Origin of the sequence: Collinsella sp. AM20-15AC, from assembly GCF_003471405.1 — a bacterium.
In the GTDB taxonomy this organism is placed as follows: Bacteria; Actinomycetota; Coriobacteriia; order Coriobacteriales; family Coriobacteriaceae; genus Collinsella.
The window spans coordinates 1-49,723 of record NZ_QRJA01000018.1 but is presented as its reverse complement, the minus strand read 5'-3'; the positions used below and the strand labels follow the sequence as shown (position 1 = coordinate 49,723).

46 protein-coding genes and 1 riboswitch are annotated in these 49,723 nt (G+C 59.8%); of the genes, 36 read left to right on the top strand and 10 right to left on the bottom strand.

Annotated elements, in window-relative coordinates; translation table 11 throughout:
* Positions 1-130: 130 nt before the first annotated feature.
* The 23 genes from DW233_RS07145 (at position 131) to DW233_RS07035 (ending at position 23,747) form a co-directional block, all read left to right on the top strand.
* Entirely contained in the window at positions 131-565 is a 435-nt protein-coding gene (locus DW233_RS07145) for a division/cell wall cluster transcriptional repressor MraZ (protein WP_035137949.1), read from the top strand.
* Between the two features lie 20 nt (positions 566-585).
* Entirely contained in the window at positions 586-1,551 is a 966-nt protein-coding gene (rsmH, locus tag DW233_RS07140) for a 16S rRNA (cytosine(1402)-N(4))-methyltransferase RsmH (protein WP_006234266.1), read from the top strand.
* Positions 1,552-1,641: 90 nt separating this feature from the next.
* Complete coding sequence (locus DW233_RS07135) at positions 1,642-2,112, top strand: hypothetical protein (RefSeq protein WP_117584230.1); 471 nt, start codon at positions 1,642-1,644, stop codon at positions 2,110-2,112.
* Between the two features lie 182 nt (positions 2,113-2,294).
* On the top strand, positions 2,295-3,995 hold the full coding sequence (locus DW233_RS07130; protein ID WP_369831529.1) for a peptidoglycan D,D-transpeptidase FtsI family protein: 1,701 nt from the start codon (positions 2,295-2,297) through the stop codon (positions 3,993-3,995).
* Positions 3,996-4,122: 127 nt separating this feature from the next.
* The gene (gene murF, locus DW233_RS07125) at positions 4,123-5,547 is read left to right on the top strand and encodes a UDP-N-acetylmuramoyl-tripeptide--D-alanyl-D-alanine ligase (RefSeq protein WP_118267477.1); all 1,425 of its coding nucleotides are present in this window, start codon (positions 4,123-4,125) and stop codon (positions 5,545-5,547) included.
* 3 nt (positions 5,548-5,550) lie between these two features.
* Complete coding sequence (gene mraY, locus DW233_RS07120) at positions 5,551-6,570, top strand: phospho-N-acetylmuramoyl-pentapeptide-transferase (RefSeq protein ID WP_117637516.1); 1,020 nt, start codon at positions 5,551-5,553, stop codon at positions 6,568-6,570.
* 9 nt (positions 6,571-6,579) lie between these two features.
* Positions 6,580-7,986: a UDP-N-acetylmuramoyl-L-alanine--D-glutamate ligase gene (gene murD / locus DW233_RS07115; protein WP_118267475.1), complete on the top strand. Its 1,407-nt coding sequence runs from the start codon at positions 6,580-6,582 to the stop codon at positions 7,984-7,986.
* A gap of 9 nt (positions 7,987-7,995) precedes the next feature.
* A complete protein-coding gene (gene ftsW / locus DW233_RS07110; protein ID WP_199574603.1) occupies positions 7,996-9,516 on the top strand; it encodes a putative lipid II flippase FtsW in 1,521 nt (506 codons plus the stop codon).
* Entirely contained in the window at positions 9,506-10,621 is a 1,116-nt protein-coding gene (gene murG, locus DW233_RS07105) for an undecaprenyldiphospho-muramoylpentapeptide beta-N-acetylglucosaminyltransferase (RefSeq protein ID WP_118267471.1), read from the top strand. Before ftsW ends, murG begins: the two co-directional genes overlap by 11 nt.
* Positions 10,622-10,718: 97 nt before the next feature.
* Positions 10,719-12,137, top strand: coding sequence for a UDP-N-acetylmuramate--L-alanine ligase (gene murC / locus DW233_RS07100; protein ID WP_118267469.1), 1,419 nt, complete (start codon positions 10,719-10,721; stop codon positions 12,135-12,137).
* 5 nt (positions 12,138-12,142) lie between these two features.
* Positions 12,143-13,054, top strand: coding sequence for a UDP-N-acetylmuramate dehydrogenase (gene murB / locus DW233_RS07095; protein ID WP_117640323.1), 912 nt, complete (start codon positions 12,143-12,145; stop codon positions 13,052-13,054).
* A 370-nt stretch (positions 13,055-13,424) separates the two neighbouring features.
* The gene (locus DW233_RS07090) at positions 13,425-14,267 is read left to right on the top strand and encodes a cell division protein FtsQ/DivIB (protein ID WP_118267467.1); all 843 of its coding nucleotides are present in this window, start codon (positions 13,425-13,427) and stop codon (positions 14,265-14,267) included.
* A 199-nt stretch (positions 14,268-14,466) separates the two neighbouring features.
* Positions 14,467-15,621, top strand: a complete 1,155-nt coding sequence (gene ftsZ, locus DW233_RS07085; RefSeq protein ID WP_055251674.1) for a cell division protein FtsZ — start codon at positions 14,467-14,469, stop codon at positions 15,619-15,621.
* 211 nt (positions 15,622-15,832) lie between these two features.
* The gene (locus DW233_RS07080; protein ID WP_118267465.1) at positions 15,833-16,633 is read left to right on the top strand and encodes a polyphenol oxidase family protein; all 801 of its coding nucleotides are present in this window, start codon (positions 15,833-15,835) and stop codon (positions 16,631-16,633) included.
* Positions 16,630-17,466 (top strand): phosphate ABC transporter substrate-binding protein, encoded by an 837-nt coding sequence (locus DW233_RS07075; RefSeq protein WP_117637522.1) that lies wholly within the window; start codon positions 16,630-16,632, stop codon positions 17,464-17,466. The genes DW233_RS07080 and DW233_RS07075 overlap by 4 nt, the downstream gene beginning before the upstream one ends.
* 1 nt (position 17,467) lies before the next feature.
* Complete coding sequence (gene pstC, locus DW233_RS07070) at positions 17,468-18,394, top strand: phosphate ABC transporter permease subunit PstC (protein WP_117776690.1); 927 nt, start codon at positions 17,468-17,470, stop codon at positions 18,392-18,394.
* A 3-nt stretch (positions 18,395-18,397) separates the two neighbouring features.
* Complete coding sequence (pstA, locus tag DW233_RS07065; protein ID WP_118267463.1) at positions 18,398-19,303, top strand: phosphate ABC transporter permease PstA; 906 nt, start codon at positions 18,398-18,400, stop codon at positions 19,301-19,303.
* A 12-nt stretch (positions 19,304-19,315) separates the two neighbouring features.
* Positions 19,316-20,119, top strand: a complete 804-nt coding sequence (gene pstB / locus DW233_RS07060; RefSeq protein ID WP_117776691.1) for a phosphate ABC transporter ATP-binding protein PstB — start codon at positions 19,316-19,318, stop codon at positions 20,117-20,119.
* A gap of 91 nt (positions 20,120-20,210) precedes the next feature.
* Positions 20,211-21,068 (top strand): PhoU domain-containing protein, encoded by an 858-nt coding sequence (locus tag DW233_RS07055; protein WP_117817058.1) that lies wholly within the window; start codon positions 20,211-20,213, stop codon positions 21,066-21,068.
* 119 nt (positions 21,069-21,187) lie between these two features.
* Entirely contained in the window at positions 21,188-21,925 is a 738-nt protein-coding gene (locus DW233_RS07050; RefSeq protein ID WP_055251689.1) for a YggS family pyridoxal phosphate-dependent enzyme, read from the top strand.
* 60 nt (positions 21,926-21,985) lie between these two features.
* Positions 21,986-22,708 (top strand): cell division protein SepF, encoded by a 723-nt coding sequence (locus DW233_RS07045; protein WP_055251691.1) that lies wholly within the window; start codon positions 21,986-21,988, stop codon positions 22,706-22,708.
* A gap of 15 nt (positions 22,709-22,723) precedes the next feature.
* On the top strand, positions 22,724-23,011 hold the full coding sequence (locus DW233_RS07040; protein WP_040358293.1) for a YggT family protein: 288 nt from the start codon (positions 22,724-22,726) through the stop codon (positions 23,009-23,011).
* 61 nt (positions 23,012-23,072) lie between these two features.
* Positions 23,073-23,747, top strand: coding sequence for a DivIVA domain-containing protein (locus DW233_RS07035; protein WP_006234242.1), 675 nt, complete (start codon positions 23,073-23,075; stop codon positions 23,745-23,747).
* 164 nt (positions 23,748-23,911) lie between these two features.
* Here the strand turns inward: DW233_RS07035 and DW233_RS07030 are convergent, their stop codons facing one another.
* The 3 genes from DW233_RS07030 to DW233_RS07020 form a co-directional block, all read right to left on the bottom strand.
* On the bottom strand, positions 23,912-24,442 hold the full coding sequence (locus DW233_RS07030) for a nitroreductase family protein (RefSeq protein WP_117765895.1): 531 nt from the start codon (positions 24,440-24,442) through the stop codon (positions 23,912-23,914).
* Between the two features lie 286 nt (positions 24,443-24,728).
* Positions 24,729-25,352 (bottom strand): DUF47 domain-containing protein, encoded by a 624-nt coding sequence (locus DW233_RS07025; RefSeq protein ID WP_055251695.1) that lies wholly within the window; start codon positions 25,350-25,352, stop codon positions 24,729-24,731.
* A 67-nt stretch (positions 25,353-25,419) separates the two neighbouring features.
* Entirely contained in the window at positions 25,420-26,469 is a 1,050-nt protein-coding gene (locus DW233_RS07020; protein ID WP_055251696.1) for an inorganic phosphate transporter, read from the bottom strand.
* A 250-nt stretch (positions 26,470-26,719) separates the two neighbouring features.
* On the opposite strand from DW233_RS07020, the gene DW233_RS07015 reads away from it, so the two are divergent.
* The 5 genes from DW233_RS07015 (at position 26,720) to DW233_RS06995 (ending at position 30,533) form a co-directional block, all read left to right on the top strand.
* Complete coding sequence (locus tag DW233_RS07015) at positions 26,720-27,058, top strand: hypothetical protein (protein WP_147326358.1); 339 nt, start codon at positions 26,720-26,722, stop codon at positions 27,056-27,058.
* 79 nt (positions 27,059-27,137) lie between these two features.
* Positions 27,138-27,833, top strand: coding sequence for a Bax inhibitor-1 family protein (locus tag DW233_RS07010; protein WP_117786661.1), 696 nt, complete (start codon positions 27,138-27,140; stop codon positions 27,831-27,833).
* Between the two features lie 140 nt (positions 27,834-27,973).
* Positions 27,974-29,107, top strand: coding sequence for a TIGR02452 family protein (locus tag DW233_RS07005; protein ID WP_118267462.1), 1,134 nt, complete (start codon positions 27,974-27,976; stop codon positions 29,105-29,107).
* Positions 29,108-29,182: 75 nt separating this feature from the next.
* The gene (locus tag DW233_RS07000) at positions 29,183-29,842 is read left to right on the top strand and encodes an SGNH/GDSL hydrolase family protein (RefSeq protein WP_158567823.1); all 660 of its coding nucleotides are present in this window, start codon (positions 29,183-29,185) and stop codon (positions 29,840-29,842) included.
* Between the two features lie 79 nt (positions 29,843-29,921).
* Positions 29,922-30,533, top strand: coding sequence for a pentapeptide repeat-containing protein (locus DW233_RS06995; protein ID WP_117647245.1), 612 nt, complete (start codon positions 29,922-29,924; stop codon positions 30,531-30,533).
* 146 nt (positions 30,534-30,679) lie between these two features.
* Here DW233_RS06995 and thiD read toward each other — a convergent pair whose 3' ends face one another.
* Entirely contained in the window at positions 30,680-31,510 is an 831-nt protein-coding gene (gene thiD, locus DW233_RS06990) for a bifunctional hydroxymethylpyrimidine kinase/phosphomethylpyrimidine kinase (protein WP_118267459.1), read from the bottom strand.
* A 178-nt stretch (positions 31,511-31,688) separates the two neighbouring features.
* Positions 31,689-33,023 (bottom strand): phosphomethylpyrimidine synthase ThiC, encoded by a 1,335-nt coding sequence (gene thiC / locus DW233_RS06985; RefSeq protein ID WP_118267457.1) that lies wholly within the window; start codon positions 33,021-33,023, stop codon positions 31,689-31,691.
* Positions 33,015-33,131, bottom strand: a riboswitch (TPP riboswitch). (Overlaps the previous gene by 9 nt.)
* Positions 33,132-33,193: 62 nt before the next feature.
* Here thiC and DW233_RS06980 point away from each other — a divergent pair.
* Positions 33,194-33,715 carry a hypothetical protein gene (locus DW233_RS06980; protein ID WP_118267455.1) on the top strand — a complete coding sequence of 174 codons (522 nt, stop codon included), beginning with the start codon at positions 33,194-33,196 and terminating at the stop codon, positions 33,713-33,715.
* Between the two features lie 40 nt (positions 33,716-33,755).
* Here DW233_RS06980 and DW233_RS06975 read toward each other — a convergent pair whose 3' ends face one another.
* On the bottom strand, positions 33,756-34,565 hold the full coding sequence (locus DW233_RS06975) for a YaaA family protein (protein ID WP_118267454.1): 810 nt from the start codon (positions 34,563-34,565) through the stop codon (positions 33,756-33,758).
* Between the two features lie 103 nt (positions 34,566-34,668).
* Positions 34,669-36,066 (bottom strand): aminopeptidase, encoded by a 1,398-nt coding sequence (locus DW233_RS06970; RefSeq protein WP_118267452.1) that lies wholly within the window; start codon positions 36,064-36,066, stop codon positions 34,669-34,671.
* Positions 36,067-36,232: 166 nt separating this feature from the next.
* Between DW233_RS06970 and polA the strand changes: the two genes are divergently transcribed.
* The gene (gene polA, locus DW233_RS06965) at positions 36,233-38,983 is read left to right on the top strand and encodes a DNA polymerase I (protein WP_118267450.1); all 2,751 of its coding nucleotides are present in this window, start codon (positions 36,233-36,235) and stop codon (positions 38,981-38,983) included.
* Positions 38,984-39,328: 345 nt separating this feature from the next.
* On the opposite strand, the gene DW233_RS06960 is transcribed toward polA, so the two are convergent.
* Entirely contained in the window at positions 39,329-40,156 is an 828-nt protein-coding gene (locus tag DW233_RS06960) for a Cof-type HAD-IIB family hydrolase (protein ID WP_118267448.1), read from the bottom strand.
* A 554-nt stretch (positions 40,157-40,710) separates the two neighbouring features.
* On the opposite strand from DW233_RS06960, the gene DW233_RS06955 reads away from it, so the two are divergent.
* The 4 genes from DW233_RS06955 to ndk all read left to right on the top strand — a co-directional run bounded on the left by DW233_RS06955 (position 40,711) and on the right by ndk (position 44,679).
* Positions 40,711-41,937 carry an argininosuccinate synthase gene (locus DW233_RS06955; protein ID WP_118267446.1) on the top strand — a complete coding sequence of 409 codons (1,227 nt, stop codon included), beginning with the start codon at positions 40,711-40,713 and terminating at the stop codon, positions 41,935-41,937.
* A gap of 233 nt (positions 41,938-42,170) precedes the next feature.
* The gene (locus tag DW233_RS10240) at positions 42,171-42,341 is read left to right on the top strand and encodes a hypothetical protein (protein WP_156058436.1); all 171 of its coding nucleotides are present in this window, start codon (positions 42,171-42,173) and stop codon (positions 42,339-42,341) included.
* Positions 42,342-42,459: 118 nt separating this feature from the next.
* A complete protein-coding gene (gene argH / locus DW233_RS06950) occupies positions 42,460-43,890 on the top strand; it encodes an argininosuccinate lyase (protein ID WP_118267444.1) in 1,431 nt (476 codons plus the stop codon).
* 384 nt (positions 43,891-44,274) lie between these two features.
* Positions 44,275-44,679, top strand: a complete 405-nt coding sequence (ndk, locus tag DW233_RS06945; protein ID WP_118267442.1) for a nucleoside-diphosphate kinase — start codon at positions 44,275-44,277, stop codon at positions 44,677-44,679.
* Between the two features lie 156 nt (positions 44,680-44,835).
* Here ndk and rpiB read toward each other — a convergent pair whose 3' ends face one another.
* Positions 44,836-45,303, bottom strand: coding sequence for a ribose 5-phosphate isomerase B (gene rpiB / locus DW233_RS06940; protein WP_055251633.1), 468 nt, complete (start codon positions 45,301-45,303; stop codon positions 44,836-44,838).
* 269 nt (positions 45,304-45,572) lie between these two features.
* Here rpiB and DW233_RS06935 point away from each other — a divergent pair, with 269 nt between their 5' ends.
* Positions 45,573-46,892, top strand: a complete 1,320-nt coding sequence (locus DW233_RS06935) for a serine dehydratase subunit alpha family protein (protein ID WP_118267440.1) — start codon at positions 45,573-45,575, stop codon at positions 46,890-46,892.
* 266 nt (positions 46,893-47,158) lie between these two features.
* Here the strand turns inward: DW233_RS06935 and DW233_RS06930 are convergent, their stop codons facing one another.
* Positions 47,159-47,917: an HAD family hydrolase gene (locus tag DW233_RS06930; RefSeq protein ID WP_118267439.1), complete on the bottom strand. Its 759-nt coding sequence runs from the start codon at positions 47,915-47,917 to the stop codon at positions 47,159-47,161.
* A 315-nt stretch (positions 47,918-48,232) separates the two neighbouring features.
* Between DW233_RS06930 and rpsA the strand changes: the two genes are divergently transcribed.
* Complete coding sequence (gene rpsA, locus DW233_RS06925) at positions 48,233-49,399, top strand: 30S ribosomal protein S1 (RefSeq protein ID WP_022095232.1); 1,167 nt, start codon at positions 48,233-48,235, stop codon at positions 49,397-49,399.
* Positions 49,400-49,723: the final 324 nt, after the last annotated feature.

The following is a 49,723-nucleotide window of genomic DNA, read 5'->3' as shown; positions in this document are numbered from 1 at the left end:
GGGGAGGGGTGGGGGAAGGGGTGGGGAAAGGTGTTGAAAAATGGGGCGGTTCCCCATATTATTGATGACGTCGACAGGCGGGGTGGTTCCCCGCGTACGTGCCATCTGAGTAACCGAGGGGAGGGCGCACATGGGAATGACTGGTGCATACGAGCGCAATCTCGATGCAAAAGGTCGTCTGTCCCTGCCTGCACCCCTTCGCGAGGAGCTTGGAGAGCACGTTCGCGTGTTCAAAGCCCTGGATGTCGATGCTCTGTACGTGTTCTCTGCCGAGGCCTTCGATAAGTGGGTCGAAGGACTCTTCGCGGGTCGTGAGGGCCACGAGGGTTTTAACCCGCGTGACATTAACGACCAGAAGCTCATGAGGGCGATCAACAAGCGCACCACGTCGATGGACGTGGACAGCGCCGGTCGTATCGGTCTTTCCGAGTCTCTCCGCAAGCAGGCGAACCTCGACCGCGAGGTCACGGTTGTGGGCAACTACGACCACCTTGAGGTTTGGGACCGCGCTACGGCCGATGAGGACGATGACGATGAGGCCCTGCTGGACCTCTTCTTCTCGTAAGGGCAAGGCACGGGTAACGGATGGAGCGTGGGATCTTGACACAAGAATATCGGCATGAACCTGTCATGCTCGGCGAAGTACTTGAATCGCTGCGGCTAAAGAGCGGCTCCGTTGTCTGCGATTGCACCCTTGGCGGTGCCGGCCATTCGGTAAAGATGGCCGCGCAGGTGGGGGAGACGGGCCTTTTGCTCGGCGTCGATCAGGACGACATGGCCCTCGAGGCCGCTGGCGCCCGTCTGGACCGCGAGGTTCCCGGCGTTCCGCACCAGCTGCTGAAGGGCAACTTCGGCGACTTGGACGAGCTGCTTTGCTCGGCCGAGGTGCCCGGGGTCGATGGCTTCCTGTTCGATTTGGGCGTTTCGTCACCGCAACTCGATATCCCTGGCAGGGGCTTTTCGTATAACGAGGACGCCCCATTGGACATGCGGATGGATCCGGGTAATAACACCTTAAACGCAGCTGAGGTCATCAACACCTATAACGAACACGACCTCGCCCGGATTCTACGCGTCTACGGCGAAGAGAAGTTCGCCTCGCAGATCGCGCGCGAGATCGTGCGCCGCCGCGAGCAAGAACCGATCGAAACCACCGGGCAATTTGTCGAGATCATCAAGGCGGGTATCCCGGCTGCCGCTCGTCGGCATGGCGGACACCCGGCCAAGAAAAGTTTCCAGGCCATTCGCATCGAGGTCAATCACGAGCTCGATGTGCTCGAACGAGGGCTTGATGCCGCCACCAGGTGGCTCAACCCGGGCGGACGTATCTGCGTCATCTCGTATCACTCGCTTGAGGATCGTATCGTAAAGAATCACTTTAAGGAGATGAGCCAGGGGTGCACGTGTCCGCCGGAGATTCCGGTGTGCGTGTGCGGCAACGTGCCGATACTCAAGGTCATCACCCGCAAACCCCTGGTTGCCCAGCCTGATGAGGTTGAGCGCAACCCTCGGGCGAGATCAGCCAAAATCCGCGTGGCGCAGCGTCTGTAGGCGCGACCGCGCGATATTGGACCTCCCGCTCGCACCATAAACGAAGCTTAAACACACTACCAACGTACTCGGGATGGGAGGCGGCATATCATGGGCTACAACACTTCAAACGCAGCACTCGCCTATGATATGAACGCCATGCCCGCCTATCGTGAGACGCCGCAGGCCCCCGTTGCTCCCCGTGAGCAGCGCACGCCGCGCTTTGATGTCTACACGGGCGCGGGCCGTCAGGCAAACCAGGCGGTAAGCCCGGTTTTCATGAGCGTTCTTAAAACGTTTTGCATCATTGCGGCTATCTTCATGACGATCGGCGTCGCCCGCGTGGCGCTCGCCGGCGTTACGGCCCAGGTGCTCAACAGCAACGCCGAGCTTACCAACACGCTCGAAAAGGCGACCGATGAGAGCTCCGACCTGGAGGTCATGCATTCGGTCTATGGCGCCGACACGCGCATTCGCGACCTTGCGGGCGCTTATGGCATGGTGGAGCCCAGCGAGAGCGTTACACTTGACTTTTCGCAGGATGCAGCCGCGGGCGCCAACGCGACCGCGACCGCTCAGTAGCAAGACGGTAGCTGAGTATGACAAATGACTATCGCCGCGGTTCCGATGGGGGCCGCGGTTCTGGACGTCCCTCGTCGCGGGGACGTTCTGGTTATCAAGGAACGGGTCGGCAATCTTACAACGCCGGGCGGTCCCGTGGCAACGACCCGGCGTCGCGACTTCGCGGCTCGGGTGGCCCTCAAGTGCATAACACCAGGTCGCGCAAGAGTTCGTCGACCGAATGGCTCACGGGCACGCCGCTGCCTCGCCGCAAAGCCGTCATGGGATTCATCGGGCTTGGCTTGGGCTTGGGCGTCTTTCGCCTTGCCGACTATCAAATTGTCGAAGCCGATAAACTGCGCGAGCGTGCCGATGCGCGTCGCCTGCTTGCGCAGACCCTCTATGCCAAACGTGGCACCATCTACGACCGCAACGGTAACGTGCTGGCGTCGTCGGTCGAATGTCGCAACATCGCCGTGAACCCGCAGCTTGTCGAGGACGTTGACAAGACGGTGTCGGCGCTGGTCAAGGCAACTGGAATCGATAAAAAGACCTGCCGCAAGCTCGTCGAGTCCGATGGAACCTGGGTGTATATCAAGCGCCAGGTGGACGAAGACGATGCTGTGGCGCTGGAGAAGAAGAACCTGCCCGGCGTGCTTTTTGAGCAGGCCATGAAGCGCGTATATCCATACGGCAATCTGGCATCGCAGGTGCTGGGTGTAGTGAATGTAGACAACGACGGCTTGACTGGTCTCGAAAAGCAATACAACAAGCTTCTGACCGGCACGAACGGTTCTCTCGTACGCGAGCGCGCGAGGGACGGCAGCTATATCGCGGGCGGTGCCTATAAAAAGGTGGCTGCGGTCGACGGCGTTGATATCGTGACGACGCTCGACGTCAATATCCAGCGTGCGGCCGAGGATGCCCTGGCAGAGGCAGTTGAGAAGACTAAGGCCAAGAACGGCTCGGCGCTGGTCACCGATCCTACGACAGGAGAGATCTTGGCAGCCTGCTCGTATCCGACCTACGACCAGACCGATTTGGAAAACGCCAAGACCGAGGATATGAACCTGCGCCTGGTTACCGACGCCTACGAGCCCGGCTCGGTCTTTAAGACACTCGTGGCGGGCGCCGGCTTCGACTTGGGCGTCGTGCGATCGAGTACGTCGTTTGAGGTGCCGGCGAGCATCAAGGTGGGCGACGATACCGTCACCGATGCCGACAAGCGCGACTATGCCATGACCATGGATGTGCGCGAGATGATGCGCCGTTCGTCCAACGTGGGCTTTGTCCTGGTGGGGCGCAAGATCGGTGCCGACGACTTTGCCGCCTATGTGGACAAGTGGGGCATCGGTCACAGCTCTGGTGTAGATTTTCCGGGCGAGAGCCTGGGCATCGTCAAGGAGCGTGACCAGTATGACGGCGCCACGCTGGGCTCGATGAGCTTTGGACAGGCGCTGTCTGTCTCGCCGATTGAGATCGCACGTGCCGTGGGCGGCATCGCCAACGGCGGCGTGATGATGACCCCGCACTTCTATAAGTCCAGCAAAGGCGACGAGAAGGACTGGGGCGAAGGCGAGCGTGCGATTTCTGAGGATGCAGCATCCCAGGTGACATCGTGCATGCAGACGGTCGTGTCGGAGGGAACGGGCGTTGGCGGCGCGGTTGACGGCTATGACGTGGCGGGCAAGACCGGCACGGCCGAACGTGCCGACGAGAACGGCGGCTACCTCAAGGAGAACTACATGTCGTCCTTTATGGGCTTTGCGCCGGCACAATCACCCAAGGTGCTGTGCTATATCACGCTCGACGGAACGCCGAGCGGCTCAGATGCCGCTGCGGTGCCGTTCCAGTCCATTATGGCCAACGCGCTCGACGTGCTGGGCATCCCGCGCACGAAGTAGGGGGTTACAATCTTTGGGGCGTGGTTTGTTGTCCCATATGAGGGGTGTTCACATGCCCTGCACCACGCATGCGCGGCGCTGGGATACAATACGCCGATAGCATTATTAGGTTTACAGGGGAGCTGCAATGATAGAGATCGCCGTCAACAACCTCGCGGCCGCAACAGGGGCCCGAACCGTGACGGGAGAAGTCGATCGGGTATGCCGCGGGTGCGTTATCGACTCGCGCCAGGTCGAGGAAGGGACGATTTTCGTCGCCTTTCCCGGTGAAAACGTCGACGGCAATGATTTTGCTTCCCGTGCCGTCCAGTCGGGTGCCGGCGCCGTCGTGATGACGCGTGAGCCCGAGACCGAGCTGGTCTCGCTGGCGCAGGACAAGGGCTGTGCCATCTTGCTGACCGATGATCCCGAGGAGTTTCTGCTTCGTTTGGCGCACGCGTACCGCCTGGAGCTTGGCTGCCTGGTCGTTGGCATTACCGGTTCCATCGGCAAGACGACGACCAAGGACGTGCTCGCCGCTGTACTCGCCAAGCGCTATCGTGTCTGGGCCACCAAGGGCAATTTCAATAACCTGATCGGCATGCCGCTCACGGTGCTTTCCGCCCCGGCCGGTACCGAGGTCCTGGTGCTCGAGATGGGCATGAACCATTTCCACGAGATCGAGCGCCTGTCCCAGTCCGCCAATCCCAACCTTGCCATCGTGAGTAAGATCGGCACCTCTCACATCGGCATTTTGGGCAGCCGCGAGAACATCGCCCGCGCTAAGGCCGAGATTGTCCAGGGTATGTGCGCCGCCGGCGACTTCTTGCCGCTGCTGGTTTTGGGCGGTGAGGACGACTTTACGCCGTTCATTCGCGATACGTTCGCCCGGCCTGCTGGTATCGATGTGATGCTGGCCGGCGTCTCGGACGATGATGAGGTCCGCGCCCGCGAAGTTCGTGTTGATGACGAGGGCCGTCCGGTCTTTACGCTCGATTTTGGTCAGGGCGAGACAATCGATACCATGCTTGCTATCCCCGGCGTGCAGTCCGTTCCAAATGCCGTTAAGGCCGCCGCGGTTGCCTATCGCCTGGGCGTGACGCCCGAGCAGATCGATGCTGCCTTTAGGGGCCTCACAATCACCGGTCACCGCCAGGAGATCAAGCGCGCCAAGAGCGGTGCACGCATCATCGATGACTCCTATAACGCCAGCGCCGAATCGATGGCAGCCGGTCTCGATCTGCTGTGCTCGCTTTCGTGCGCGGGGTCTCGCATGGCGATCCTGGGCGAGATGGGCGAGATGGGCGATGAGGCTCCTCGCATGCATGAGCTCGTGGGCGCCTATGCCGCCGCCAAGAAGCTCGACATGCTGGCGTGCGTGGGTGGTGAGCTGGCCCAGCTTATGGCCGATGCCGCGCGCATGATGGGCATGGACGAGGACCGCATCCAGGTGTTCTCCGATTATCAGCAGGTGCTCGACCGCATGGGCGGCGCGCTTGAAAAACATGATGTTGTACTGGTCAAGGGTTCCCGCTTTGTTGAGCTCGACCGCTTTGTGGAAGGTGTGTGCTAGCCCATGTTCGGCAATCCCTCGTATCCAACGTATCAGGCTTTTTTGGGGCTTGGCATCGCCGCCGCCATTGCGCTGCTGCTCATGCCGTGGTGGATCAAGCTGCTCAAGGTCGAGGGTATCGGCCAGCAGGTTCGTGCCGACGGCCCCAAGCGTCATTTGGTTAAGCAGGGAACGCCCACCATGGGTGGCGTTGTCATCCTCATCGCGATCTCGCTGACCTGCCTGCTGATGGGCAAGCTCACCACCGAGCTCGTGCTCGTGCTGCTCGCCACGCTGGCGACCGGCGTGCTGGGTCTGATCGACGACCTGACCTCCGTTACGCATGGGCGCTCGCTCGGTCTGACGCCTCATGCCAAGATGATCGGCCTAACCATTATCTGTGTCACCTTTACGGTGCTTGCCGTCAACTGGTGCGGCGTCGCCCCCGAGATTCGTTTTCCCGGTGGGTTGACGATCGACCTTGGCGTGCTTTCGACCACCATCTGCGGCTATTCGTTCCCGTGGCTCTACATTGTCTTTTGCTGGCTGATGATCGCCGGTCTTTCTAATGCCGTGAACCTGACCGATGGCCTTGACGGTCTTGCTGGTGGCACCTCCATGATCGCCATGCTCGCCATGGCTGCCATGGCGTTTTTGCACGGAGACGTGAACCTGTCCATCTTCTGCACCGCGTGTGCCGGTGCCTGCTTGGGCTTTCTGTGGTTCAACTGCTATCCGGCGAGCATCTTTATGGGCGATACCGGCTCGCTTGCCCTGGGCGCCGCGTTTGCCTGCACGTCCATCATGACCAACACCGAGGTCGTCTCCCTTATCATCGGCGGCCTGTTTATCGTTGAGACCCTTTCGGTCATGATTCAGGTTGTCTACTTCCACTTTACGCACAAGCGCGTCTTCCTTATGGCGCCCATCCATCATCATTTCGAAAAGAAGGGTTGGGCCGAGACCAAGGTCGTCATCCGTTTTTGGATTATCGCTGCGGCCTTTGGTGCCGTTGGCCTTGCTTTGTTCTTCCAGTTGGGATAGTGGTCTTTCATGCCTCTTGCTGATGTCTTTAGCCTGCTCGTTTTGGGTCAGGGCAAATCCGGTCTCGATGTCGCCCGCTGGGCGCTGGCACATCCAGAGCGCGTAAGCGCCGTTACCGTGTATGGCGGCGGCACCTCTGAGCCCAATGACGCCACGCGTGCGCTCGAGGCTGCTGGCGCGTCGTTTGTCTATGGGACCGAACAGGTCGAGGGCGCCTATGACGTATGCGTGACGTGCCCGGGCATCTCGGAGTTCTCGGGCTTCTTTAAGGCCGGGCGCGAGCATGCCGCCCAGATTATGGGTGAGCCCGAGTTTGCCTATCGCCTGTCGCCCGATAACTGGATTGCCATCACGGGCACCAACGGCAAGACGACCACCACGTCGCTGACCGATTATCTGCTCAAGGCTGCCGGCGAGGCCAGCGTAGCTGTCGGCAACATCGGCGAGCCGCCGGTCAACGAGATTGACGGCCGAGCCCGCAACGAGTGGTTTGTGGCTGAGCTCTCGAGCTATCAGATTGCTACGACCACCGAGCTCCACCCCCGCGTGGCGGTGCTGCTCAACATCACTCCCGACCACTTGGGCTGGCATAAGAGCCATAAGAACTATGCGCTTGCCAAGATCAAACTGTTTGACAATATGATCGATGACGATCTGGTGGTTGTCGACGTCGAAGACGCCGGCATTCACGAGTTCGATGAGTGCATCTATACGCCGGGTCGCCGCATCTGCAAGGTCGCTTTTGACGAGCCTGAGGGCGAGGACGCCGCCTTTGTGCGCGATGGCAAGATGATCGTGTGCCTGAAGGGCGTCGAGACCCCGCTCATCGCTACATCCGAGCTCAAGATCTCGGGCCATCACAATGTTATCAATGCCCTGTGCGCTGCCACGGCTGCCCTGGCAGTCGGTGCCGATGTCGATGGTGTCTGCCGCGGCCTGGCCTCGTTCCAGCCGCTCGAGCACCGCGTGGAGCCGTGTGGCGAGATTGACGGCGTGCGCTACGTCAACGATTCCAAGGCGACCAACACCGATGCGGTCGAGAAGGCCCTGACGGCATTTCCCGATGACGACGTGATCTTGCTGCTCGGGGGCCACGATAAGGGCACGCCGCTCGCGGACTTCGCGCGCGTTGTTATGGATAACGTACGCTCGGTCGTTTGCTTTGGCGATGCGCGCGAGCGCTTTACCGCCGCTATGGATGAGGCCGATGTCGATGGTGACGTGGATATCGCCCAGGCCGATGATCTGCGCGATGCCGTTGACGTTGCCCGCTCGCTCTCGAGCCGCGGCGACGTAATCCTGCTTTCGCCCGCTTGCTCTTCGTTCGACGAGTTCTCGGGCTACGAGGAGCGCGGTCGCGTGTTTAAGGACTATGTGGCGCAGCTTGCCGCTGCGGCGAAATCGCAAACGGAATAGGGGTTGCCGGTGAGAGAGGAGAGCCCCCGACAGAATATGAGGAGGCCCGACTCGGACCGTGCTTCCTCGCAGCGCAGCACACCGCGTTCCGGACGCGGCGGGCAGACGTTCAGTGAGCGCTATATTGCCGGCGTCCCCGCCCGCATCATGCGCCCCCGTTTGATATTTATGGCTTGCCTGTTTAGCTTGGTTTGCTTTGGCTTGCTGATGGTGTACTCGGCATCTTCGGTCGAGGCGCTGCACGAGAATGGTTCGGCGACGTTTTTCCTGTTTCGACAGGCCGCGTTTGCCGGAGTTGGCGTGTTGGCTATGGTTGCCATCGTGCGCGTTTTGCCGGACAGTTGGTTTGGGGAAGACGTGCTCAGGATCTTCCTCATGGGCATGATAGGGCTACTGCTTCTGGTGTTCTTGGTGGGCAGCGGCAGCCGTGGCGCCACGCGCTGGCTCAACATCGCCGGTATTCAGTTCCAGCCTTCCGAGTTTTTAAAGCCATTTGCCATTGCGTATTCGGCCATCATGCTCGACCGCTTCTTTTCGCCCGGTGGCAACATCAACGAATTCCTTCGCAAGATGGGCATCTACCTGGGTATTTCGCTCTTTCTGATCTTTATCCAGCCCGATTTCGGTACTGTCCTGATCATCCTGTTGACCCTTATGTGCATGGCGTTGTTTGCGGGTCTCGACCCCAGATTTATCATCGGCGTGCTAATCTTCGGCATTCTCGTGATCGTGATTGCGCTTGTCGCAGAGCCGTACCGTATGGTGCGTATTCAGGTTGCCTTGAACCCTTGGGCCGACGAGTATGGTGACGGCTATCAGGCCACGCTTGCCATCATGGCCTTTGCCTCGGGCGGTCTGTTCGGCCGTGGCATCGGCAACTCAACCATGAAGTACTCGTATCTGCCCGAGGCGCACAATGACTACATCCTGGCCATCATTGGCGAGGAAGTCGGTTTTGTCGGAACCGTGCTGTTCTTCTTGGTGTTTGCGATGCTGATCTACTCGGCGTTTCGCATTGCCGAGCAGGCGACCGATCGTCGGGGCGCGCTCATGGCGTCTGGCTCCGCGGTCATTCTCGCGGTGCAGTTTTTGATTAACGCGCTTGGCATCCTCAACGTGTTTCCCATGACGGGCAAACCGTTGCCGTTTATTAGCTACGGCGGTTCGTCGATTATCGTGTCGCTCATGCTTGCCGGGTTGATCCTGCGCGTTTCGTACGAGAGCGCCCGTCGCGATGAGTACGACCGTCGCCGCGAGAGCTTTGCCGTTATGGATGAGAGTACCGCCGGCGTGCCCCACGTGCGCGGTGAGCGATCTTCGCGTAACGGTTTTACCGTCCTGGATGGCTCTGCGACCGAGCCGGCAGCTCGTCCACGCCCGCGAACGGCTCCGCAAGGTCGTCCGCAGCGCCCCTGCTCTCGCAACGCGGGCGGCGGATATAATCGAATCGATTTGAACTCGGACCCGTCGGCGCGTCTGCGCACCGACGACCAGGGACCGCGTGTACGAAGGGACTACCATGACCGATAAGATGACCGTTGCTATTGCAGCCGGCGGCACGGCAGGACACATCAACCCCGCGCTCGCCTTGGCCGAAGAGCTGCGTGATCGTGGCCACCACGTTGTGTTCGTGGGCCAGTCGCGCAAGCTCGAGGGTCGTCTGGTCCCCGAGGCTGGGTTTGATTTTGTGCCCATTACGGTCACGGGCTTCGACCGCTCCCGTCCTTGGACGGCGCTGACCTCGCTGTGGCGTGTCAACAAGGCCAAGCGTGCGCTCGCCAGTCATTTCTCAAAGGTCGGCAAGCCCGATGCCGCCATCGGTTTTGGTGCCTATGTCGAGGTTCCGCTGCTGGGGTGGTGCAAGGGCGCAGGCGTTCCGTATCTGCTGCACGAGCAGAACTCTGTTCCGGGCCTGGCCAACAAGATGATGAACTCCCACGCCGCCCGCGTGTGCATCTCGGTGCCGGCAGCGCGCTCGGTCTTTGAGCGCGAAGGTGACCCTGACCACGTGCTCATGACCGGCAACCCTGTACGTCGCTCGGTGATCGAGGGCGATCGCGCTCGCGGCCGCAAGGCACTTGGCGTTCCCGAGGACGCGACGCTGCTGCTCGTCTTTGGCGGTTCACTTGGCGCCCAGCACCTCAACGAGCGCGTGGTTTCGCTCAAAAACGAGCTGCTTTCGCGCAAGAACCTCTATGTGTTGCATTCGACGGGTGCCGACGGCTTTGAGGAGACCGAGCGCGCTTTGGCGCTGACGCCCGAGGAGGCGAAGCGTTACCGCGTCCTGCCTTACATCGACAACATGGGCGATATGCTGGCTGCTGCCGATTTGGTGCTCTCGCGTTCGGGCGCATCGAGCGTGGCCGAGATCGCTGCGCTCGCCGTGCCCTCGGTGCTCGTGCCGTATCCGCATGCGACGGCCGACCACCAAACCACCAATGCCCGTTATCTGGTCGACGCCGGGGCCGGCGTGCTCTGTGCCGATGCCGATATCGACGGTTCTGCCTTTGCCGATGAGCTGCTGCACCTGGTCGATGACGCGGCGGCACGCGACGCCATGCGTCAGGCGGCGCGTGGTCTGGCTCAGGATAGGGCCGCCGCTCTTCTGGCGGATGCGGTAGAGGGTTTGCGTTAGTTAGACGGGATATCGTCGGTCGCCCTCGCGCTGATGCGGTAGGTGCGGTACAGTTAACGGGTTACAGGCAGTGTTTACGCAAGGAGTACACGAGCACATGGCTGATTCCCAGACTGCAACCTCCGCGCCCGAGTTTAAGAGCGCCCACTTTATCGGTATCGGCGGCGCCGGCATGAGCGGCATCGCCCTCGTTCTGCACGAGCGCGGTTATGCCGTTACCGGCTCCGACCTTAAGACGTCACGTTATATCCGCCAGCTTACCCGCGCTGGTGTGAAGGTGCATGTGGGCCATGAGGCCGCCACGATCGACGAGGTCAAGCCCGACGTGGTTGTTGTGTCCACCGCTATTCCGGAGTCCAACCCTGAACTCGTGCGCGCTCGCGAGCTGGGTATTCCCGTGTGGCCCCGTGCCAAGATGCTCTCTGCTTTGGGCCACGGCTACACCACCGTCGCTGTTGCCGGCACGCATGGCAAGACCACCACGTCTTCGATGTGCGCCACCATGCTCGACCGCATGGGTCTGGATCCGAGCTTCTTGATCGGCGGCATCGTCGAGGGCTATGACACGAACGGCAAGAACGGCTCGGGCGACTACTTTGTCGCCGAGGCCGACGAGTCCGACAGCTCCTTCCTGTTCCTGAACCCCAACGTGGTCATTGTGACCAACGTCGAGGCCGACCACCTCGATCACTACTCGGGTATCGAGGAGATCGAGGCAACTTTCGCCAAATTCATGAGCCTGGTGGGCGAGGACGGCACCGTCATCGTCTGCGGCGAGGACCCGCATCTGGTCGAGCTCGCCAAGTCGACGGGCCGTCACGTGCTTTCCTACGGCTTTGCCGAGAGCAACGACATCGTCTGCGTGCACCCGGATGTCAAGGGCATCCAGAGTGACTTTATCGTTCGCTTTGAGGACGGCACTGAGCACGCTGTGGAGATCAAGAGCAACCCCGGTCGCCACAACATGCTCAACGCCACGGCGGTGCTCACCGTCGCCCATGTCCTGGGCCTTGACATCGACGCCGCCGCCAAGGCGCTCTCGAGCTTTGAGGGCGTCCGCCGTCGCTTTACCCACGTGGGCGATATCGATGGCATCACCGTGGTCGATGATTACGGCCATCACCCCACCGAGATCAAGGCGACGCTTGCTGCCGCTTCCTCGCTGGGCTACAAGCACGTCGGTGTCGTGTTCCAGCCGCACCGCTATTCGCGCCTGCAGGCCCTGTGCGACGACTTTGCCGATGCATTTGCCAATGCCGATAAACTGCTGCTGATTGATGTGTTCTCGGCTGGCGAGATGCCCATTCCGGGTGTCACCTCTAAGATGCTCGCCGATACCGTGCGCGCCAAGCATCCTGGCAAGGAGGTCGTGTACTGCTCCAGCCGTCTTGAGCTCAATCAGGAGCTCGAGCAGATGGTGGGCGAGGGCGACCTGCTGCTCACCATGGGTGCCGGCGACGTTACGACCGTCGGTCCCGAGTTCATTGAGTATCTGACTGCCAAGAAAGACGCTTAAGTCTAATGGGTCTGTTTAACGCCGTCATGGCGCTCTCGGGCATGATCGACACGGATGTGATCGAGGACGAGCGCCTTGCGCGTCATACGAGCTATCGTATCGGCGGCAAGGCCGACCTCTTTGTGACGTGCCATAGCTATCATGCCCTCCGCCGCGCCGTGGCGGTGCTCGATCGCGAGCAGGTGCCGTGGGTCATCATCGGCAAGGGCTCCAATCTGCTGGTTGCCGATGGCGGTTATCGCGGTGCCGTCATTTCGCTCGGACGTGAGTTTCAGCGCACGGTTGTTGCCGATGACGGTTGTACGCTGACGGTCGGTGCGGGCGTGATGTTTGCGCGCCTGGTCAACGATGCCCTGTCGCGTAGCCTCTCGGGCCTTGAGTTTGCCGTTGGCATTCCTGGTTCGGTCGGCGGTGCGATATCCATGAATGCCGGCACACGGACCGAGTGGATTGGCTCGCTGGTTGAGGATGTCGTAACGTTTGACCCGGCATCCGGTATCAAGCATTATGCGGGGTCCGAGATCACTTGGGACTACCGCGAATGTAGCCTTCCCCGCAATGAGATCATCCTCGAGTGCGTGTTCAAGCTTAAACCGGCGCCCAAGGCCGACATTCGCGAGCGCATGGAGCGGTACCTTACAAGGCGCAAGCGTACGCAGCCCATGGGTCGCGCATCCTGCGGGTCTGTCTTTCGCAACCCGCCCGATGCGAGTGTGGGCAAGCTTATCGAGGATTGTGGATTAAAGGGTTTTTCGATTGGCGGCGCGGAAGTTTCGCCCGTTCACGCTAATTTTATCGTTAATAACGGAACTGCCTCGGCCGATGACGTTGCCGCGGTTATTAGACATGTGCACGGAAAGGTGAGGGAGGCGTATGGCATCGAGCTCAGACCGGAAGTTAAATTCCTCGGCTTCTAGAGCATCGAAACCCACCTTCCGCCGCGCCGGAGGGCGTTCCGGCGCGCCTGCCAAACCTCAACGCAATACCGTCGCGCACTCTAAGTCTGTCGGGCATGCTCGACAGACCAGTCGTCCGGTCGTCGGCTCGCAGCTCGGTAATCGTCCGGCCGCAAAAAAGTCCTCGCGTCCCTCGACGACGTCAAAGCCTGTTATGGGCGCCAAGCCTGCCCGTCCCATGGCAGCTCCCAAGCCCTCGACGGGAACTAAAGCGGCACGTCCAGGTCGCACGCTGGGCGCATCGAAACCGCGCTCGCTGACATCGGTGCCGGCTACCGCCAAGAAGCCTTCGAGTAAAAAAGGTTTCAACCCGTTATCTTCACTTGGAGCGATGGCAAATAAAACATCAGACGCCGCTTCTGTCGTTACAGGCAAAGGCAAAATCGTGGGCGGCGTTCTGGCCGTCTTGGCCGTGCTCGTCGTCGTTGCCACCGTGGTGATCAACTCTGGACTGTTTACTGCCACTGATATTCAGATTCAAGGCAGCGAGCATGTGACGAAGCACGATGCTATCCAGCTGATCGACTTGCCCGAGGGAACGTCGCTTTTTAACGTCGATCCCGACCAGATTACCGAGGATCTCAAGCAGAACCCGTGGGTTTCGGGCGTGGATGTCCAGCGCCAGTTTCCCCATACGCTTATCATCACGCCGACGGAGCGTAAAGTTATCGCCATTGCGTATATCAGCTCCGATGACCTTGCCTGGGCTATCGGAGACGATGACACCTGGATCGCCCCGCTGTCGACGTCGGTCGAAGTGGACGACCAGGGCAACGTCATCACGACAGGGCAGGGCTCAAATACCTTGACCGGAATCGATGCCGCGCTGGCGCTCGCCAAGCATTATGGCGCGGTGTTGTTGACTGATGTCTCGGCGGATGTCGCTCCGGTTTCCGGCCAGGCGGTGAACTCCAAGGCCGTTAAGGCCGGCCTGGATTATGTGCGTGGTTTTTCGAGCGAGTTCTTGGGACAAGTCAAGGATATCTCCACGCCTTCGGTCGAAGCCATCTCGGCAAACCTCAATAACGGCATTGAGGTGTCGCTGGGCGATTCGGACGATATCGCCAAGAAGGAACGCGTAGTCACCAAGTTGCTTTCGCAGGTAGAGGGCGTAACGTATATCAATGTGCGCTCTCCAGGCAACTACACATTTAGGAATGCTCCGACCTCGTAGCGCTGGTTGATGCTTTGTTGAGGGGCCATACCACGCCGTTTATCTGGTTTGTTTGGTTTTCACGGTCAATTATTTGACTGATACGTTCATAATGTGCAAACATAATACGGTTTACCTTTGCATTTACTTTCAACCTGAAGGTTAATGTGCGCAGGGGTCGACCCATGCTATGGCTATAACCTTTGTTCGGAGGACCGACATGCACGAGACAGAGATCAACAACTACCTTGCCGTCATTAAGGTGGTCGGCGTCGGCGGCGGCGGTACCAACGCGGTCAATCGAATGATCGAAGAGGGCATCCGCGGCGTCGAGTTTGTTGCCATCAACACCGACGCCCAGGCACTCGCGATCTCTGATGCCGATATCAAGGTGCACATCGGCACCGACCTTACCCGCGGCTTGGGCGCCGGCGCCAACCCCGAGGTTGGCCGCAAGGCTGCCGATGAGTCCCGCGACGACATTGCCGAGGCGCTTGCTGGCGCCGACATGGTGTTTATCACCTGCGGTGAGGGCGGTGGCACCGGTACCGGCGCTGCTCCCATCGTTGCCGATATCGCGATGAACGAGGTCGGCGCACTGACCGTCGCCGTCGTGACCAAGCCCTTCACCTTCGAGGGCCGCAAGCGCAAGAAGAGCGCCGAGGAGGGCATCAAGACCCTCTCCGATTGCGTCGACACCATGATCGTCATCCCTAACGATAAGCTGCTCGACATCGCCGAGAAGAAGACCACCATGCTCGAGGCCTTCGCGATTGCCGATGGCGTCCTTTCCCAGGGCACCCAGGGCATCACCGACCTCATCACCGTCCCCGGTATCATCAACCTGGACTTCGCCGATGTTAAGACCATCATGAAGCAGGCCGGTACCGCCATGATGGGTATCGGTACCTCTTCTGGGGATACTCGTGCCGTCGACGCTGCCCAGCAGGCCATCTCCAGCCCGCTGCTCGAGAGCTCCATCGATGGTGCCACGCGCGTGCTGCTCTCCATCGCCGGTTCCAAGGACCTGGGCATCCAGGAGATCAGCGACGCCGCCGACGTTGTCGCCAACGCCGTCGACCCCGAGGCCAACATCATCTTCGGTACCGTTGTCGACGAGTCCCTGGGCGATCAGGTGCGTATCACCGTCATCGCTACGGGCTTCTCCGACTCCAACGTCAACCGTCAGGATGAACTCTTTGCTGCTCAGCAGTCTCAGAGCAAGGCCGCTGCCTCCGCTGAGCCGCAGCGCACCGCTCCGGCTGCCAGCCCGGCTCAGGCCGCTCCGACCCGCAACGTCGGTGGTACCGAGCTGCCCAACTTTGGCAACGATCAGTTCGAGCTTCCTGACTTCCTGAAGCGCGGTAGCTTCTAGTTCGTTTTTCTCGACGACCTGCACGGGGTGTGTCCATTTGGATGCACCCCGTTTTGTTTCTCGTTTGTAAACGAAAGCCTCCAATCTCCTTACGTTCCCTTTACGTTTGGTCCCTACCGCTGCGGGTATCCTTTTAGGGAAGTATGACAGCCGTATAAACGCTGGCTGTAGCGGCGATGCCGCGGTACTTGTGTTATTAGGAGGCTTTAGTATGGCAGCACGTGCGGACAACGTTTCGCGTGTCGACCATGATGGAGTTACGTTGGTGGAGGGCGCGACATCCGATGTTCGCTTTGCCTTTACCGAGCGCACCGGTGGCGTTTCTGAAAATGCGTACTCCTCGCTCAACCTGGGCTCGCATGTAGGCGATGACCCCTTTGCTGTTCAAGAAAATCGTCGTCGAGCGCTCGAAGCGATGGGCGCCACTGAGTGCGAGCATAATCTGCTCGTGCCCAATCAGGTACATGGTGACCATATCGTTACGGTGACTTCGAACGGCGCCGACGATCTTGAGGCTGTTCGCGAGCAGATTGCCGAGGGCTGCGATGCCATCGTCTGTACGGCCCATGACGTGCCCGTGCTGCTCTGCTTTGCCGACTGCGTTCCCGTGGTGCTGGTGGCCCCTGGCGGATTTGCCGTGGTGCACTCCGGTTGGAAGGGCACGATTGCACGTATTTCTGCCAAGGCGTGCCAGGCGCTTTGCGATGCTGCCGGCTGCGATGCGAGCGACGTTTCCGCCTATATCGGCCCCCATATCTTGGCTGACGAATATGAGGTATCCCAGGAACTCATGGATCGCTTTGCCGTCGAGTTCTCTTGCATCGATGCGAGTGCCTCTCGCATGCTCGATCTTTCCGCTGCCATTTGTGAGGCGCTGGTAGATGCCGGTGTGGACGCGGATAATATCGTGGATACCCAGCTTTCGACTGTGCGTCAGAACGACCGCTTTTATTCCTACCGTAACGAGGACGGCACCTGTGGGCGCCATGCCGCGATCGGCGTGATGCTATGAGAAAGATCGTATCGGTCCTGAGCGCCGCTGTGCTTACGCTTACGCTGTGCGCCTGTTCTTCGGGATCTTCTACCTCTTCCATTACCGTGGCCGGCTCCACGACCTGCCTTCCTATCGCCGAAATTGCGGCAGAGGGCTTTAAGGAGGAGACCGGCATCGACGTGCTCGTTTCCGGTTTGGGCTCTTCCGCTGGCATCGAAGCCGTCAGCGCTGGCACGGCCGATATCGCCAGCTCCTCCCGTGGACTCAATGCCGACGAACAGGATCTGGGCCTGACTCCCATCGTCATTGCCCACGACGGTATCGCGGTTATCGTGAACGAAGACAACCCCGTCGATAACCTCTCGACCGAGCAGCTCCGCGATATCTATGCTGGCAAGATCACCAACTGGAAAGAAGTCGGTGGCGAGGACCTGAGGATTCAGGTTATCAACCGAGATGAGGCGTCTGGCACGCGTGAAGCCTTCCGCACCATCGTGATGGACGGCACCCCGTTCGATCGCCGCTCCGCCGTTCTTTCGGGCACGGGCCAGGTGCGCGACGTGGTATCTCGTTCGCGCGGGGCTATCGGCTACATTTCGCTGGGCTTCGTCGATAGCCTCAACGCCAAGACCTCGGTCAAGGCCGTCTCGGTCAATCATGTTGAGGCGTCCGAGAAGACGGTCGCGAGTGGCGGCTATCCCATCTCGCGCGACCTTTACTTCTTTGTGAAGGGTGCGCCTTCGCAGCGGGCGCAGGATTACATCGACTACGTGACGTCCGAAAAGATGGACAAGCAGATTCGCGAGGCGGGCTTTATTCCCGTCACCAACGACGAGAAGGGGAGTGAGTAGCATGGAAGCACAGGAAAACTCCCAGACTGAGCAGAATGCTCAGGCGCCCAAGAAGCGCGAGCTGGCGCTCGTATCGCGCAGCACCTATATCAAGGAGAAGGCGCTGCAGTGGATTTTCTTTGCCTGCGCGTTCTTGGCGGTTGTTACCGTCATCCTGATTTTTGTCTTTACCACGTACTCGGCGCTGCCCGTCTTTACCGACATCGGTCTGGCGGACTTCTTTAGCTTTACGTGGGCGCCCTCTGAGGGCCACTACGGCATCGTGTCGCTGCTTGCCGGCTCGGGTCTGGTGACCGTCGGTGCGCTCGCCATGGGTGTGCCCCTAGGCGTGGGCACGGCCGTGTATCTGGTCGAGATCGCCAGCAAGCGCGTGCGCAAGCTCATCAGCCCTGCCGTTGACCTGTTGGCCGGCATCCCTTCTATCATCTATGGCTTCTTTGGCATGATCATCATCCGTCCGTTTATCGCGCAACTGACCGGTGGTCTTGGTTTTGGTGCGCTGACGGCGTGGTTCGTGCTTGCCATCATGATCGTCCCTACCATCACCACGCTCACCATCGATGCCCTCAATTCCATTCCCATGGGTATTCGCGAGGCATCGTATGCCATGGGTGCTACTAAGTGGCAGACCATCTATAAGGTCGTGCTACCTGCCGCCAAGCTGGGTATCGTGGATGCCATCGTGCTGGGTATGGGCCGTGCCATCGGCGAGACCATGGCCGTGCTCATGGTCGTGGGTAACGCCCCGGTTATTCCCGACAGCATTGCGAGCCCCATCTCGACGCTCACGAGCCAGATCGCGCTCGACATGAGCTATTCCTCGGGTCTGCACCGCTCGGCGCTGTTCGGCATGGGCGTGGTCCTGTTTATCATCTCCGCCACGCTGGTGGGCATCGTCCGTCTGATTTCCAAGAAGAAGAGGGGGTAGGCTATGTCCGATTTCGTTGACACGACGGTCGATACGACCTCGTCGCGCGAGCGCATCAAGCGTGCCCTTTCCCATGGCAAGAAGGGCCGCATCAACAAGGACCTGTCCAACAAGATCATGCTTGGCGTGTTCCGTGCCGCGGCATACATCACCACGCTGGTGCTTGTCGCTATCATCGCCTATGTGGTCATTAACGGCCTGCCGCATATCTCGCTCGACTTTATCTTCGGTTGGCCCCAGGGCGTCAACGCCGAGGGCGGAATTTGGCCCACGATCGTCTCGACCGTCTATGTGACGGCGCTCGCCATGCTTATCTGCACGCCGATTGCTGTGCTGGCAGCCGTCTATCTGGCCGAGTACGCCAAGCAGGGCAAGGTCGTCGAGCTCATTCGCTACGCTGCTGACGCTTTGGCCTCGGTGCCCTCCATCGTTATGGGCCTGTTTGGCTACGCCTTGTTTGTCGAGGCCATGGGCCTGGGCCTTTCGATGGTCTCGGCCGCTCTGGCGCTCGCGCTCTTGATGCTTCCCATCGTCATGCGTACCACCGAAGAGGCCATTCGCGCCGTCCCGCGCTATATCCGTTGGGGCGCGTACGGCCTGGGCGCCACCAAGTGGCAGGTTGTCTCCAAGATTGTGCTTCCTTCTGCCTTTGGCCGTATTGCCACGGGCATCGTCCTCGCCATCGGTCGCGCCATTGGCGAGACCGCGGTGGTGCTCTACACCATGGGCCAAGCCATCAATCTACCTATTTCGCCGCTCGATTCCGGCCGCCCCATGACGGTTCACCTGTACCTGCTTGCCAACGACGGCATCAACATGAACGCAGCCTACGGCACCGCGCTCTTGCTGATGGTGATCATTCTTGCCTTCAACCTGTTTGCGCGCTTCCTGTCGCGCAAGCGTCGCTAGTTAAGGAGTCCCATGTCCGTTTATCAGTCCGCTCCCACGCTGGAGCAAGCGGCCATTACGGCCAAGGATTTCAACTTTTGGTACGGTGACTTTCATGCGCTGACGGGGCTCGACCTCAACATCGCCAAAAACGCCATCACCGCCTTCATTGGCCCTTCGGGCTGCGGCAAGTCGACGTTTTTGCGCTGCATCAACCGCATGAATGATCTGATCGAGGGTACGCGCGTCGAGGGCACCATGACGCTCGACGGCAATGATATCTATGCCGAGGGCGTCGACCCGGTCGACCTCCGTCGTCGCGTGGGCATGATCTTTCAGCAGCCCAACCCGTTTCCCAAATCCATCTACGAGAATGTCGCCTTTGGCCCTCGTCTACAGGGCGTGACTAGCAAAAGCGACCTCGATGACATCGTGGAAGAATCGCTCAAGCGCGCCAACCTCTGGAAAGAGGTATCCAATCAGCTCAACAAGGATGGTTTGGCGCTCTCGGGCGGTCAGCAGCAGCGTCTGTGCATCGCGCGCGTGCTTGCGGTGCAACCCGATGTCCTTCTGATGGACGAGCCCTGCTCCGCCATCGACCCCACGTCCGTCTCTAAGGTCGAGGATCTGATGGCCGAGCTGGCGCCCGAGATGACGATCATCATCGTCACGCATTCAATGCAGCAGGCAGCTCGTATCAGCGACTACACCGCATTCTTCTTGCAGGAAGTTGCCGGCGAGCCCGCCACGCTCATCGAGTATGGTCAAACCGACGCGATCTTCACCAGCCCGGTGGACTCGCGGACGGAAGACTATATCACCGGCCGCTTTGGCTGATCGGTGCGACTAGTCCCAAGCCGTCGGACCTGGTCCGGTGCGTATTCACTGTGCGGGCTGCATGACCGCACCCAACTGATTGGAGTGAACCATGCGCAAACTGTTTTCCCGTCAGCTCGTCGAGGCCCGTCACGAGATGCTGAGCATCTATGAGGCCGTCGATCTGGCTCTCCACGATGCCGTGAAGGCCTATGTGACCGACGACCGCAAGCTCGCCACCAAGACCAAGAAACGCACGCTTTCGATTGACGCGCGCTGCGCCAACCTGGAGGCCGTCTGCTACAACCTGATCGCCACGCAGTCACCGGTCGCCTCCGACTTCCGCCTGCTTCAGACGATCATCTACGTCGACTTTAACCTGCAGCGCATGACCGATAAGGTCCGTCAGATCTGCCGTGCCACGCGTCATATGATCAAGGCCGACATCTCGCTGCCCCAGGAGCTCGTCGGTACGGTTGAGGCCGAGGCCGAAGCTGTTTACCAGGTGCTGGGCTCTTCGCTTTCTGCGCTCGTCACCAATGACATGTCCATCATCTGCAACTTGGCCGTCGAGGACGAGCCGGTGCACGCCGCCTACGAGAAGTTCTTCCGCACCTTTAACCGTATGGATACGGGCGACTTTATGGACGACGACAGCAACTATGACGACCTGCGCCGCGCTATCATGGTTTCGCGCTACCTCGATCGCATCGCTTCGATTTCCATCGATGCCGCTTGCCGTCTGACCTTCCTGTTGACTGGTCAGCGTATGAACGCCGGCGATATCGCCCGTGTGGACGAGGATGAGCTCGAGAGCATGCGCGTGCCTTCGGGCGAGGGTGTTATCATGAGGCCCGCCGTCGACGCTCGCTACGTTGCCAAGGTGCCCGCTAACGAGGTCAGCGAGGGTCTTCGCTACCTGCTCGATCATCTTGAGGACGAGGACGATGGCGAGGACGACGAGGAGTAAGTGACCCCGTTCGTCGAAAGATTGTAAATACCTAAGTGAGCGCGGCCTTGCACATGCGGGGCCGCGCTCTTGCGTTAGCATGGGACTACTTGTTTGGCTGTCAGCGGAGGCGATTAGCAATGGATAACTATTTGGACTTGATGCGCGCTCGCCGCGAGCAGATTCTGGAACGTTTTTATGCGGCGCTCGATCGCGCGGGCCGCCCCCACGACGCCGCGCGCCTCATTGCCGTGTCCAAGACCGTTGGTGTCGATGAGACCGTTGCCGCCATCCAGACGGGGTATCGCAATTTTGCCGAGAACCGCCCGCAGGAGCTGGTTCGCAAGCTCACGGGTCTGGCGGAGCATCCGGAGCTGCCCGAGGTGCGCTTCGATATGATCGGCAACCTGCAGACCAATAAGATCAATGCGGTGCTGGGCTCAGCCGAGCTGATTCACTCGGTGGGTTCGCTGCATCTGGCGCAGGCGATCTCGAGCCGTGCTGTCCGCAAGATTGAGGCAGGCGAGCTCGCCGGCCCCCAGTGTGTGCTCATCGAGGTCAATGTGAGTGGTGAGGAGTCGAAGGGAGGCTTTTCGCCCGATGAGATTCGCGCCGCCGCGGGTGAGCTTGCGGAACTTGAGGGAATTTGCGTACAGGGGCTTATGACTATGGCGCCCCGGGGGAATAAGGATGTGGCACGCCGCACCTTTGCGGGGCTTCGTGAGCTGAGGGATGAGCTGGAGGCGGCGCATCCCGATTTGAACCTGCCTGAGCTTTCCTGCGGCATGAGCGAGGACTTTGAGCCTGCCCTTGAGGAGGGCTCTACGCTCGTTCGCCTGGGCAGGGTAGTATTTAGCCCGGAGTTTGCAGTAAAATAAGGCTCTGAAGTGCGCACTGATTATCGGGGTGCCTGCACTAAACCGCGAGAGGACACAACCATGGGCTTCCTTGACGAGATTAAAAATAAGATGCACCTGGGCGGCCAGCAGGGTTACGACCAGGGTTATGGCCAGGACGACGACTACGGCTACGATGACGGCTATGACGATAGTTATCAGGGCAACGGCTACAGCGGTGCTTCGGGCGAGGGCTTCTACACCCAAGACGAGCCGAGCAACGGCCTGCTTGGCCAGACGCGCCGCGGTGAAGCTGAGTCGGTTGCCGTGTATACGCGCTCCGGTCAGCTTGTCGGCGATGACTCCCGTCATGCCACGACGTATAACCCGCCTTCGCGCTCGCAGGACAGCGTTGCGAGCGGTTATCGTCCTGGTGCCTATGACACGCCGTCGAGCTACGCCGAGAACACCCGCGCCCGTGCCGCCGCTGCGCCCGCGCCTGCACCGAGCGATGCCTCGGCCTATGCGAGCAATATCATCAACGCCACGCCGCAGCTGCCGGCCTATGTCCTGCGCCCCGAGAGCTATGACGACGTGGAGACCGTAGTGCGCCGCGTTCGCACCAAGCAGCCTGTCGCACTGATTTTTGTGGGCGTACGCACCGAAGTTGCTAAGCGCGTCTTGGACTTCTCTTACGGCTTTGCCTGCGGTCTGGGTGCCACGGTCAAGGAGGTGGGCGACCGTGTGTTCATGGTGCTGCCCGCCGGCTGCGAGGTCAAAGATTCCGATCTCAAGAAGCTTCGTGCCGACGGCTACCTTAAGTAAAGACAAGACGAGGAGATTCCCATCAACATCTACACTATCGTCCAGCTGGTCAACACGCTGTTCAACTTCTATTCCACGCTCATTGTCGTCTACTGCTTTATGACGTGGATTCCCATGAAGCAGGGTGGTTTGCTTCAGGATATTGCTGCGGTGCTCGATAGCGTGTGCGGTCCGTGGCTCAACCTGTTCCGTCGTTTCATCCCGCCGATGGGCGGTATCGATTTTTCGCCGGTCGTTGCGATTATTGCGTTGCAGTTGGTGCAGAGGCTGGTTCTGCAGCTTCTTATAGGTATACTCGTATAGAACTGACTTAGTAACTTACGTCGGGCGTATAGCGCCGAGGCGATGAAAAAGGAGACTTGTTATGGCTATTACCCCTGCAGACATCCAGGCTCAGACTTTCTCTGAGGCCAAGCGTGGCTACGATCCCGCCGAGGTCGACGTCTTCTTGGAGACGCTGTCCTCCGAGGTTGACGCTATGCTCGCTAAGATCGTCGACCTTAAGGGTCGCCTGACTGCTACCGAGCAGCAGCTTGCCGATGCGCAGGCTCAGCTTGCCCAGGCTCAGGATGCCACCGCCCAAGCCGTTCCTGCCGCCCCCGTGGCTGCTCCCGCCCCTGACTTCTCCGCTCAGGAGCGCCAGATTTCCGCTGCCCTGATCGCTGCCCAGCAGACCGCTGAGACCATCGTCAACGATGCCAACGAGAACGCTGAGCGTATCCGCAACGAGGCTGACGCTAAGGCCCGCGAGGTTATCCGCCAGGCTCTGACCGAGAAGCAGGCCGAGCTCGAGGAAATCGATCGTCTCAAGGCTTCCCGCGAGGAGTTCAAGGCCGAGTACCTCAAGCTCATCCAGCACTTCATGGACGATGCCCAGAACTCCTTCCCGGCCGACCTCATGGCCTCCACGCCGGTCGGTTCTGCCGCTTCTCCTGCGGTGACTGTTCCCGCCGAGCCGCTGCCCGTCGCTGACCCGGTTGTCCCCGTGGCCGATCCCTTCGCCCCGATCGACAACTTTGCTGCCGACGACCTGGACTAGCATCAGAGCTACAATCTAGTGTCCTTAAGAGGAGCTCGCACCTGCGGGCTCCTTTTTTGTGGCTGTATACGGGTTGGGAAACAAAACGCCGAGCTCTGCATGCGATAGGACAGAACTCGGCGAAGGGCGCGTGGTAAAAGGTAGATTTTAAGGTATGTCTAAAACTACTTGAGGAGGAAGTTGGAGAGGGGAATAGTGCGGGCCTCGCGATGCTCGGGATCGGCGATGTGGTCGGCGGGATAGCCACAGACGAGCATGTGATAGGGATAGACGCACTTGGGCAGATTGAACTGCTCCTGTGCCACCTCAGGCTTAAAATGGCATACCCAGCACGTTCCCAGGCCCTGCTCGGTGGCCTCCATCATCATCTGGTCGCACACGATGGACGTATCGATTTCACTGGAATTCATCTGGTCATACGGGCGCACCCAAGCATCATCGGTAACGCTGCAAATAAGGAAGACAAGCGGAGCTCCAAAGATAGACCCATCACGAGCAAACCGAGGCTGACAAGCAGCAGCCTTCTCCAACAGCTCAGGCGTATCCAGCACCATCACACGGGCTGGATGATTATTACAAGCAGAAGGAGCAATACGCCCAGCCTCAACAATGGCATCCACCACAGCCTGCTCAACAGAACGGTCCTCAAACTCGCGACAAGAATACCGACCACGAGCCAGATCCAAATAAGACATACAAGCCCTCCTAAAATTAAAAATCAAACAAACCAAAAGTAACCCAAAGAGTACCCAAAGCAGCAATCAGCCAAACGCTCATCAAGGGCCAAAGTGTCCGAACGGATACCAAAGGTCCCTTCAGCCAAACCCCCATCGCGCTAAATCTATCAGCCAAAGTTCCCAATGGTGGTGCATAAGGGAGCGGGCCCGGCCACTAATAACCTTTTGAACGACTCTGCTTGCAGCCGGAGTGAAAAAGGTTATTAGTGGCCGGGCCCGCGACCGGTGGGACATGTACCCCCAATTAACTGTTCTTCATGACAATCGAATCCACGACATCGGCCACATTCTCGCAGCAGTCGGCGCAGTACTCCAGGAAGGCGTACACGTCACGCCAAGCGATGACCTCGAGCGGGTCCTTGCCGTTAACGTGCAGGTTACGCATGGCGTTGATATAGAGCTCGTCGGCCTCGGACTCGATGGTGTTGATCTGGATGACGAGCTCGCGCAGCGTCTTGGACTTGCGGTAGTTAGGCAGCTCGACCATCAGGTCCTTCATGGCGCGGCAGGCGTCGGTCACCTTGTGGGCGATGACGATGGCGTCGGGATGGATGCTCTGGATGTTGGTGAAGTAGACGCGCTGCACGACGCCCTCGATACGGTCGAGCACGGTGTCGAGCGAGCAGCTCATCAGGTCCAGGTCCTCGCGCTCAAGCGGGGTGATAAAGGCGGTGAGCAAGGCGTCTTCGAGCTCGTGGTGCTTCTTGTCGGCCGCATGCTCGATCGCGTGCATCTTGTCGAGCATATCGTGAATCTTTGCAGGATCGAAGTTCTCGAAAATCTTGGTGAGCAGCTCGGCGGCCTGGACGGCAAGGTCGGCGCAGGCGACGTAGTTGTCAAAGTAGAACGAATCGGGTTTCTTTGCCATGAGTGGGTCCTTTCGAGGCGAAGACGGGTGGGCGAGGTGTTACGGTCCGGATGGACGTTCGGTTTGACTAGATGAACATCATGAACAGCTTGGCCATGACAAAGCTGATGAGTCCGCAGGCGGGGAAGGTGAAGAACCAGGTGAACATCATGTCCTTGACGACGCCGAAGTTGATGGCCGAGAGGCGTTTGACGGCACCGACGCCCATGATGGCGCAGGTCTTGATGTGCGTGGAGGACACGGGGATGCCGGTAAGGGTGGCAAGCAGCAGGTTCGCGGCGCCCGCCAGGTCGGCGGAGAAGCCCTGATACTTTTCGAGCTTGACCATGCTCTGGCCAACGGACTTGATGATGCGCTCGCCGCCCACGCTGGTGCCGATGCCCATGGTGGCCGAGCATAGCAGCATAATCCAGATGGGGATGCCGGCATCGCCGACGCTCGTCTGGCCGCTGGCAAAGGCCACGCCTAAAAAGAGCACGCCGATGAACTTCTGTCCATCCTGCGCGCCGTGCATAAAGCTCATGGCCGCAGCGCTCGCGATCTGAGCGTATTTAAAGAAGACATTGGCACGTCGCCTGTTGGCGGCGGCGAAAAGAATCGAGACGAGCTTGCACAGGACCCAGCCCATGACAAAGCCCAGACCGATGGAGAGCGCCAGGCCGTAGATGACCTTCATCCACTCGTGGACGTTGACGCTGCTCGCACCGCCGAGGGCGATGGCGGCACCGGTCAGGCCGGCGATAAGGCTGTGGCTTTGCGAGGTGGGGATGCCAAAACGCGACGCTGTGGCGCCGTAGACGACGATGGAGAACAGCGCCGCGCACAGACAGGCGAGCGCCATGGTGCTGTTTCCGCCAAAGTCGACAATATGGGAGATGGTGTTGGCGACGCTCGCGTTAAAGTGCGTCATGATGAGCACGCCAAGGAAGTTGAATGCGGCACTCATGAGAATAGCGGCGCGGGCGGGCATGCAACGCGTAGTGACGCAGGTCGCGATGGCGTTGGGTGCGTCGGTCCATCCATTGACGAAGATGGCGCCGAGCGCGAGGATCACGGTGACGGCAAGGACTGGGTTCGACACAAGTTGGCCGAGGAAGGTTGAGAACGTTACGTCCATATATGGGCTTTCTCGAAGTTTGCAGGCACGTTACAGAAACATGATAAATCGTATCACCTCCTGCGGGTTTCTTTACCGAGTTCTGATGGGAGCAGTGAATTTTTTGGCGCTAAAAATGAATATTAGCCCTGTTGACCGTGGGTGTTCTTTTTGCTAACACACCATGAGGACACGTGCGCGCGTCCCAACACCCCAAAACCACAACCTGTTCGCTTTACAACATGCAAACATGCGTTCGATAATAGGAGGCATGGAATATCGACAGACAGATGGCAAAACTCGGCGCGTGCACAAGCAGTATGTGGACGTCGTGGCTCGCATCCTCGCGGGCGGACAGGTCGTGCCGGTCACCGTCTGCTGGGTCGACGGTCGTTGCTTTACGATTGACGAGATTGTCTCGACCACTGGGTTTGGCCTGACGGTTCACGGCATTCGTACGGCAACCTATAAGGTGCGTTTTGGCGGGCACGCGACCGAGTTGTATCTGGAGGACCAGACGCGCGAGCGGGCGGACGGCTCGCAGGCACACGTGATGCGTTGGTGGGTTTGGGCGTTTGATCGTACGCTTGAGGGCGAGCGCCGTAGGTAAGGACGCACGGCGTTCGGGTACAATGGCAGGAATCTTGTCACCTGCTGCGCTGTCGTGGCGCTTTTTGAAAGGACGAAGCATGAACGATATTCAGGGCTATCAGAACGGCCCCGTCGAGACCGGCGCAAGTCGCGCCAAGGAGATGTCGCCGCGCGCGTACAATCTCGCCATATCTGCCCTGATCTTCTTGGGCTTTTGCGCCATGGGTGCCGGCGCCTACTTTACGAGCACCATGTCGTTTGCGCGCATGATGATGAGCGGCGCCGCCCTGCCACTGGTCTTTGGCTCGTTTATTTTAACCATCGTCGGCATGGTCATGATGTCGGCTGCTGCGGGCAAGCAGTCCGTGGGTCTGTCCCTTGTGGGCTACGTAATCTTTGCGAGTACCTTCGGCCTGACCGCGTCGTTTGGCCTTGCCAACTACGACCTGCCCACCATCAACACTGCCTTTATCGCCACGGCCGCCATCACCTTTGTCTTTGGCGCCTTGGGCGTGACGTTCCCCAAGTTTTTCCAGCGCGTATATGGCATCGGCTTTGGCATTCTGCTCGCCACTATTCTGGTTGAGATCGTGCTGATGTTCATGGGCGTCTCGCAGACCATCACCGACCTGATCGTGATCGTGGTGTTCGCCGGCTTTATTGGCTACGACACCTATGTTGCCACGACGGTGCCGCCCACGCTGCCCAATGCGGTGCTCATGGCGTCCAATCTGTTCGTGGACATTATCAACGTGTTCCTGCGCATCCTGAACATCCTCGGTCGTCGCGACTAGCGCGGGGGATTGCAGCGTTTCTTGTCGGACGCGGTAAAACGATGTGAAAGGCGGTCTTTCGGGGCCGTCTTTTTTGTACGCGGCGGGGTATCATGGATGGGAAAAGCCGATAGCGGCAGCGACAGGAAAGGTGGCCACGTATGGCAGACGTCGACAACAGGAACCGTAACCGCAGGTCCAACCGAGCGGGTCAGCCCAATCCCAAGCGCGAGGCCCGTGCCAAGGCCGCCGAGCGTCACGTGGCAACTGTGTCCGAAGCGTGCGCCAAGGATATCGAGCGTTCGCTTGCCGGTGTTCGCGAGTTTGACGGTATGCCTGCCGGCTTTGTCGCGGCGATAAAGGCCAAGGTTCAGAGTGCTGTGGCCGCCGAAGAGCAGGTCGCCGAGGACGTCGAGAACGCGGAGACTGCCGAGGTCGAGGCGGCGCCCGAGACCGAGGCGGCGCCCGAGCCCGTCGAGGAGCCTGCCGAGGAAATCGCCGAAGCTGAGTCCGCGCCTGCTGAGGAGCCCGCTCCGGTCCTGCCCGAGGTCACTGTGCTTGATGCCTCCGCCACGCAGGCAATCCTCGATAACGGTCGCGGCTATGCGCAGTTCTGCGACATGGCCGTGCTCGCCTTTGCCTCGTTTACCAATCCGGGCGGTGGATATATTCAGGGTTATCTGGGCCAGGAGGCCACGCTGTGCGCCGATTCGTATCTGTACAACGTTCTCGATAAGCAGCGTAAGTGGTACGGCGAGAACCGTCGCCGCAACATCAACTGCGAGCTCTATCGTAACCGCGCCCTGGTGGTGCCTGCGGTGCGCTTCGACCGCAACCACGTGCATGCATACGCCGACGTGATCGTGGCCGCCGCGCCCAACGTTAGGCGCGCCCGCCAGGAGTATCGCGTGAGCGACGATGCTCTGCTGGATGCCCTGCGCGACCGCATTCGCTTTGTCCTTGCCATCTGCGATGAGCTTGGTCGCGAGAAGCTCGTGCTGGGCGCTTGGGGCTGCGACAACAACGGCTTTGATGCCGAGGCCGTGGCCGAGCTCTTCCGCAAGGAGCTCGCGTCGGGCGACTTCAAGGTCAAGCAGGTCTTCTTTGCCGTGCCCTCTACGCGCTGGGACGAGGACTTCGCCAAGTTCGAGCACGTGCTGGCAAACTTCCCCGAGCGCAACGAGGAGTCCTATGCTCAGGTTGCCGCCCGCACCGCAGCCGCCCGTGCCGCCGAGCAGGCTCAGGCCGCTGCCGAGGATGACGAGGATGACGACGACTGGCGCAAGTACCTGTAAACGGTGCGCGTGATGCGATATACCGAGCCGACGGGGGCTGCTCCCGTCGGCTTTTTATTGAGTGGGGAGCTTACGATGAAAAACGTTCTATGCTTTGGTGACAGCAACACCTATGGTTACGATCCGGCGGGCATGCGCGACGGTACCGCGGTGCGCTATGCGCAGGATGTGCGCTGGTGTGGCGTGGTCCAACGTGACTTAGGCGAGGGCTGGCATGTAATTGAAGAAGGCCTCAACGGCCGCACGACGGTACGCGACGACATGTGCCATCTGGACACTAACCTCAACGGCATTCGCGCGCTTCCGATGCTGCTCGAGGCTCATAAGCCGCTGGACGCCATTGTGATCATGCTGGGCACCAACGACTGTAAGACGGTCTTTAACGTGACAGCTTCCGATATCGCCCGTGGCGCCATGGAGCTGATTCGCGCCGTCCGCGCGTTTCCGTGGACCGACGCTGCGCCTTGCCCGCGCATCCTGTTGATGGCTCCTATCAAGATCAAGCCGCAGATCGCCGATGTATATATGACCGATTTTGACGAGCGTTCCGTCGAGGCATCTGAACATTTTGGCGAGTACTATGCGCACGTGGCCGAGCAGTTTGGCTGCGACTTTTTGAATGCCGCCGAGTTTGCCGAGCCGGGCGATATCGACTATCTGCATATGATGCCCGAAAGCCACGAGAGCTTGGGACATGCCGTGGCAGCCAAGCTCCAAGAGATGCTCGGTGAGTAGCGCGACCCCAAGCCACCGCAAAGGGGACAGGCACCTTTGTGGTGGTTTTGCCCGGGTAAACGAACGGATTGGCTGCCATATGGGCATGGACGAGCTCATCGACCTCTTTGCCGAGGGCGATGAGCTCGTCTCCAATACCGCTTTTGAGGATTTGGATCTTGCCTGCGACGTGGCGAACGGCGCGACCTTCGATGGCGTCGTGTTCCGATCTTGCGAGTTCGATAGCGTTGACTGGAGCGGCTCGACGTTTCGCGACGTGGTGTTTCGCGGTTGCCGCTTTATCCGCTGCAACATGGAAGGTTGCTGGCTCAACCGCTGCGACTTCGTTGACTGCTCGGCGCCGGGGCTCAACTTGCTCAGGGCGCGTCTGTCGAGCGTGTCGTTTACATCGTGCGATTTGAGCTATGCGAACCTTTCGGAGGGAAGCATTGGCCCCATGGCTGCGCGTGACACGCGTTTGACCGAGGCCGCACTCCAGGGGGCAAAGCTGGGGCAATTGCGCTTGGACGGCTGCGACCTGACGCGAATCGATGTGTTCAAGACGCCGCTTTCCGGCGTGGATGTATCGTGTTGTACGTTCGCGGCTCCTGTCGTCTCGGGCGACTACCATGAGCTGCGTGGCCTGACGGTTAATGCCGAGCAGGCGTTGGCACTCTCGGGCCTGCTCGGCATCCAGCTCGCCGACGAATAGGCGCTCTGGTCCTTTGCTCGACCGCTATCTAAAATCAAACCGTCGCAACATTTAATGATTTTTCGCGTTTGCACGATTTTCATCGAATGTTGCGACGGTTTTTGGTGCAAGGTAGCCTGTCTTTTTTTTGGCAGGTTGCTGGCTATTTAGTACTGCCACATGTGGTTGACGGGGCCGGAACCTTTGCCCATGTCAAAGCCGGCGGCGAGAGCGCCGGTTAGGTAGGCCTTGCCGGCGTTGACGGCGTCGGCGAGATCCATGCCCTGTGCCAGCGCGCAGGCGATGGCGGACGAGAGCGTGCAGCCGGTGCCATGCGTGTTGCCGGTCTCGATGCGCTTGTGGCGGAACCATGTGGTGAGCGGATCGCCCAGGTGGTTGCCCTCGTCATCGAGTGGCGCAGGCTCTGCTAGCACATCGTTGGCCTCGTTGACAAAATGCCCGCCCTTAACGAGGGACGCGCAGTCAAAGCGGCGGGTGAGGAGCATGGCGGCGTTTTGCTGCGTGCGCTCGGAATCGACTTCGTAATTGAGCAGCGCCATGGCCTCGGGAATATTGGGCGTGATGACCGTTGCCAACGGGAACAGGCGGCGGGTGAGTGCCTCGGAGGCATCCTCGGCAATCAAGCGCGCGCCCGAGGTGGCGACCATAACGGGGTCGACGACCACGTTCGTTGCGTTCCAGGCGCTCAGGCGGTCGGCGATGACTTCGATAATCTCGACAGAGGAGACCATGCCGATCTTGACGGCGCTCGGGCGGATATCGTCAAAGACGGCATCAATTTGCGCAGCGACGATATCAGGGGAGATATTCTGCACGGCGGTGACGCCCAGTGTGTTTTGCGCCGTGATGGCAGTGATTGCCGCCTCGGCATACAGGCGGTGCGCCGTGATGGTCTTGATGTCTGCCTGAATGCCGGCGCCGCCGCTGGAATCGGATCCTGCGATGGATAGAACGGCTGGTACCTTACTGCGATCCATGTTCGCTCCCTTGTCCGGTCGGATTCAAATGGGTCTTTTACCCCGCATTATAAAGATGCCCGGGCCGACTCTATGCCGAACCCGGGCGGGCGATGCAATCTTTACGCAAATGTAAGCAAATGTTCACACGTCAACAATTGACGAGTACCTTGTTGCCGATTGTGGCTCCGGTGACGCGTTAATCCTCCATGCCGAGGTCGATCGTCGTGCCCTCGAACACCTTGTTGACGGTACGGACGGCGCACATCTTGCCACACATGGTGCAGGTGCCCTCGGTGGCGGCGGGGGATTCCTCGTAGCGCTTCTTACCGGTGACCGGGTCGAGAGCACACTCCCACATGGCATCCCAGTCGAGCTTGCGGCGTGCCTGGCCCATCTTGTCGTCCATGTCGCGGGCGTGCGGCACCTTCTTGGCGATATCGGCGGCATGTGCGGCGATCTTGGTGGCCATGAGGCCATCGAGCACGTCCTGGGCGTTGGGCAGGCACAGGTGCTCGGCCGGCGTCACGTAGCACAGGAAGTCGGCGCCGGAGCTGGCGGAGATGGCGCCACCGATGGCGGCGGTGATGTGGTCGTAGCCCACGCCGATATCGGTCACCAGCGGCCCGAGCACATAGAACGGGGCGTTGTGGCACAGGCGCTTCTGCAGTTTCATATTGGCGGCGATCTCGTCGAGGGCCATGTGACCCGGACCCTCGACCATGACCTGGACGCCGGCTGCCCAGGCGCGCTTGCACAGCTTGCCCAGCTCGATCATCTCGGCAGTCTCGGTAGCATCGTTGGAGTCGTAGAGACAGCCCGGGCGGCAGGAGTCGCCGAGCGAGATCGTCACATCGTACTCGTGGCAGATCTCGAGCACCTCGTCGTAAAACTCGTAGAAGGGGTTCTCGTTGCCGGTGACCTCCATCCAGCCAAACAGCAGCGAGCCGCCGCGGCTGACGATGTTCATCAGGCGGCCGGTCTCCTTAAAGGTCTTGATGACCGATTTGTTGATGCCGCAGTGGATGGTCATAAAGTCCACGCCGTCCTCGGCGTGTGCGCGCACGACCTCGAGCAGGTCGTCCTTGGTGAGCTTGACCAGCGGCTTTTCCATATAGCCGATGGCGTCGTACATGGGCACCGTGCCCACCATGAGCGGCGTCTCGTCGATGAGCTGCTGGCGGAACTGGCGCGTCTTGCCCGAGTTGGAGAGGTCCATGATGGCGTCGGCGCCAAAGTCCTCGGCGATCTTGACCTTCTTCCATTCCTCGGCGGCATCGGCCTTGTCGCCCGAGATGCCCAGATTGACGTTGACCTTGGTGGAAAGGCCCTCGCCGACACCAAAGGCGCGCATGCCCTTTTTGATATGCACAATGTTGGCGGGAATGGCGATGCGGCCGTCGGCAACACGCTCGCGAATGTACTCGGGGTCGCGATGCTCGCGCTCGGCGACCTCTTTCATCTGCGGCGTGATCTGCCCGGCGCGGGCGAAGTCGATTTGCGTGACGAGCTTGGGCTCGGTCTGTGTGCTCATTGGCACGGCTCCCTTCGTTGGCATTACCCATATCAGGTTTGCGGGTCAGGGCGGGCGCGCCCAATCTCAGCCTGCCGTCTTGTCCTGCAAGCTCCCCGTTATGTCATGGGCTCAAGTATAGCCTGAATGGGTACGATTGGGCCAACGAGCATGCCCGTGGGGAGGCGAACATGGAAGACAAGCATCTATATCGAGAGACGCAATGGGATGTATCGGCCGAGGAAAGCCGTGTGCACCATGGCCTTGTCGCGATTGGTTTTGCGGTGCTTGCCGTGCTGGTGATTGCCTTTTGTATCTGGACGTTTGGTGGTCGCGGCGGCGCTGCATGGGAGTTCGAGGCCGATGATAGCCTACCGATTATGACGGTGAGGAGTACTGGCGGTAATGCCAATACGCTCGCCGTTCCGGGCGATTATTGGTATCCGCGCGACGAGTTTGTGCAATTGCAGCTGAGTGGCGGATCCATTCCTGGTGAAGAGATCGAGCGCGTGACCTTCGATGCGTCGCTTAAGACGCTGTCGGTCGAGCTCAAAGATCAAGGGGATGTGCCCACGACGATGGATATCGCGCTGACGGAATGGCGTCTGGAGCCTCCGACGGGTGTTGCGGTGTCCGAGGTTGAGCACGTCAAGATTGTCTATCAGGACGGTTCGACATACGTGATTGCAAAGGCCGACGGTCTAGCGGAATAGGTGTCGAGCCTAGGCAGCACATTCAAAAGTAGCGGTGGTCCTACAAGGCCTGTTCGTTCAGGAAGACCAAAGTGTTTTTATTTGAAAGCTCGGGAAAGTGACGATAACCAACGTCGAACGCGGTGAGCCCGCTTACATCCTCGAGCTTGTTTTCTGCCATCCAGCGCACCATGGAGCCGCGCGCCTTTTTGCTGGCGGTCGAGCGCTGGATGGGCTTGCCGTTGCGGATGCCTTCGCCAAAGAGGCATGTGACGACCGTGGCGTCGCCCGCGAGGTGGGGCAGAACGGCTTTGGCATACTCTACGCTGGCGAGGTTGATGATCGTAGCGTTGGAGCCCGCCGGAGCGATGGCCCGTGCGAGCTTGTCGCCCCAAAACGCGTAGAGGTCTCGGACATCGTCGACGGCGAGCTTCGCGCCCATCTCCAGCCGATACGGTTCAACGGCATGAAAGGGGCGTACGCATCCGTAAAGGCCCGAGAGGATCCATAGATGGTCTTGAAGCCATGCGAGCTGTGCGGCATCCATGACCTCGGGCGCCATGCTCTGGTATTGAATGCCGTGGTAGGACATGACGGCGGGGGAGAGGTGACGGGCGAGTTCGGGATTGTCGAGATCGCCGTATTTCAGGATGAGCTCGAACTCATGCAGGGTGTTGAGGCAAGGCCCCAGCAGTTTGTCACTCACGTTCCATAGCGACTGCAGGCCGTCGCTGCCTTCATTTCGTTCGATATCTAGCAGTGCGCGGTGGAGGCGAGCCGTCTCGTGCGCAAAAGGTGGAATGCCCAGGACTTCAAAAGCATCTTGGGCCGTGCGCATCTGCTTGGCGGGCGAAATGATGACCTGCAGCATGGACTCTCCTCTGCCAAAAAGGAAGTTGCGGTGGAATACGGTCTGTTTTGGCCGTTTATGGGCCAGTTTAGTCCGTATTTCACCGCAACGGATGAAGGGTCGGTTAGGCGCGCTCGATGAAGGCCTTGTAGCCGCGATAGGCCTCGTAGATGTCGGCCTTGTTGGCGACCTCCCACAGGGCGTGCATGGACAGGACGGCAACGCCGGAGTCGATGACGTTCATGCCATACTCGGCCATGATGTAGGCGATGGTGCCGCCGCCACCCGCGTTGACGCGGCCGAGCTCGCAGGTCTGGAAGTCCACGCCTGCCTCGTCCATGATGTCGCGGATGAGAGCGACGTACTCGGCGTCGGCGTCGTTGGAGCCGCCCTTGCCACGGCTGCCCGTGTATTTGTTAAAGCACAGGCCGCGACCCATAAAGGCGGCGTTCTTGGTCTCGAACTTGCCGGCGTAGCCCGGGTCAAAGCCGGCGGACACGTCAGAGGAGAGCATGCGGCTGCGGGCGAGTGCACGGCGCAGGGCCAGCGGGCTATCCTCGCCGGCGAGCGTCATGATCTCGGCGACGGTGTTCTCGAAGAAGCGACTCGTCATGCCGGTGGCACCCACGGAACCGATCTCCTCCTTGTCGACGATGAGTGTGATACTCGTGCGCTCCACGTTGGCGACGTTGATCTGGGCGAGCATGGACGGATAGGCGCAGACACGGTCGTCGTGGCCATAGCCCAGAATCATGGAGCGGTCGAGGCCCATGTCGCGGGCCGGGCCGGCGGGCACGACCTCGATCTCGGCGGAGAGGAAGTCCTCCTCCTCGACGGCGTACTGCTCCTTGAGGATGTCCAGGAACATCTGCTTGACGGGCTCCTTGGGGGCGTCCTTGTCGTCCTCGTCAAACTTGACGGGGCGGCCGCCCACGATCACGTCGAGGATCTCGGCGTCGACGGCGTCCTTGGCGGGCTTGGCCATCTGCTCGCTCGAGAGGTGGATCAGCAGGTCGGAGATGGTAAAGACCGGGTCGTCGGCCTTGTCACCGATGTTGATGTCGACGGTGGTGCCGTCCTTTTTGCAGATGACGCCTACGAGTGCGAGCGGGGAAGCGACCCAGTGGTAGCTCTTGACGCCGCCATAGTAGTGCGTGTCGAGATAAGCCATGTCGCCGGCCTCGAAGGCGGGGTTCTGCTTGAGGTCCAGGCGCGGCGAGTCCACGTGGGCGCCCAGGATGTTAAAGCCCTGCTCGAGCGGGGCGGTGCCCAGGTTGACGAGCATGAGGTCCTTGCCGTGATTGGCGGCGTACACCTTGTCGCCGGCCTTGAGCGCGCGGCCCTCGGCAATCACGGTCTCCAGATTGACGTAGCCCGCCTCCTCGGCCATCTTGATACCGGTCTTGACGCACAGGCGCTCGGTCTTGTTCTCGCTCAAAAACTGCTTATAGCCGCGGCAAAGCTCCTCGAGCTCCTCGATCTGCTGTGGCGTGTACTTTTTCCATGCGCAGGGACGCTCCATGACGCAGGCTCCTTTCGGATCGATCGTGCTGGTTGATGTACCGTGAGCCATCGTATCACGCTCGGGCCCGCGACGGCAGGGAAGCCTGATGTGCGGTGGCCGTGGGGCGGGGAGCGTGTAAACTGGAGTGAGCAAACCGTGCCCAGCCCAAAGCGAGGTATTCAATATGTCTGACAAGCGCCGTACCTTTGCCGTCATCGACGGCAACTCGCTCATGCACCGCGCCTTCCACGCCGTGCCGCCCACCATGAACGCGCCGGACGGTCGTCCCACCAACGCGATCTTTGGCTTTTTGAATATGTTCCTCAAGATGATCGATGCCTTTAACCCCGACGGTGTGGTCGTGGCATTTGATAAGGGCAAGCCGCGCGTGCGCATGGAGATGCTGCCGCAGTACAAGGCTCAGCGCCCGCCCATGGACCCCGATCTGCACGCACAGTTTCCCATGATCAAGGAGCTGCTCGCCGCGCTCAACGTGCCAATTTTGCAGTCCGAGGGCTGGGAAGGCGATGACATCCTGGGCACTATGGCGCGCCTGGGCGAGCAGGCCGGCTGCGACATGCTGCTGGTGACCGGCGACCGCGACATGTATCAGCTCGTGACCGAGCACGTCAACGTGGTCTCGACCCGCAAGGGCCTGTCCGACGTGGCGATCATGACGCCCGAGAGCGTGGACGATCTGTATCACGGCATCACGCCGGCGCTCGTGCCCGACTTTTATGGTCTGAAGGGCGATACGTCCGATAACATCCCCGGCGTGCCGGGCATCGGCCCCAAAAAGGCGAGCGCGCTCATTGCGCAGTACGGTAGCCTGGACGAGGTCATCGCACACGCCGATGAGGTCAAGGGCAAGATGGGCGAAAACCTGCGCGCACACATCGACGACGCGCTGCTGAGCCGCAAGGTCGCGACCATCCGCACCGATGCGCCCGTTGAGCTCGATTTTGAGGCGACGTCCTTCCCGGCGTTTTCTGCCGACGAGGTGTCTGCGGCGCTGGGTACGCTTGGTATCACCGCCATGCAGAACCGTTTCTTGGCGCTGATCGGCGGCGAGGGTGGCGCTGCTGCCACTGCCAGCACGTTTGAGATGCCCGCCGTTTTGCGCGCAGCCGCCGGCGATACTGACGCGCTTGGTGCCGTTGCAGATGAGGTCTCCCGCGCGATTGATGCCGGCGAGTGGGTCGCCGCCGTGGTGGACGACGACAAGGAAGAGGGCGCGCTCTTTGGACTGACGCGCACGCTGTGGTTGGCGACGTCCAAGGGCCTGTTCGCGCTCGAGGAGGGCGACGGCGGTGCGGCGGCTGAGGTTGAGGGCTTCAACCTCGTCCACGGCGTGATTGCCGGCGTGCTCGCGCGTCTGTTTATGGAGGGCCGCGTGGCGAGCCCGGACATGAAGGCGCTGTTGCACGAGCTTTCGCCCATCGATTCCTCTGAGCCCGAGCTCATGGATCCGCTCGCTGTCGATTCCACGCGTATCTTCGATACCGTGGTCGCTGCCTATCTGCTGGATTCCGATCGCTCCGAGTTCGATGAGGCATATCTTGCCGATACGTATCTGCAGATGGCGCTGCCTGCGGCGCGCGGCGCAGAGGGTGCTGGTGAGGACGCTCCGGCGTCTGCCGCCCGTACTGCGGCCCTGACGTTGGCGCTCGTGGCGCCGTTGCGCGAGTGCATGGCCCGTGAGAATGCCGCCAACGTGTTCGACGGCATCGAGATGCCGCTTGTGCCGGTGCTTGCCAAGATGGAGCGCGCGGGCATGCTTGTGGACCCCGACCGCCTGCACAGTCTGTCCGAGGGCCTGGCGACCCAGATTGCCGAGGTCGAGCGCAGCATTCGCGACCTGGCCGGCGACGAGACCTTTAACATCGGCAGTCCCATGCAGCTCTCGCACGTGCTGTTTGATGTTATGGGGCTTCCGACCAAGGGCCTCAAAAAGACCAAGCGCGGCTACTATTCGACCAACGCCAAGGTGCTGAGCGACCTTGCTCGTGACCACGAGATCGTGCGTCTGATCTTGGACTGGCGTGAGAAGTCCAAGATTAAGTCGACCTATCTGGACACGCTGGGCCCGCTGCGCCGTGGTGACGGTCGCGTGCACACCACGTACAACCAGACCATTACCGCGACGGGGCGTTTGTCTTCGAGCGACCCCAATCTGCAAAACATTCCGACGCGCTCGGAGCTGGGGCGTACCGTCAAGACGGCGTTCTCGGCGGGCGAGGGCAGCGTCTTTTTGGCGGTGGACTACTCGCAGATCGAGCTGCGCCTGCTCGCGCATCTTTCGGGTGATGAACATCTGGTACGTGCCTTTAACGAGGGCGAGGACTTCCATGCCGAGACGGCCGCGCGCGTATTTGGCGTGCCGGTGTCCGAGGTGACGCCCGACCTGCGCAGCCGCGCCAAGGCCGTGAACTTTGGCATTGTGTACGGCCAGCAGGCCTATGGCCTGTCACAGTCGCTGCACATCTCGATGGCCGAGGCACGCGACATGATCGATCGCTACTACGAGGCCTACCCGGGCGTGCGCACGTTCCTCGACAATGTGGTGGCGCGAGCCAAGCAGACGGGCTATGCCGAGACCATGTATGGCCGCAGACGCCATATTCCCGAGCTCAAGGCCAAAAACCCACAGCTCCGCGGCTTTGGTGAGCGCACGGCCATGAACCACCCCATGCAGGGCACCGCCGCCGACATCATCAAGATCGCCATGGCCCGCGTAAGCCGCCGCCTGGAAGAAGAGGGTTTTGCCGCCCACATGATCTTGCAGGTACACGACGAACTGGACTTTGAGTGCCCCGTCGACGAAGTCGAGCGCCTAACCACCATGGTCCGCGACGTCATGGAACACGTCGTAGACCTCCGCGTACCGTTGATCGCCGAAGCCAGCACCGGCATAACCTGGGCCGACGCGAAATAGGGAAGCACTCCGTAAGGCAAGCTCGCCCAAGACGCAAGCCCCCACATACTTAAGATTTGGGACAAACACTACTGATTAATTTGTCCCACAGTAACCAAAACAGAGGGGAGCCCCTTCCAACAAGGGGCTCCCCTCTGCTCAAATCATTTCAGCTAAGTATCTAGACACTCAAGACGCCATCTTGGCGGCAGGAAAGTAAACCTAGGACCTGGCCGGGCGGCGCGGATTAGTTTTTCGTAGATTCCGCACGAGCCGGAAAGCACTTAATGTGCTTTCCGAGCGAGCCCAGGACCTGACCGAACGAAAAACTAATCCGCGCCGCCCGGCCAGGTCCGACGAGCCACGTTACCGAGCCGCCAGGATGGCGTCGATGAGCGTCAGTACGCCCCCGTCGTTGTTACTCGGAATGCGCCACTTGGCATGCGCGTTCATGTGCTCCTCTGCATTGTCCACGATAAAGCTATGCCCGACGCGCTCGAGCATGGGAATATCGTTGTAGGTGTCGCCCACGGCGGCGGCGTCGGCGATATCGATGCCCAGGTGGTCGCACAGGTGCGCGACGCCCGACCCCTTGTCGACGCCCAGGTTCATAAAGTCGATCCACTCGCGGCCAGCATTGGTGACATAGAGTCGGTCCGAGAATGCCGGGCTGTAGTCCTCGCGAAACGCTGGCTCGGCATCATAGGCGGGGAAGAAGATCGAGATCTTATTGGACTCGATATCGATGCCCTCAAAGCTATCGACGTAGTTGATTGTGTTGTAGTAGACGCTGATCTCGTCGTGGTATTGGTGGTCGCGGGCAAGCACGTAGAACTCGTCGAAGCAGCACAGGACGGGGACAGCGCGAGGATCCTCCGAGGCGCGCTTCAAGACCTGCTGGTACAGCTCCACGTCGATAGTGCTCTTATAGATATAGCTGCCGCGATAGATCACGCACGCTCCGTTGTCGGGACAAAAGGCGAGGCGGTTCTTAATGCCCTCGAACATTTCCTCGAGCTTGGGGGCAGGCCGTCCGCTGGCGGGGCAGAATACGATGCCCGCGTCGGCGAGCTTGTCCAGGCGCTCGTCAAGACCCTGCGGCAACACGCGCTCGTCGGTCAGCAGCGTCTTGTCCATGTCGACGGCGAGAATCTTAATGTTTCCGATATGGGTGTCCGATTCGTAAGTTTGCATAAAAGCGCGCCTTTCGTTTCGAAATTGTTTCAGACGTTATAACCATCAACCAGTAACTGAGCGTATTGTCGCAGGAACGGAGCGTATTTGCACCACGCTTCACAAACTAATGAAAAAACTTTTCAGTAATTTGAATTTGCCGCTTGTACAGCAGGCACTTTAGCGTAATATAGCGACCATCGAAAACGGAGACGGCAAAAGAGCCGCTTACCGAGGAAAAGGTACCGTTTACGATATTAGAATTGCGCCCGGCGATAGGTGAAAGGAGAGGCAAATGCAGTTCGTAAAGATCATCACTACTGCAGACAATGCCATCCGACGCCAGCGCGCAATTTCCCGACGACGATAACAATCGTCTCTGTCCGCATGGGGCGAATTGCCTCAACAGAGTCATTTTGAGGTCGTTGGGTTTTAGCACGACATTGCTGCATGTTTCTAGGGCATGTATGTGCTGATTTTTGCTATTTAACCTGATATTGCACGGTATATGACCTTGAAATGACTTGCAACTGACCGATGTTCTAATTAGCTACCAAGGGCGAAAGGAAACAGCCATGAGCAAGGAAAAAGTCGTTCTCGCATATTCCGGTGGTCTTGATACATCCGTATGTGTCAAGTGGCTCCAGGACGAGAAGAATCTCGATGTCGTTTGTGTCTGCGGCAACGTGGGCCAGGAGGAGACCGGCCTGGACGCCAAGAAGCAGAAGGCGCTCGACCTGGGCGTTCTTGATTGCCAGGTGCTCGACCTGCGCGATGAGTTCTCCGATGAGTTCCTGACCAAAGCCATCGCCGCCAACTCCATGTACGAGAACAAGTACCCGCTGCTCTCCGCCCTATCTCGCCCGCTGCTCGCCAAGAAGCTTGTCGAGGTCGCCCATGAGTTTGGCGCGACCTACGTCGCCCACGGCTGCACCGGTAAGGGTAACGACCAGGTCCGCTTCGAGGCTGCCGTCAAGGCCCTCGACCCCGAGCTCAAGGTTATCGCCCCGGTTCGCGAGTGGGACCTGAAGTGCCGTCCCGACGAGGTCGCCTACGCGCATGCCCACAACGTGCCGGTTCCCGAGGGTGCCAACGACAACCCCTACTCCATCGACGACAACCTGTGGGGTCGTGCCATTGAGTGCGGTCACCTGGAGGATCCCTGGAACGAGCCGCTCGATGACGCCTGGGTTATGACCAAGAACCCCGAGGACGCGCCCAACACCCCGACGTATACCGAGATTGAGTTTGAGGCCGGCAAGCCCGTCGCCGTCGACGGCAAGAAGATGAAGCTCTCCGAGATCGTCATCGCCCTCAACAAGATCTCTGGTGACAACGGCTTTGGCCGTCTCGACCTGGTCGAGGATCGTCTGGTTGGCCTCAAGAGCCGTGAGTGCTATGAGGTTCCCGGCGCCCTGACGCTCATCACCGCCCACAAGGCACTTGAGGACATTTGCGTCGAGGGCGACCTGCTCAAGACCAAGATCAAGCTCGAGCAGGATTGGGCCACCGCCGTGTACAACGGCCAGTGGTACAGCCCGCTCAAGAACGCGCTCGATGCCTTTATGGCCGATACCCAGAAGTTCGTGACCGGTACCGTCCGTCTGAAGTTCTTTAAGGGCAACTGCCATGTCGTCGGTCGCAAGAGCCCGTTTAGCCTGTATGACTACGGTCTGGCTACCTACGACCGCGACACCACGTTTGACGAGAAGGCCAGCGCCGGCTTTATCGAGATCGATACGCTGTCGCTCAAGACGTGGGCAAAGGTCCAGGGTCCCAGCTCCGCTGCCGCCCAGGCCTAGCGCCTCCTTCCCTTGGTATCCGCGCGGCCCATCCGCGTGATACATAACGGGCGCACGGGGTCCCTACCTTTCGTTATGCTTGCTGACACTTCTTAACATCGGTGGCCCCTACGTTCCGCCCGCATAAATGATGCCGCGTCTACGGCTGAGTCCGAGCCCCGCCGGGGTTGTCCGGCGGGGCTCCTTCTATCAATTTGGCGGCTCTGTGCCTATATATATGAGGAGTATCCATTATGTTCAACGCTATCGCGCATGCCTTGCTTGCCCTCGCGCCCGAGTTCGATGCTGCAAAGGTCGAGGATGTTCCTATGAGCCTGAAGGCCTGGATCGATGGTTCGCAGGGCAACATTCGGAGGGAGACGTTGGGCGCCAAGTGCATGGCGCGTCACTTCTTTGCAAATTAGCTACATGGTCCCGCGCACGGCGGGGAATGTGTAAAACTAGCGGTTGAAAAATCGCTTTAGCGATATGGCGCATTGCTTTGGGCGCTTGTTTTGGTATTTGGAGAAAGGGGACGGTTCCATGGCTCTTTGGGGCGGTCGTTTTGAGGCGGGCGTGGCCGAGGTCACGCAGGAGTTTGGCGCGTCGCTGCCGGTCGACAAACATCTCTATAAGCAGGATATCGCCGGCTCTAAGGCGCATGCTAAAATGCTGGCGGCCCAGGGCATCATCAGTGCCGAGGACGAGCAGGCGATTGCCAAGGGCCTGACTGGAATCGAACAGGATATCGATGCCGGCAACTTCACCTTCGACATCAACGACGAAGACATTCATATGTCCATCGAGAGCGAGCTGACGCGTCGCATCGGCGAGGCCGGTAAGCGCTTGCATACCGGACGTTCGCGCAACGACCAGGTGGCGACCGACACACGCCTGGGCGTCAAGGCGCTGGCCAAGGAGCTCATGGAGGCCAATCTTGAGCTGCGCCATGTGCTGGTGGATGCGGCTAAGAAGTACGACAAGGTGATTCTGCCGGGCTACACGCACATGCAGCATGCTCAGCCCGTACTGCTGTCGCATCATCTGCTGGCGTATTCCTGGATGTTCGCGCGCGACTTTACGCGCCTGAAGGCCGCCTTTGATGCTGCCGACAACTGCCCGTTGGGTGCTGCCGCGCTTGCCGGTACGAGCTATCCGCTCGATCGTCAGATGACGGCCGCCGAACTTGGTTTTGCGGGCGTGATCCCCAACTCGCTCGATGCGGTTTCCGACCGTGATTTCCTCCTCGACCTGCATTACGCCTGCTCCGTCATGGCGATGCACTTGTCGCGTCTTTCCGAGGAGATCGTGCTGTGGTCGAGCTCCGAATTTGGCTTTATCACGCTTTCCGACTCCTACTCCACCGGCTCGTCCATCATGCCGCAGAAGAAGAATCCCGACTTTGCCGAGCTTATTCGCGGCAAGAGCGGCCGAGTCTATGGCAACCTGGTGCAGCTGCTCGTGACCATGAAGGGCCTGCCGCTTGCTTATAACAAGGACTTGCAGGAGGACAAGGGGGGCGCGCTCGACACTGCCCATACGCTCATGCAGTGCCTGTCCGTTATGGCCGGTATGATTTCGACTTGGACCGTCAACGAGGATGCCATGGCGCGCGAGTGCGGCGTGGGGCACCTTGCCGCCACCGATGTTGCCGATTACCTGGCCAAGCGCGGTCTGCCGTTCCGCGAGGCACATGCCGTGGTGGGCCATCTGGTCCTGATGTGCGAGAAGCGCGGCTGCAATCTTGAGGACCTGCCGTTTGAGGTGTTCCAGGAGGCAAGCCCGCTCTTTGAGCACGATATTACCGAGGCGCTCGACATCCCGTCGATTGTCGCCGCACGCACGACCGAGGGCGGCACCGCCCCTGCCGCCGTTGCTGTGCAGCTGCAGCGAGCCCAGGCGCAGCTCGTGGCCGACGAGGGCGTGTTTGGATCGCTGACTAAGGTTGTCGAGATGGGCCACGGGGCAAAGTAAGGGTTTGGCTGAAGCGGCTTTGGCCATTTATTGATAAATCGTTTTTGCTTTGCGGGCGCCTGCTGATGCGGGCGTCCGTATTTTGTTGCCATGGGGGAGGGGCTTGTCGAGAACTTCTGTAGGACCTTTGGGCAGGTTGTGAAGGGGGTGCGTTCACGGGCGGCAACCGACCGTCCGCTCGGTTCGATGTGGTTGATGGGCGGTCAGATGGTACTCTAGTCGGGCTTCGAAACAGAAGTGACACATATGGAGCGCTTTAATAAATTGTAGCGATTCAATAAACAGCTTTTTGTTTAACTGCAGCTAAAACTCTGTTACGATGCAGTCCAGGCGGGTGCCGGAATGGGACTTGGGCACGCGCGAACCTACTTGAAAGGCTACCTTATGGCTATCGAGAAGACCTTCATCATGATTAAGCCCGACGCCGTGCGCGGTCGCAAGATCGGCGAGATCGTTGCTCGCATTGAGCGTAGCGGCCTTGTCATCGAGCGCATGGAGATGACCACGCTCGAGCGCGCTACCGTCGAGGAGCACTACGCTCACCTGGCCGACAAGCCCTTCTTTGGCGGTCTGTGCGACTTTATGACGAGCGGTCCGGTCGTCAAGATGGTCGTTTCCGGTCTCTCCGCTGTCTCCAAGATGCGCACACTCATGGGCGCTACCAACCCGCTTGACGCTGCTCCTGGTACCATCCGCGGCGACTTTGCCGTCGATGTCAACGCCAACGTGATCCACGGCTCCGACTGCCTGGAGAACGCCGAAATCGAGATTAAGCGCTTCTTTGGCTAAACCAGCTTTGACTCCTTAAAGCTGTTAGCGTGTGGCTTGGGCGCCGCGGAACTTCATCCGCTGCGCTCTTTTTATTCAAAAAGCTACTAAGAAGGGGCCCGCTCGGACATGTGCTCCGAGCGGGCCCCTTGCTGTTGGTATGTGGCGCTGAGCGGCTTAGGCCTCGTCGACGACCTTAAGGCCGCGGGTCTGGTCGATTTCGTTGAGGAGATTGACGCGACGCTCGTGGCGGCCGCCCTCAAACTCGGCGTCGAGCCACTCATCGACGATCATCTTGGCGAGCTCGGAGCCCACGACGCGGGCGCCAAAGGCGAGCACGTTGGTGTTGTTGTGCATGCGGGAGAGCTTGGCGCTAAAGGGCTCGGAGCAAACGACAGCGCGCACGCCCTCGACCTTGTTGGCAGCGAGGCTAATGCCAACGCCAGTGCCGCAGATCAGGATGCCCAGGTCGACGTCGCCGTTAGCTACAGCCTTACCCACCTTGTAACCGGCGATGGGGTAGTCAAAGCTCTCGGAGGTGTCGGTGCCAAAGTTCACGACCTCGCAGCCGCGCTCCTTCAGGTGCTCGGAGATGATGTTCTTGAGCTCGACGGCGGCGTGGTCGTTACCGATACCGATCTTCATGGATGGTTCCTCTCTGGTCTGTGCGGCGCAAATGCTAAAGGTTTTACCGCGTTCGACTGCATGATAGCGCGACTTTTGCGTAAACGCTTGGGCGTTTTTTGGTCAAACGCTTTAGCATGCAACAAGACCGGCTTCTCATGAATAATTCCGCCAATTTGTGCTCGAGCGCCGTCCGCCGGAACCATGGTTGCGGTTTTTGATGCATTGTTATCAAATAAAAGAACTAACTATTTTTGAGAGCCAGCCCGTTATACAAGTAGGAGATACCTATGTCTGCCGATTCCCTTCGTGATACCGCGTTTTGCGATGTTTTGAACCGCGAGCTTGTCTGTGCGCTCGGCTGCACCGAGCCCATTGCCGTTGCCTATGCAGCGGCGCTGGCGAGCCAGACGCTCGGTTGCGAACCCGATCATATGGACGTTGCCTGCTCGGGCAACATCATCAAGAACGTCAAGAGCGTGACCGTGCCCAACTCGGGCGGAATGCATGGCATCGAAGCCGCGGCTGTGCTGGGTGCCGTGGGCGGAGACGCTAAGAGCGCGCTCGAGGTGCTCGAGAGCGTTGACGATGAAGACCGTGCTCGCGTGGCCGAGCTCCTCGCCGACGCCGGCTACTGCGATGTGTCGCTTGTCGAGGGTGTGCCCAACCTCTACATCAAGGTGACTGCCACGGCCGGAGGCCATACCGCGGTCGTCGAGATTACCGACCACCACACCAACGTCACATGCCATACGCTCGACGGTATCCCGGTATGCGGTAAGTCGGCGGGGGAGTGTGCCGCCTGCGCGGAGCGCGTGGTGGCCGAGCGCGCGGCGGATAACGCCGACACCCCTATGAGCATTGAGTCTATCATCGACTTTATCGAGGACGGTGACATTGAGGACGCCCGCGCTGCCGTTGAGCGTCAGATTGAGCTGAACGGTGCGATCAGTGCCGAGGGCCTGGCGCACGCTTGGGGCGCCGAGGTGGGCCGTACGCTGCTGGGTGCACGTGCCGATGACGTCGCCTGCCGTGCCCGCGCCCGTGCAGCCGCCGGGTCCGACGCCCGCATGAACGGCTGCGCGCTGCCGGTCGCCATTGTGCGCGGCTCGGGCAATCAGGGCATTACCTGCGCGCTGCCCGTTATGGAGTATGCCGAGTATCTGCGCTGCGACCACGATCGCCTGGTGCGCGCCGTGATGCTGTCCGATCTTATCGCTGTGCATATCAAGAGCTATATTGGTGCGCTCTCGGCGTTTTGCGGTGCTATTTGTGCCGCGTGCGGCGCCGGCGCTGCGATTACCTGGCTGTGCGGTGGTACGCGCGAGCAGATTGGCGCGACGGTCTCGAACACGCTCGGCAACGTTGGCGGCATCGTGTGCGATGGCGCCAAGGCAAGCTGTGCCGCCAAGATTTCCGCTGCCGTCGATGCAGCGATTCTGGGCCATGATATGGCCATGCAGGGTCGCGGCTTCCGCGCCGGCGAGGGCCTGATCCAAGATACCGTTGAGCAGACAATCGCCAGTATGGGCTACGTAGGCCGTGTGGGCATGAAAGATACCGACGTCGAGATCCTCAACATTATGATCGGCAAAACACGGGTTTGCTAGCTACGCGGTTTTACCAAACCGCGTAGCTAGCCGACGCTGCAAACGCCCCTAAGCGGCAATCTGACGTTCAATCGTCGGTCGCGAACCAAAGTACGCTTCCCTCCTCTTTCACGTCACCTTGCTCGCTTAGGGGCGTTTTCGCTGACTGATGCTCAACCTACGGCGCTTTTTTGTTTGGGGCACTCATTGGGGACAGACTTGAATGAGTAGTCGTTGGGGACGTTCTTGTTTGACTAGTTGTTTAGAACGTCCCCAACGACTAACCCTTACGACAGTTCGTCGGCTACTTGGTGCTCGTAGAAGGCCTCTACTACGGCGTTAAAGTCGCGGGCGAAGCCTTCCATGGTTCCGCGCCAGGTGACTCGGCCGGGTTTTCCCTGGCCAACATAGGCGGTTTGGATGCCGCAGGCGGGGCTGGGGAAGTCGCGCTTGGGGTCGTTGCCCACCATGAGGACCTCATGAGGCTCGAGTCCCATCACCTGAAGCTGCTCTAGATAGTAGGTGGCATCGGGCTTGCAGCGAGTGGCGTTTCCCATGTGCGTCACGAGTTCAAAGGGGGCGTCGGCCATGTCGCCCCAGCCCATGCGGCACTCGATGGCCCCCTGCGGAAAGCTGGGGTTCGTAAAGAGCGCGCAGCGCAGGCCCGCGTTCTGTACCGCCTCGAGCGCGGCGTGTGCACCCGGCATGGCTTTCGCATTGATCATGTCATCGTTCTTGTACGGCAGGACTTCACGATCGTAGTAGGTAAACGCCTCGTAGATGAGTGGGTCTGAGAGGCAAATGCCGCACCGGCGCTCAACCTCTTCTTGGTAGAACTCAAGATTGGTGCGATTATCCGTGCCGCTTCGGCGATTGGCGTTGAGGTCGACCAGGATGGTGCCGAGGCGCGCCATCGTGCCACCGCGGCTGCGGCGACCAATATCCGCGAGCATCGACGAGACATCCTTAAAATAGCGAAGGATGAACGCGTTGAGGTTGATGCTAAGAAGCGTCTCGTCCATATCGAAAACGACTGCTTTGAGCACGCGGGCACCTTTCTCGAAAAATCGTTCCAGAATCGTATGTCTGGGATACTTTACCCCAAAGCCGTATGCCTAACTGCCTATCGTCAACTTATGGAGACGGTCGTCAACAAGATTGCGAAAAAGTCTCCATACGAGTAAAAAAACGCAGTTCACGCTTGAAATCGAAATGATTTCCCCGTAACCTATACGAACGTGATTGCATAAGCGTCACATTAGTATCTGTCGGCTCCCGAGTGTTCCTAAACGTTGTGTGCTTGTCGCACCCTTCTGTAGGTCCTAGCAATCGGGGCCCCGTAGTTCGAAAGGGGTCCACCTTTGAGTGAGATTCAGAACTCGTCCATTTTCTCTCTTGACGATGTCAACGAGGAGGAGATGAACAACCTCATCGACGGTACGATTACCGACTTTGATGAGGGCGATCTCGTTAACGGCACTGTCGTTAAGATCGAGCATGACGAGGTGCTCGTTGACATCGGATTCAAGTCCGAGGGCGTTATCCCGGTCCGCGAGCTGTCCATCCGCAAGGACGCTAACCCTGCAGACATCGTTGCACTCGGTGATCCCATCGAGGCCCTGGTTCTCCAGAAGGAGGACAAGGACGGTCGTCTGGTCCTGTCCAAGAAGCGTGCCGAGTACGAGCGTGCTTGGAACCGCATCGAGGAGAAGTTCAACTCCGGCGAGAACGTCGAGGGCGAGGTTATCGAGGTTGTCAAGGGCGGCCTGATCCTCGACATCGGCCTGCGTGGCTTCCTGCCCGCTTCCCTCGTCGACCTCCGTCGTGTCAAGGACCTCACCTCCTACATGGGCACCCGCATCGAGGCCCGCGTCATCGAGATGGACCGCAACCGCAACAACGTTGTCCTCTCCCGTCGTGTCGTGCTTGAGGAGTCCCGTAAGGCCGAGCGCTCCGAGATCCTGTCCAAGCTCAAGTCTGGCATGCGTCTCCAGGGCACCGTTTCCTCCATCGTCGACTTCGGCGCCTTCGTCGACCTCGGCGGTATCGACGGCCTCATCCACATCTCCGAGCTCTCTTGGAACCACGTCAACCATCCTTCCGAGGTTGTCAAGGTCGGCCAGGAGGTCGAGGTCGAGGTTCTCGACGTCGATCTCAACCGTGAGCGCATCTCCCTGGGTCTCAAGCAGACCACCGAGGATCCGTGGCGCGCACTGGTCAAGAAGTACCCCGTCGGCGCTATCGTCGAGGGCACTGTGACCAAGCTTGTCCCGTTCGGCGCTTTCGTCGACCTGGGCGAGGGCATCGAGGGCCTGGTGCACATCTCCGAGATGGCCAACAAGCACGTCGATCAGCCTTCTCAGGTCACCCACGTGGGCGACAAGGTTCAGGTCAAGGTCATGGAGATCGACCTCGACCGTCGTCGTATCTCCCTGTCCATGAAGTCTGCTGCTGAGACTCTGGGCGTCGAGATTGAGGTTACCCCGCTGCCTTCCGAGAAGAAGGACGAGGAGACCGACGCCGAGTAAATCGGTTGACGATCACTTGTTTAAGGGATCCGTCCGTAATGGACGGGTCCCTTTTTACATTTGGCGGTGAAATGCACGATGCTACCCGGGCGCAATTTTGTCCGGGCTATCCGTTTGCTATTGGCTTGTCGGTGCATAAAATATGCCGACATCCCGCCTCGGGGAGGAGGCGGGAACGCACTGAGTAGACGGAGGGGTGCGGAGCGCGGTCGCGTCTCGACTGACGACGTTGCCCATCGACAAGCCTATTGTACTGCATGGCGTGGTTCTTGGTTTATGGTTGATTTCCGATCTCAGCCGAACACATTGAGCAAATAGGCCATT

Coding starts and splice junctions, on each gene's coding strand:
- DW233_RS07145 (WP_035137949.1), top strand. CDS start 131: ATGGGAATGACTGGTGCATACGAGCGCAATCTCGATGCAAAAGGTCGT.
- rsmH (WP_006234266.1), top strand. CDS start 586: ATGGAGCGTGGGATCTTGACACAAGAATATCGGCATGAACCTGTCATG.
- DW233_RS07135 (WP_117584230.1), top strand. CDS start 1,642: ATGGGCTACAACACTTCAAACGCAGCACTCGCCTATGATATGAACGCC.
- murF (WP_118267477.1), top strand. CDS start 4,123: ATGATAGAGATCGCCGTCAACAACCTCGCGGCCGCAACAGGGGCCCGA.
- mraY (WP_117637516.1), top strand. CDS start 5,551: ATGTTCGGCAATCCCTCGTATCCAACGTATCAGGCTTTTTTGGGGCTT.
- murD (WP_118267475.1), top strand. CDS start 6,580: ATGCCTCTTGCTGATGTCTTTAGCCTGCTCGTTTTGGGTCAGGGCAAA.
- murG (WP_118267471.1), top strand. CDS start 9,506: ATGACCGATAAGATGACCGTTGCTATTGCAGCCGGCGGCACGGCAGGA.
- murC (WP_118267469.1), top strand. CDS start 10,719: ATGGCTGATTCCCAGACTGCAACCTCCGCGCCCGAGTTTAAGAGCGCC.
- murB (WP_117640323.1), top strand. CDS start 12,143: ATGGGTCTGTTTAACGCCGTCATGGCGCTCTCGGGCATGATCGACACG.
- DW233_RS07090 (WP_118267467.1), top strand. CDS start 13,425: ATGGCAAATAAAACATCAGACGCCGCTTCTGTCGTTACAGGCAAAGGC.
- ftsZ (WP_055251674.1), top strand. CDS start 14,467: ATGCACGAGACAGAGATCAACAACTACCTTGCCGTCATTAAGGTGGTC.
- DW233_RS07080 (WP_118267465.1), top strand. CDS start 15,833: ATGGCAGCACGTGCGGACAACGTTTCGCGTGTCGACCATGATGGAGTT.
- DW233_RS07075 (WP_117637522.1), top strand. CDS start 16,630: ATGAGAAAGATCGTATCGGTCCTGAGCGCCGCTGTGCTTACGCTTACG.
- pstC (WP_117776690.1), top strand. CDS start 17,468: ATGGAAGCACAGGAAAACTCCCAGACTGAGCAGAATGCTCAGGCGCCC.
- pstA (WP_118267463.1), top strand. CDS start 18,398: ATGTCCGATTTCGTTGACACGACGGTCGATACGACCTCGTCGCGCGAG.
- pstB (WP_117776691.1), top strand. CDS start 19,316: ATGTCCGTTTATCAGTCCGCTCCCACGCTGGAGCAAGCGGCCATTACG.
- DW233_RS07055 (WP_117817058.1), top strand. CDS start 20,211: ATGCGCAAACTGTTTTCCCGTCAGCTCGTCGAGGCCCGTCACGAGATG.
- DW233_RS07050 (WP_055251689.1), top strand. CDS start 21,188: ATGGATAACTATTTGGACTTGATGCGCGCTCGCCGCGAGCAGATTCTG.
- DW233_RS07045 (WP_055251691.1), top strand. CDS start 21,986: ATGGGCTTCCTTGACGAGATTAAAAATAAGATGCACCTGGGCGGCCAG.
- DW233_RS07035 (WP_006234242.1), top strand. CDS start 23,073: ATGGCTATTACCCCTGCAGACATCCAGGCTCAGACTTTCTCTGAGGCC.
- DW233_RS07030 (WP_117765895.1), bottom strand. CDS start 24,442: ATGTCTTATTTGGATCTGGCTCGTGGTCGGTATTCTTGTCGCGAGTTT.
- DW233_RS07025 (WP_055251695.1), bottom strand. CDS start 25,352: ATGGCAAAGAAACCCGATTCGTTCTACTTTGACAACTACGTCGCCTGC.
- DW233_RS07020 (WP_055251696.1), bottom strand. CDS start 26,469: ATGGACGTAACGTTCTCAACCTTCCTCGGCCAACTTGTGTCGAACCCA.
- DW233_RS07015 (WP_147326358.1), top strand. CDS start 26,720: ATGGAATATCGACAGACAGATGGCAAAACTCGGCGCGTGCACAAGCAG.
- DW233_RS07010 (WP_117786661.1), top strand. CDS start 27,138: ATGAACGATATTCAGGGCTATCAGAACGGCCCCGTCGAGACCGGCGCA.
- DW233_RS07005 (WP_118267462.1), top strand. CDS start 27,974: ATGGCAGACGTCGACAACAGGAACCGTAACCGCAGGTCCAACCGAGCG.
- DW233_RS07000 (WP_158567823.1), top strand. CDS start 29,183: ATGAAAAACGTTCTATGCTTTGGTGACAGCAACACCTATGGTTACGAT.
- DW233_RS06995 (WP_117647245.1), top strand. CDS start 29,922: ATGGGCATGGACGAGCTCATCGACCTCTTTGCCGAGGGCGATGAGCTC.
- thiD (WP_118267459.1), bottom strand. CDS start 31,510: ATGGATCGCAGTAAGGTACCAGCCGTTCTATCCATCGCAGGATCCGAT.
- thiC (WP_118267457.1), bottom strand. CDS start 33,023: ATGAGCACACAGACCGAGCCCAAGCTCGTCACGCAAATCGACTTCGCC.
- DW233_RS06980 (WP_118267455.1), top strand. CDS start 33,194: ATGGAAGACAAGCATCTATATCGAGAGACGCAATGGGATGTATCGGCC.
- DW233_RS06975 (WP_118267454.1), bottom strand. CDS start 34,565: ATGCTGCAGGTCATCATTTCGCCCGCCAAGCAGATGCGCACGGCCCAA.
- DW233_RS06970 (WP_118267452.1), bottom strand. CDS start 36,066: ATGGAGCGTCCCTGCGCATGGAAAAAGTACACGCCACAGCAGATCGAG.
- polA (WP_118267450.1), top strand. CDS start 36,233: ATGTCTGACAAGCGCCGTACCTTTGCCGTCATCGACGGCAACTCGCTC.
- DW233_RS06960 (WP_118267448.1), bottom strand. CDS start 40,156: ATGCAAACTTACGAATCGGACACCCATATCGGAAACATTAAGATTCTC.
- DW233_RS06955 (WP_118267446.1), top strand. CDS start 40,711: ATGAGCAAGGAAAAAGTCGTTCTCGCATATTCCGGTGGTCTTGATACA.
- DW233_RS10240 (WP_156058436.1), top strand. CDS start 42,171: ATGTTCAACGCTATCGCGCATGCCTTGCTTGCCCTCGCGCCCGAGTTC.
- argH (WP_118267444.1), top strand. CDS start 42,460: ATGGCTCTTTGGGGCGGTCGTTTTGAGGCGGGCGTGGCCGAGGTCACG.
- ndk (WP_118267442.1), top strand. CDS start 44,275: ATGGCTATCGAGAAGACCTTCATCATGATTAAGCCCGACGCCGTGCGC.
- rpiB (WP_055251633.1), bottom strand. CDS start 45,303: ATGAAGATCGGTATCGGTAACGACCACGCCGCCGTCGAGCTCAAGAAC.
- DW233_RS06935 (WP_118267440.1), top strand. CDS start 45,573: ATGTCTGCCGATTCCCTTCGTGATACCGCGTTTTGCGATGTTTTGAAC.